Raw genomic sequence first — 55,813 nt, forward strand, 5'->3', positions numbered from 1 at the left:
CGGGTGGTGATCGTCAGGGTCTTCGCCACGCAGCCGATTCAACCGCATCGGGGTCGGCGGCCACGCGGCGGTGAGGCGTACGACGCGGCGCGATTGTCCCGCCGAGTGACCAGCCGCTATCGTTCCCTCGCCCCCAGCCGCAGAGTTTGAGGATCGCGATGACTTCCCCGCCGTTGACGAAGGTTGCCGATCGGGAAGGCTCACCCTCCGAGGAGCCGGGCGGTACGGCGACCACGCGCGAGCCGGGCAAGGAGGCGACGCCGAGCCGGTTCCGGGCCGACGTCGCCGGGCTCCGGGCCGTCGCCGTGGGGCTGGTGCTGCTCTACCACGCCGGGCTGCCGTTCATCCCCGGTGGTTTCGTCGGCGTCGACGTCTTCTTCGTGATCTCCGGTTTCCTCATCACCGGGCAGCTCATCTCCGAGATCGAGCGCAGCGGCCGGGTCTCGCTGATCGGCTTCTACGCGCGCCGGGCCAAGCGCATCCTGCCCGCCGCCACCGTGGTGCTGGCGGCCACCGCCGTCGCGGTCCGGCTGTTCGTACCCCGGGGTGAGTGGCAGGTCGTCGGCGGTGACATCGCCGCCGCGGCGACGTACATCGTGAACTGGCGCTTCGCCGACCGCGCGGTCGACTACCTGGCCGAGGACGTCGCGCCGTCGCCGGTCCAGCACTTCTGGTCGCTCGCCGTGGAGGAGCAGTTCTACCTGCTCTGGCCGCTGTTGATCGTGCTGGCCATCCTCGCCGCGCGCAAGCTCCGGCGGGCGAACGTACGGCCGGTCCTGTGGGTCGGTCTCGCGGTGCTGGCGGTGCCGTCGTTCGTCTGGTCGATCGTCGAGACGGCGAACTCGCCGCAGCGGGCGTTCTTCGTCTCCACCACGCGGTTGTGGGAACTCGGGGTCGGCGCCGCCATCGCGCTGCTGGCGGTCCGCGCCGCCCGGATGCCCCGGTCCGTGGCGGTCGTCCTCGGGTGGCTCGGCCTCGCCGCGATCGTCGCGGCGGCGCTGCTTGTCAGCGGGAAGACCGCATGGCCGGGGTACGCGGCGGCGCTGCCCACGCTCGGCGCGGCGGCGGTGATCGCGGCCGGCGCGGCAGCGGGCCCCCGCGGGCCGGTGATGGTGCTCGGCACGCGTCCGTTCCAGTGGATCGGTGACCTGTCGTACTCGCTGTACCTGTGGCACTGGCCGATGCTCGTGGTGGCCGCCGCGCACTTCGGTGACCTGTCGCTGACCGAGGGCCTGCTGGTGGCGCTCGCCTCGGTGATCCCGTCCTGGATCACGTTCCGGCTGGTGGAGAACCCGCTGCGCTACTCGCGGAAGATCTCCACGTCGCCTCGTCTGGCGTTGAGCCTGGGCGGCAACTTCACGCTCGTCGGCATCTGCGCCGGCATGGTCCTGGTGCTGATGGGCGCATGGGCCGCCGCCGCGACCACCACAAAGGGCCAGTACGCCCCGGGGGCCGCGTTGCTGTCGACAGCGCCCGGTACCGCCCCGATCGGCCCGGTCCCGGAGCGGTTCGACGTGATCAAACCGGATCCGCTGCAGATCCGGCAGGGCTTCATGGACGTGCCCGACACCAACCGGGACAAGTGCTTCCAGCAGGTCGACGGCGCCGAGGTGCTGTCCTGCACGTACGGCAACCCGAACGCGGCCACCACCGTCGCGCTCGTCGGCGACTCGAAGATGGACCAGTGGCTGCCCGCGTTCCAGGTGCTGGCCGAGCAGAACGACTGGAAGATCCTGATCGCCGCGAAGGCGTCGTGCCCGTTCACCAGCGCGCCGGCGGTCCGGGCCGACGACCCGAGCAAGCTCTACACCGACTGCATCGACTGGAACCGGTCGCTGATGCGCAAACTGGTCGAGGAGCGACCCGACTACCTGGTCACCTCGCAGGGCGCGGCGCGCGCCTTCGACAGCGACGCGAAGGAGCCGACGGTCGAGGCGATGGTCGCCGGGGTCCGGTCGGCGTGGAAGAAGCTCGACGCCGTGGGCACGCAGGTCGTCGTGCTCGCCAACAACCCCGGCCCCGGCCCGGCGGTGACGTGCGCCGACAAGAACCGCAAGCGCCTGTCCCGGTGCGCGTTCGACAGGGAGCGGCACGACCAGGACCCGGCGTACCGGATGCAGCGGCAGGCGGTGTCCGGCGCGCCGAAGGTCAAGATGATCGACCTGTTCGACGCCGTCTGCCCGACCGACAGGTGCCCCGTGGTATTCGGCAACGTGCTCATCTACCGGGGTGGCTCGCACATCGGCGCGGCGTACGTGAAGACGACAGCGCCGCACCTCGCCCGCGCCCTGTCCGACGTCGGCGTGCCGGCGCGCTTCAGCCCGGCCGGATAGCTCGCCCGGGTTGCGGCGCCCGGTCACGATGGCGGAGTGATCATGCGTCGGCCGCTCTGGCTCAGCCTCGCGTACGCGCTGCTGGCGGTCGCCGGTGCCACCCTGCTCTGGCTGCCGTTCCACACCCAGTCGGCGCTCGACGACTGGGGGGTGACGCTGCGCGAGCGGGGTACGCCCGCCCGGGCGACGGTGGTCGACCAGGTGACCGAGAGCGGCGGTAACAAGGGTTCCTCGTCGAGCACCATGTACTTCAGCTACGTGGTCGAGGGCCGGACGCACGCGCAGGAGGTGCCCTGCTTCGAGGTGTGCCGGGCGGCCGGCGCCGAGGTGCCGATCTGGGTCAACCCGGCGGACCCGGGCGATTTCGTCACCGACTTCGGGCAGCTCAGCGGGCATCGCGGGCGCGTGCAGGGCGTACTCGGCGTGGTCGGGCTGGCCGCTCTGGGCGCCGGTGTGGTGCTGACGCTGTCCCGCATCCGGCGCGCCGCCCGGCCAGGCCACGACCGCGCAGCCCGGCCGGGCAGAGACCGCGCCGTCCGGCTGCGCCGGGTGGCGCCGGCGCCGGTCGGAGACGGCCGCCTCTACACCGGCCGGGGCAAACGCAAGCGCAACGTCCGGCGCTGACGCACCGCTCGGCGGCGACGCGCTCAGCGGTAGAGCGTCTCCAGGTACGCCGGGCCGTAGTGGCGCTCCAGGTCGGCCAGGCTCTCCGCCGGGGCCTCCACCTCCTTGATCAGCCGGGCCCGCGTCGGCAGCACGTCCGGCTGCCAGGTCTCCGGCTGCCACAGCTCGGAGCGCAGGAACGCCTTCGCGCAGTGGTAGAAGATCTGCTCGATCGCGACCTCGACCGCGAGCAGCGGCCGGTGACCCTTGACCTCCATGTCGGCGAACCACGGCGCGTCGGAGATCAGCCGGGCCCGGCCGTTGATCCGCAGCGTGTCGGTGCGGCCGGGGATCAGGAAGATCAACCCGACGTGCGGGTTGGCCAGGATGTTGCGGTAGCCGTCGGCCCGCCGGTTGCCGGGCCGCTCCGGAATCGCGATCGTGGTGTCGTCGAGCACCAGCGCGAAGCCGGGCGGGTCACCCTTCGGGGAGACGTCGCAGGTGCCGTCCGCTCCGGCGGTGGCGATCAGGCAGAACGGCGAGGCGGCGAGCCACTCCCGGTCGCGTTCGTGCAGCGTACGGCGGTCCTTGGCGGCAGCGCGCGGCATCGGCGTGCCGATCAGCTCACGTAGTTCGGACTCGCTGGTGATCTCCCGGGTCGTCACGTCTTCCTCCCCCGTCCGTTGACCTTGACGGCGGTTTCGCCCCGCGACGGGCCGCGATCCGCCACTGTCAGCCTAGGAGAGCGCGTCGAGCGCCGGGTTTGCCCCCGGGGCCGGCGGGTAGGGACCGGTTCGCAGCGTGCGGCCGGACGTGACGGATGGAGGCCGAGATGGAGAGCCGGCTCAAGGTGCTCGGCCATCCCGTGCATCCGATGCTCGTGATGTTCCCGGTGGCGCTCTTCGTGACCGCGGTGATCTTCGACGTGGTGGACACCGTGGGCGGGCCCGGCTTCCTGGCCGAGGTCGCGTACTGGAACATCACAGTCGGTCTGATCGGCGGCCTGCTGGCCGCGGCGGCCGGGGCGTTCGACCTGCTCGCCCTGCCGGCCGGCACCCGCGCCAAGCGGGTCGGTGTCACCCACGCCGCCGCCAACGTGGCGGTCATCCTGCTGTTCGCCGCGGTCTGGGCGGTCCGGCTCAACGCCGACTCCCGGGCGGCCGGCGGCGCACTCGTCGCCATCGAGGTGGTCGCCCTGGCGATCCTCGGCGTCAGCGCGTGGCTCGGCGGCGAACTGGTGGACCGGCTCGGTGTCGGCGTCGACCCGGAGCACGATCTCAACGCGCCCAGCTCGCTGCGACCCCCCTCGGCGACACAGCGGATCGGAGACGCGCGATGACGGAACAGGGCGGCGGACGGGGCTGGCGTGGCCGCCAGCAGGGCTGGGATCCGATGGGCGAGCTCCAGTCGCTGCGCTCCGAACTGAGCCGGCTGGTCGGCGGACGCTCCGGCGGCCAGGACGTGGACCTGGCCGAGACGGCCGACGGCTGGGAGGTGGTCGTCCGGCTCCCCGGCGTCGCGCCGGAGGAGGTCGCCGTCGAGCTGGACGACCGCGAGCTGTGCGTCCGCGCCCGGTCGGAGGCCGAGGTGAACGCCGACCACGGCATCCCGGGCGGGTTCACCACCCGGGGCTTCGAGTACCGCGTGGACCTGCCGTCCCGCGTGGACCCGGACCGAATCGACGCGGTGATGGACCACGGTCTGCTCCGGGTGCGTCTGCCCCGGGCGACCCGGCCCGCGCCGCGCACCATCACCGTCGGGCGGACCGGTCCGCGACCGGGTGCCGACCGTACGCAGATGCCCGCCGACCCGGCCGCGGACCGGGAGCTGCACCACCCGGACACCGCGCTCGACGAGATCGACAGGCCGTAGGGGCCGCGTGACCAGCCCGTCGGGCGACTCCGACTCGCCGCGCCGCGACCCGGGGCCGTCGTCGGTGCTCGGACCGGTCGGCGAGCGCGTCCCTGACGTCGAGCGGATCGCCGTGCTGCGCGCCAACGCGCTCGGCGACTTCATCTTCGTGCTGCCGGCGCTGGACGCGCTGCGGTCCGCGTACCCGTCGGCGGAGATCGTGCTGCTCGGCGCGCCGTGGCACGCGGCGCTCTGGCGCGACCGGCCCGGCCCGGTGGACCGGGTGCTGGTGGTGCCGGCGGTGCCCGGCATCCGCGATCCCGGGCCCGGCGATTCGCCGGGTGACGTCCCGGCGTTCCTGGCCGCCGCCCGCGCCGAACGGTTCGACCTGGCGTTGCAGGTGCACGGCGGCGGCGGCAACTCGAACCCGTTCGTGGCCGGGCTCGGCGCGCGGGTCACCGCCGGGCTGCGGGCCGAGGGAGCGCCGCCGCTGGACCGGTGGCTGCGCTACGTCTACTACCAGCACGAGGTGATCCGCTACCTGGAGGTGGCCGCCCTGGTCGGCGCGCCCGCCACCACGATCACCCCGGCGCTGGAGGTCACCGCCGCCGACCGGGCGGAGGCCGCCGCCGTGCTCGGCGAACCCACCCGGCCGCGGGTCGCGCTGCACCCGGGCGCCACCGACACGCGGCGGCGCTGGCCGCCGGAACGCTTCGGCGAGGTCGCCCGCGAGCTGACCGGAGACGGGTACGAGGTGCTTGTCACCGGCACCCCCGCCGAGCAGGAGACGGTCGATGCGGTGGTGGCGGCGGCAGGCGTTCCGGTGCGTCCCCAGGTCGGCACGCTCAGCCTGGGCGCGCTCGCGGCCGCGTACGCGGAGTGCGCGCTCGTGGTCTCCAACGACACCGGCCCGCTGCACCTGGCCGCCGCGGTGGGCGCGCCGACAGTCGGCGTCTTCTGGGTCGGCAACCTGATCAACGGGGCGTCGCCGCTGCGCGGGCGGCACCGCCCGATCGCCGCCTGGACCACCCACTGCCCGGTCTGCGGCGTCGACTGCACACCCGGGATCTACCCGCACCGGCCCGGCGACGGCGAGTGCCCGCACCGCGTCTCGTTCGTGGCCGACGTGCCGGTGGCCGAGGTGGTCGAGGCGGCTCGCGAACTGCTCACACCTCCGCCGGCGACTCGCTGAGCACCACTTCCCACGCCTCCACGTCGCGTTCGGTGACAGTGGTCGGCGACTCCAGGTGGTAGGCCCCGCTGGGCAGCACCCCGGCGCCGCCGTGGCGCTCCAGCACGGCGAGCTGCGCGGCGACGTCCTCGCCCTGGTGCCGCTCGGGCAGCCGCTCCCAGAAGTCGAAGCCGCCGGCGTCGACGAGCTTGGCGCGGTCGTAGAGCACGCACCCGCCGATCCAGGAGACCTTGTACGCGCGCCACTCGCCCGCCGCCAGGTTCAGCTTCTCGGTGATGTGCAGCAGGTTCGCCGCCGGGTGGATGGACGCCCGGTGCCACTCCGGCGTGCCGGGCATGATCCGTTCCGGCACCGGCGGCCCGGTCCACTCCTCGTAGTGCCGGTGCGTGTCCGGGCGGACGTCGTCGGCGTAGGAGAGGCCGTGCACCGCGTTGCCGACGAACCCGCAACCCAGCTCGTCGAGCGCGGTGACCAGGCGGGACAGCGCACCCGGCTCCAGCCACACGTCGTCGTCGAGGCAGAGCACGACGTCGGCAGCCGACTGGGCCAGCAGGTAGGACCGGTGCTCGGCCAGGCCGCGGCGGGGCAGCCGCCGGGTCAGCAGCACCGGGTGCCCCCGGTGGCGCAGCGCCCGGACCATCGTGGCGGCGGCCGGGTGCGCGTACGCGGGCTCGCCGTCGGACTGGTCGCTGACCACCACGCCGAACCCGGGTACGCCCTCCTGGGCGGCCAGCCCGGACAGCGTGACAGCCAGTTCGGCGGGCCGGTTGCGGGTGGGGATCAGCACGTCGAGCCGCCGGTGGTGCCGGAACCGTCCGGGCGTGCCCGGGTCGAGCGGACGGGTCACGCCGGCCTGCTCTCGCCGACCGTGTCCGTGACCGGGTGGGCACGGATGCGGTCGATGATCGCCGAGGTGGAGCGGTCCGGCACGTACCCGAGCGTGCGCACCTGCCCGCCCAGCCGCCGTACCAGCGGCGCCTCCGGCACCATCTCCGGCGGGTAGTCGCCGCCCTTGACGTAGACGTCGGGCCGGACCGCCTCGATCAGCCGGGCCGGGGAGTCCTCCTCGAAGACCACCACATGGTCGACGCAGGCCAGCGCCGCCAGCAGGGCGATCCGGTCCTCGACCGGGTTGACCGGCCGGTCCGGGCCCTTGAGCCGCCGGACGCTGCCGTCCGAGTTGACCGCCACGATCAGCAGGTCACCTAGCGCGCGGGCCTGGGTCAGGTAGCGGACGTGCCCGGGGTGCAGCACGTCGAAGCAGCCGTTCGTGAACACTACCGACCGGCCTGCCTGCCGGTGCTCCTCCACCAGCGCGGCCAGCTCGTCGGCGCCGACCAGCGCCGGGTGCCCGCCCTCGTCCGGGCCGGTGCCGAGCGCGGCCAGCAGGTCCTGACGCCGGCACACGCAGGTGCCGGTGTCGGCCACCGTGATGGTGGCGGCGAGCTGGGCGAGCTGGGCGGCGGTGGGCAGGCCCGCGTCGGCGGCGAGCGCCAGCGTCATGGCCGCCAGGTACGCGTCCCCGGCGCCCACCGCGTGGCTGGCCGGGACCGGGGTGCTGTGGCTGCGCCGGGGCTCGCCCTCGGCGCCGCCGACCACAGCGCCCTCGGTGTCCAGGGTCACCGCAACCACGTCGGCGCCGGTGTGCGCGCGCAGCTCGGGCAGGCGCGACTCGGCCAGCACAGCCCGGTCCACCCCGGCGCCGGCCGCCGCGCTCACCGTCACGCCGGTCCCGGTGACGCTCAGCCCGTCGCCGGTCAGCGCCACCCGCTCCTCGCCCGGCACCGGCTCGCCGGTCGGCCCGGTGGGGGCCTCGGCGGCGGGCGTACCGGAGGTCGGATGCGGGCTGCCCGGTACGCGCTCACCCGATCCGCCGGGCGCGGCGCCCACCATCAGCTCGGACGGGCCGTCGGCCTCGGCCGGGTGGTCCAGGTGCACGTCGCCGCTGGGGACGGCACCCCGCTCGGCGTGCGCGAACCCGGCGGCGGCGCGGGCCAGCAGCCGGGTCGCCTCCGCGAAGCTCGGCGTCACCACAGTCGGGTTCAGTCCGCGCCAGTCGGCCAGGTCGTGCGCGTCGAGCGCCACGGTGCCGTACCGGTCGCGGTTGGCGACCAGCCAGGCGCGCACCGCCGACGGCAGCGCGCCCAGGCCGTAGTCGCAGACCACGAGCGTGAGCGGCTGACCGGCGGCCACCGCGCGCAGCTCCTCGGTGGCGCAGTGCAGCGCGGTCAGCAGGCGGGCCACCCCGTCGGCGTCCAGCCCGTCCTCCGGGCCGCCGGAGTCCTCGCGCAGCAGGATCTGGTTGCCGGCGAGCATCCGCCGCTTGACCGGCGTGGGCCGGCCCGGCTGGCTCACCGTACGGTCCCAGACCGCCGCCCGGTCCAGGCAGTCGTGCAGTTCGTCGCCGGCCACGTCGGCGCCGACCGGGGCGACCAGCGCGGCCCGGCCGCCGAGCGCCGCGACGTTCACCGCCGTGTTGGCGGCGCCTCCCGCGGCGGAGATCCGCCGCCGCAGGGTGAGGACCGGCGCGGGTGCCTCGCGGCAGAGCCGCTCCGACTCGGCGAACCGCCACTCGTCCAGCATGGCGTCCCCGACGACCAGCACGGGGCGCTGCTGCCAGCTCGTCACGACTGTGGCGAGCCGGCGCTCTTCCGCTGCTGCTCCTGCCATGCCCCTGCGGATCCCCCCGGGCCGTCGGGCCAAACGCGACGCGGGCCACCCGATGCGTCCGGTTTCGTGGCATCGGGCCGGGGAACCGTCTCAGACGTACCCCGGAGAGGAGAGAACAGCATGGCAGCGACACTTCAGGGCAAGCGCATCGCCTTCCTGGCCGCCGACGGCGTCGAGGAGGTCGAGTACACCAAGCCCCGGGAGGCGGTGGAGAACGCCGGCGCCCAGGTCGAGCTGGTCTCCATCGAGTCCGGCACGATCCAGGCCTTCAACCACCTCGACCACGGCAAGCAGTACCAGGTCGACGTCACCACCGAGGAGGCGGACGCCGGGGCGTACGACGCCCTGGTCCTGCCCGGTGGCGTGGCGAACCCCGACTTCCTGCGGACGGACCCGGAGGCGGTCCGGTTCGTCAAGGCGTTCTTCGACGCCGGTAAGCCGGTCGGGGTGATCTGCCACGGCCCGTGGACGCTCGTCGAGGCGGACGTGGTGCGGGGCCGCACCATCACCTCCTGGCCGAGCCTGCGCACCGACCTCACAAACGCCGGCGCGAAGTGGGTCGACCAGGAGGTCGTCACCGACAACGGGCTGGTCAGCAGCCGCAAGCCGGACGACCTGCCGGCGTTCTGCGCCAAGATCGTCGAGGAGTTCGCCGAGGGGCGACACGCCGCCCGGTGAAACTCGTACGCCCACCGGGGGCATGATCCGCCCCCGGTGGGATAGGAAGCGGGATGACCGCCCAGGCCGCCCCTCCCGCGTTGCCCGCCCGACAGATCCGCCTGCTGATGTTCGGTCTGATGACCGGCATGCTGCTGGCGGCGCTGGACCAGACCATCGTCGGTACCGCGTTGCCGACCATCGTCGGCGAACTGGGCGGCATCAACCACTACTCCTGGGTGGTCACCGCGTACCTGCTGGCCTCGACCGCCTCGACGCCGCTGTACGGCAAGATGGCCGACCTGTACGGGCGCCGGCCGGTCTTCCTGTTCTCCATCGGGATGTTCCTGCTCGGCTCGCTGCTGGCCGGGCTGTCGCAGGACATGACCCAGCTGATCGTCACGCGGGGCGTGCAGGGCCTGGGCGCGGGCGGCTTGATGACGCTGGCGTTCACCATCATCTCGGACGTGGTGTCGCCCCGGGAGCGTGGCCGCTACCAGGGGTTGTTCGGCGCGGTGTTCGGCGTCTCGTCGGTGGCCGGACCGCTCGTCGGCGGTTACTTCGCGGAGAACAACTGGCGGTGGATCTTCTACATCAACGTGCCGCTGGCGATCCTCGCCATCGTGGTCTGCTGGCACGTGATGCGACTGGTGCCGTTCGAGCGGCGGGAGCACACGGTCGACTGGATCGGCGCGGCGCTGCTCGTGGCCGGCGTGAGCTGCCTGCTGCTGGCGCTGAGCTGGGGCGGCGCCGAGTACGCCTGGGGCTCCGGCGTGATCGTCGGGCTGTTCGCCGCGGGCGCGGTGCTGGGTGTGCTGTTCGTCGTCCAGGAGGCCCGGACCAGGGAGCCGATCCTGCCGCTGCGGCTGTTCCGCAGCGCCACGTTCGCGCTCGCCAACGGCGCGGGTTTCGTGCTCGGTCTGGTGATGTTCGGGTCGATCATCTTCATCCCGCTCTACCTCCAGATCGTCAAGGGCGCCTCGCCGACCCGCAGCGGTCTGCTGATGCTGCCGATGATGGCCGGCGTCATCGTCACCTCCGTGCTCACCGGCCGGGCGATGAGCCGGATCGGCAGGTACAAGTGGTTCCCGGTGGCCGGCGCGGCCGTACTGGTGGCCGGCATGCTGCTGTTCCAGCAGCTCCAGGTGGGCACCTCGCTCTGGCTCGCGTTCGGCTACATGGTGGTGATCGGCGTCGGGCTGGGCCTGTGCATGCAGTCGCTGATCCTGGCCGTGCAGAACGCGGTGAGCGTCCGCGACCTGGGCGCGGGCACCTCGTCGGCGACGTTCTTCCGGTCGCTCGGCGGCTCGTTCGGTGTGGCCATCCTCGGTGCGGTGCTGTCGTCCCGGCTCACCTCGGAGATGTCCGCGCGGCTGCCGGGTGCGCTGGCACAGCTCCCGCCGGAGCAGCGGGCCGCGGTGACTGCCGGCGGGGACTTCTCGATCAACGATCCGGCGGCGATCCTCGCCCTGCCCGCCCCGGTACGCGCCGCCGTGCAGGCCGCGTTCGTCGAGTCGCTGCACCTGGTCTTCCTGACCACCGGGCTGATCGCCGTGATCGCCGTGCTGGTCACGCTGGCGATGCCGAACCTTCAGTTGCGCGGCACCGGCCCGCAGGGCGCCACCGGTGGCGCCGACCCGCTCGGCGGGAAGGCGCCCGCGCCCGGCGGCAAGCCGCTGACGAAGGAGTCGAAGGACGAGGCCGCCGCCGACATGGAGGCGAAGTCGCAGACGATGCTGTGACCTGCGGCTACTTGAGGATCAGCCGGTTGGTCTGCTCGAACACGTCGAGGTCGGCGAGCGTCTCGTGCACGCTCGACGACAGCGGGTGCGGGAAGTCGGCCGGGTGGAAGAAACCGGAGTCGGTGGTCTCGTCGGTGAACCGGGCGAGTTCGCCGTCCCACTCGTCGACCCGGAACGCCGTGGTGAAGACCTGGTACGTGTGCCCGTACATGTTGGTGTGGGTGCGGTCGGGGCCGGTGTAGAGCGCGAACGCGCTGACCCGCAGCGCCCGCAGCCCGGTCTCCTCCCGGACCTCCCGGACCGCGCAGTCGGCGATCGACTCGCCGAGTTCCATGGCGCCGGCCGGCAACGCCCACTGGCCGTTGTCGGAACGCTGGATCAGCAGCACCCGGGCGGCGTTGTCGCGCACCACGGCGCGCGCGCCGACGAACATCAGGGTGCGGTCACCGGCCAGGGCGCGGAGCTGCCCCACGTACGAGTCGGCCCACGAGATGCTCACCCGGACAATCTACGCACCATCCGTGATCACCTCGCCGATTCCGGGGGGTTCCGCAGATGTGACCGCCGCCACTACCTTGTTACCCATGCGTAGCACGATGATGGATGCCCCTCTCCAGGTCGCCCGGATCCTCGAACACGGCTCCACCGTGCACGGCGCGGCGGAGGTGGTCACCTGGACCGGCGCCGAACCCCGCCGGATGACGTACGCGGAGGTCGGGCGCACCGCCGCCCGGCTGGCCCATGCGTTGCGTGACGAGTGCGGGGTGACCGGCGACGAGCGGGTCGGCACGTTCATGTGGAACAACAACGAGCACCTGGTGGCGTACTTCGCCGTGCCGAGCATGGGCGCGGTGCTGCACACGCTCAACATCCGGCTCTTCCCCGACCAGGTCGCCTACATCGCCAACCACGCGCAGGACCGGGTGGTGCTCGTCGACACCACGCTCATCCCGCTGCTCGCCCGGGTGATCGGCGAGATGACCACAGTGGCTCACGTGGTGGTGGTCGGCGGTGGCGACCCGGCGCCGCTGCTGGCCGCGGCCGGCGACCGGATCACCGTGCACCACTGGGATGCGCTGCTGGCCGACCGCCCGGACCAGTTCGACTGGCCGGAGGTGGACGAGCGCGACGCCGCCGCCCTCTGCTACACCTCTGGGACCACCGGCAACCCCAAGGGCGTCGCCTACTCGCACCGCTCGATCTACCTGCACTCGCTCCAGGTCTGCATGCCGGAGGGCTTCGGGCTCGGCCCGAACGATCGGGAGCTGGCGATCGTGCCGATGTTCCACGCGATGTCGTGGGGCCTGCCGTACGCGGCGTTCCTCTCCGGCGCGTCGCTGATCATGCCGGACCGGTTCCTCCAGGCCGAGCCGATCGCCGCGATGATCGCCGCCGAGCGACCCACGCTCGCCGGCGCGGTGCCGACCATCTGGACCGACCTGCTGGCCTACCTGGACGCGCACGAGGTGGACCTCTCCTCGCTCAAGGAGGTCATCGTCGGTGGTTCGGCCTGCCCGCCGGCGCTGATGCACGCGTTCCACGACCGCTACGGCATCGACGTCATCCACGCCTGGGGCATGACCGAGATGTCGCCGCTGGGCTCGGTCTCCCGGGCACCGGCCGGTGCGACCGGCGACGACGCCTGGCGCTACCGCTACACGCAGGGCCGCGTCCCGGCGGGCGTGACCGCGCGGATCGTCGGCCCGGCCGGCGAGCCGCTGCCGGCCGACGGGACGTCGGTGGGGGAGCTGGAGGTACGCGGGCCGTGGGTGACCGCCCGCTACATCGGCGACGACGCCCCGGACGAGGAGAAGTTCCGGGACGGCTGGCTGCGGACCGGTGACGTCGGCACGCTCTCGCCGGACGGCTACATCACGCTCACCGACCGCGCCAAGGACGTGATCAAGTCGGGCGGGGAGTGGATCTCCTCGGTCGAGCTGGAGAACGCCCTGATGGCGCACCCGGCGGTGCTGGAGGCGTGCGTGGTGGGCGTACCGGACGAGCGCTGGGACGAGCGGCCGCTGGCCACCGTGGTGGTCCGCGAGGGCACCTCGGTGACGGCCGAGGAGCTGCGGGACTTCCTCGCCGGCTCGGTGGCGCGCTGGCAGCTGCCGGAGCGGTGGGCGTTCATAGACGCGGTGCCGAAGACCAGCGTCGGCAAGTTCGACAAGAAGGTGGTGCGCTCGCGGTACGCCGACGGCGGCCTCGACGTGCGGGAACTGACCGCGTCGTAACGTTTCGCGGCGTACCGTCGCCTACACGGGTAGGACGCGTTCCCAACGGACATTCCTCCCAGAGGGCGGCCCCGGCGTTCGCACCGCGCCGGGGCCGCCCGTCCGTTACGGGGTGACCCGCACCGTCATTGTTGCGAAACTTGTTCGCTTCTGTCCGGCTGTCGCGGAAATCCGGTCGCCTACTCGTCGGCGGTGCTCACCAGCACCTTGCCCACCACGCTGTCCTGCACCGCCTGCTGCGCTGCAGCGGCCTCCGCCAGCGGATACCGGTGCAGCGGCAGGCCCGCCTCCTCACCGACCCGGATCGCGCCCTGAGCCACCGCCGCCGCGATGTCGGTGACCGCCTGCGCCTTCGCCACCTTCGGCGCGGTGTAGATCAGCACGAACTGCCAGCGCGCGTTCGGGACCATCAGCGGCCGGATCGGCAACGTCACCTCGTCGCCGCCGTCGTCGGCGTACACGCAGACCGCCCCGCCGGTGCGCAGCATCCGGACGTCGGCGGCGGCGTTGCGGGCGGCGGACACCTCGACGATCGTGTGCACCCCGTCGGGCGCGACCTTGCGGACCTCCTCGACCACGTCCTGCTCGCGATAGTTGATCACGAAGCTGGCGCCGGCCGCCGCCGCGAGCTGCGCCTTCTCCGGGCTGCTCACCGTGGTGATCACGCACGCGTCGGCCCAGCGGGCGAGCTGGATCGCCGCGTTGCCCACCGCGCCCGCACCGCCCTGCACCAGCACCACGTGGTCGCTCAACGCACCGGCGTGCAGCTTGTCCGGCATGAACTCACCGGCGGTCAGGCAGCGGTGCGCGGTCATGAACGGGATGCCCAGCGCCGCGCCCAAATCGAACGAGGCCGGACCGAGCGGCACCGCGTGCCGGACCGGCACCAGCGTGTACTCGGCGGCGGTGCCCCACGGCCGCTGCCACGCCGCCTCCCACACCCAGACCCGCTCACCGATCAGCGTCCGGTCGACGCCCTCGCCGACCGCCTCGACCACCCCGGCGCCGTCCTGGTGCGGGATCTGCCAGCCGGCCGGCAGCGGCCACGCCTGGCGGGCCTTCCAGTCGGTCGGGTTCACGCCCGACACGGCCATCCGGACCAGCACCTCGCCCGGCCCGGGTTCCGGCACCGGCCGCTCCACCACCTGGAGCACCGAGGCGTCCCCGCTGCGCTCGTACACGATCGCCTTCATCGCCGTCCCTCCGCCGTCCTTCCGGGTGCGCTACCCGGCAGCCGCCCGAACATGCGGCCCCGGGCACACCCGGCCACCGTACGACGGCTCGTCAGGCGGCCGGCTTGAGCACGACCTTCGAGTAGCCCGGTTCGCGGCGGTCGAAGCGCTGGTACGCCTCCGGCGCCGCGTCCAGCGGCAACTCCTTGCTCACCACGAAGCTCGGGGTCGCCCGCCCCGCCGTGATCAGGTTCCGCAGGTACGCGTTGTAGGTCTTCACGTTCGCCTGCCCGGTGCCGATCCGCAGGCCCTTCTCGAACAGCTTGCCCACCTTGAACAGCAGCTCACCCCGGGCGGAGTGCTCGTCCGGGGCGCCCGGGTCCGCCGAGAGGTAGAGCCCGACCACGCCGATCGCCCCGGTCGCGCGCACCACCTCCACCAGCGTGTTCAGCACCAGCGCCGGCTGCTCCTCGCCGCTGGGTGCGGACGCCTGGTATCCCACCGCGTCCACGCCGTGATCGGTCCCCACCCCGGCGGTCCGGTCCCGGATCTGCTCGACCGGGTCGCCCGCGCTGAAGTCGATCGGGGTGGCGCCGATCGACTCGGCCAGCCGCAGCCGGTCCGGCACCCGGTCCACCACGAACACCTCGGACGCCCCGATCAGCACCGCCGAGTACGCGGCCATCAGCCCGACCGGCCCGCCGCCCATCACCGTCAGGTTCTCGCCCGGCCGCAGCCCGGTCATCGCCACCCCGTGGTAGCCGGTCGGGAAGATGTCGGCGAGCATCGCGTAGTCGTTCTCGTGTTCGGTGCCCGGCGGCAGCTTCAGGCAGTTGAAGTCGGCGAACGGCACCCGCAGGTACTCCGCCTGCCCACCCCGGTACGGCCCCATCGACACGTAGCCGTACGCGCCGCCGGCGAAGCCCGGATTCACCGTCAGGCAGAACCCGGTGCGCTGCTCGCGGCAGTTGCGGCAGAACCCGCACGCCACGTTGAACGGCATCGAGACGCGGTCACCCACGCGCAGGCTCGTCACGCCCGGCCCGGTCTCCACGATCACGCCCATGTTCTCGTGGCCGAACACGATGCCCGGCTCGGCGGCCGTCCGTCCCTCGTACATGTGCAGGTCGGAACCGCAGATCGCGGTCGTCGTCACCTGGACGACCACGTCGTTCGGGTCCTCGATCCGCGGATCGTCGACCTCGTTGACGGCCACCTCGTGCGGCCCCTCGTACACCACAGCCCTCATGTCACCGACCGTAGGCCGGGTGGCGGCGGCGGGTGGGTGGTTCAGTCGATCCCCGCCACCACCTCGGGCGTGAGCGCGCCGATCGAGGGGAGCAGCACGGCCGCGAGCGCCTCGGCGTCCGGATCGAGCGGGTACGACGCATGCGGCACCGCCACCACCCGGCACCCGGCGGCGGCCGCCGAGCGGACCCCGTTCGACGAGTCCTCCACCGCGACGCACCGGGCCGGGTCGACGCCCAGCCGCTGCGCCACCGCGAGCCACACGTCGGGCGCGGGCTTGCCCCGGGCGGTTTCCTCGGTCGACAGCGTCGCGCCGAACGAACCGGCCAGGCCCGTCGCGTCGAGCGCCGCCGCGATCAGCCGGGTGGGTGAGGAGCTGGCCAGCCCGAGCGGCCACCGCGCGGCGATGCGGCGCACGACCGCGTCGGCGCCGTCGATCAGCGGTACGTGTTGCGCGTACCGCCGGGCCATCTCGGTCACCACCTCGGTGGCGACCTGCTCGGCCGACCTGTCGACGCCCAGCTCCCCGCTCAGGTAGCCGGCCCACTCGGCGGTGCTCATGCCCATCAGCCGACGCTGGGTGTCCGGCTGCCAGACGCCGCCGTGCTCGGCCACGTACGCCCGCCGGACCTCCTCCCACACCGGCTCGGAGTCCACGATCACGCCGTCCAGGTCGAAGAGCACCGCGTCCACCATTCCGCCATCCTGCCCCAGCCGGCGGCCCGGTTCACCGCGGCTGCGCCGCCTTCGCCGAACGCTGCGCCGGAAGGCCGATCGGGGCCTTGGCCGGGATGATCGTGCGGCAGCGCGTCGCGATCGGTTCCAGCAGCTCCCGCAGCCGGGCGGTACGCTCCGCGCCCAGCGCCCGCCACGGGCCCGACGCGGCCCGGTCGGTGGCCTCCTCGACCACGCGGAACGTCTCCGTGGCGTACGCCGTGGGGTCCAGGTCGTCGGTCAGCCAGCCCTTGTCCACGAGGCGCTGCTCGGCGGCGGTCCACTGCTCGTCGGTCCAGCCCCGGGCCGGCTGGTGGAACTCGCGCGACTGGTCGACCCGGCACCGCCAGGCCACCACCTCGACCGGTTCCAGGCCCGTGGTCACGAGCGCCGCCACGTGCCCGTCGCCCCGGTGCTCGCGCAGCGTCGCGGCGGCCTGCCAGAGCCGGGCGAGCGGGTACTCGCCCCGGGGCAGGGCGGCGTTCACCGCGCCGAGCACCCGCCCGGCCGTGTCCACCCGCCCGGCCGCCTCCTCCAGCAGGTCGGCGGCCTCGACCAGGTGCGATTCGGGCAGCTCGTAGGTGAACTCGGCGAGCGCCTGCACGCCACCGGTGAGCCGGGCCCGCAGTGCCTCCTCCGGGGTGGCCAGGCGCCACACCGACGGCAGTGCGCGGGCCACCATGGCCGGCGCGAAGCTGAAGAAGGCAGCAGTCACCGCCGGGGCGTCGACCGGTCCGAGCGGCGCGGCCCGGCCGGCGAAGTAGCCGCGCCAGTAGCCCCGCAGCCCGACCGCCTCGAACGCGGCCCGGGCCCGGGGGTGGAAGTAGGTCACCGCGTGGACCGGCTCGTAGAGCGTCCACATCTGCCGGGTCACCCCGGCCTCGTCCAGCGCCGCCACGTGCACCTCCGCGTCGGTGGGCAGATCACCACGGACGGATGTGCCGCCCGTGGTGACCATGAACCTACTGCCGCTGGGTGACCGGACGGAAGCCCGGAGTGATCTACTGCGCAGCGAGCACGTCGACGACGAAGCGCAGCGGCCCGGCCGGGCGACCGCCCGCGGCGTCGTTGCCGTACGCCAGCTCGGCCGGAAGGTCCAGCTGGACCCGGCTGCCCACCGGCACGCCGACCAGGCCCTGGTCCCAGCCCTTGATGACCTGGCCCACGCCGATCTGGAAGGTGGCCGGCTGGCCGCTGTCCCAGGACGCGTCGAACTGCTTGCCGTCCTTGTAGAACACGCCCACGTAGTTCGTGGTGATGTTCTGACCGGCCTTCACCGCCGGCCCGGTGCCCTTCACCAGGGTGGTGACGGTGAGCTTCTTCAGCTCGCCGGTGCCGGCCTGCACTGTCGGCTTGGTCTTCAGCGCCGGGTCGATGCCGGCGGGCAGCTCCTGGGCGGGCGCGGTGGGCTCGGCCGGCGCGGTGGGGCTGGCCGACGAGCCGGCGGTGGACGTCTTGTCGTCGTCCCCGCTGTTCAGCCAGACCAGGCCACCGACCAGGGCCACCACCGCGAGCACGCCGACCGCCGCGCCGAGGATCGACTGCCGGCGGCGACGCGCCTCGGCTGCCTTCTTCTCGGCCAGCTGGGCGGCCAGCCGCCGCTGTGCCTTGGTGGCCGGGGCCTGGCCCGCCGACCGGTTCTCCACACGCTCGCTCACGTCGACTCCCTGCAGGGTGGGTGGGTGCGCCCCCGGCGGGCCGCCGCCGAGGCCAGCGCACACGGTACCCGCCCGGACCCCCAGCGTGCCCATACGGCCGCCACGATCCGGACACGATGCCCGATACGGGGGCACCGCACGGGGTACGTTCCGACAATGGCGATCCTCAGCGAAGAAGACCTTGCCCTGCTCGGCGAGCCGCAGCTCGCGCACGTGGCGACGATCGAGGCCGACGGCACCCCGCACGTCACCCCGGTCTGGGTCGACACCGACGGCGAGCACATCGTGTTCAACACGGCCAAGGGCCGGCAGAAGTACCTGAACATGTCCCGCAACCCGGTGGTTGCGGTGTCGGTCGCGGACAAGGCCGACGACTTCCGCACGCTCTGGGTCAAGGGCACCGTCGAGTTCGTCACCGAGGGCGCCGACGAGCACATCGACCGGATGGCGAAGAAGTACCTCGGCCAGGACACCTACCCCTGGCGCCGCCCGGGCGAGGAGCGCGTCATCGTGCGCGTCACCCCGACCGAGAAGCTCGGCCGCGGCTGAACGGCGGGAGCCCCGCCCGCCACCGGGGCGGGGCCATCGCCGTACGCGTCAGGCGGTCTTCTTCTTCGCGGGCGCCTTCTTGGCGGCGGTCTTCTTCGCCGGTTCGGCCTTCTTCGCCGCCGTTTTCTTCGCGGGCGCCTTCTTGGCAGTGGTCTTCTTCGCCGGTTCGGCCTTCTTCGCCGGCGCCTTCTTCGCGGCCTTCTTGGCCGAGCGGGCCGACGAGATCGGCGTCGGCTCGGCCCCGCCGCCGGACGGCGCCTCGCCCCGGGCCGCCCGGGCCCGCTCGACCGACGCCTTCAGCGCGGCCATCAGGTCCACCGCGGCGGCGGGCGCCGCTTCTTCCTCCTCCGGCTGCACCACCTCGCGGCCCTCGACCTTCGCGTCGATGACCTCCTGCAACGCCGCCCGGTAGTCGTCGGTGAAGGCGTCCGGCTCGAACTCCCCGGCCATCGAGTCGATGAGCGAGCTGGCCATCGCCAGTTCCGGCGGGCGTACCTTCAGGTCCTCGTCCAGGAAACCGAAGTCGGGCCGGCGGATCTCGTCCGGCCACAGCATGGTGTTGAGCAGCAGCACGCCCTCGCGGACCCGCAGCGTGGCGAGCTGCTCACGCTGGCGTAGCGCCACCTTGACGATCGCCACGCGTTCCGAGTCGGACAGCGCGTCGCGCAGCAGCACGTACGGCTTCGTCGCCGAGCCCTCCGGCTCGAGGAAGTACGCCTTGTTGTAGAGGATCGGATCGACCTGCTCGGCCGGTACGAACTCCAGCACGTCGATCGCGTGCGACGTGCTCAACGGCAGGTCGGCGAAGTCGGAGTCGGTGAGGATGACCATCTCGCCGCCGCCGATGTCGTACCCCTTGGCGATGTCGTCGTAGGTGACCTCCTCGCCGCAGACCGAGCAGGTGCGCTTGTAGCGGATCCGGCCGCCGTCCTCGCGGTGCACCTGGTGGAAACGGATGTCCTTCTCCTCGGTGGCCGAGTAGACCTTCACCCCGATCGACACCAGGCCGAACGACACCGCTCCTTTCCAGATCGCCCGCATAGCCGCGCTCCTCTCCCCGGTTGACCACCAGAATCGCAAACGATCGAACGCGACGCACGCGCTTCGCTACGCAACTACAGTCAGGAGGTGCCCGGCGCGCCGTTGAAGCCGATGCTCGCGACGACCGGGCAGCTCCCGGCCGGCGCCGCCTGGTCGTACGAGTTCAAGTGGGACGGCGTACGCGCGCTCGCCGACATCTCCCGCGGCGACAGGCACTTCTACGCCCGCTCCGGCGTCGAGATCACCACCGCGTACCCGGAACTGCTCAACCTGGCCGAGCAGGTGGACGACGCGCTGCTCGACGGCGAGGTGGTCCTCTTCACCGACGGGCAGCCCTCGTTCACCGCGCTCGCCGAGCGGATGCACGTCCGCAACCCGGCCAAGGCGGCGCGGCTGGCGGCGACCGTACCCGTTACGTACATGATCTTCGACCTGTTGCGGCTCGACGGCGTCGACCTGACCTCCCGGCCCTGGCGGGAGCGGCGGGCGGCGCTGGAGTCGCTCGGGCTCGGCGCCGCCCGGTGGGCGGTGCCGCCGGTCTTCGGCGACGGCCCGGCCACCTACGCGGCGGCCGGCGAGCACGGGCTGGAGGGGGTGATGGCCAAGCGGGTCGACTCGCTCTACCGGCCCGGCGTGCGCTCGCCGGACTGGGTGAAGGTCAAGCTGGAGGTCACCGCCGACTTCGTGGTCGGCGGCTGGCGGCCCGGCGCGCGGCGCGTCGGTGGCCTGCTGGTCGGCGTGCCCGGCCCGGACGGTCGGCTGATCTACCGAGGACGGGTCGGCGGCGGGATCGGCGCGGCCATCGAACGGGAACTGCTGCGCGAGCTGGAACCGCTGCGTGCCACCGACTCGCCGTTCGCGGCCGGGGTGCCGCGCGAGGATGCCCGGGGCGCGATCTGGGTAACTCCCCGGATCGTGGTGGAGGTCAAGTACGGCCAGCGCACGCCGGACGGCCGGCTGCGCTTCCCGCGCATCCTGCGCCTGCGCCCGGACAAGCCGCCCGAGGAGGTCGACGATGCCGTCTGACCGGCTCAAGGTCGAGGTCGAGGGGCGCTCGCTGGAGCTGTCCAACCTGGACAAGGTGCTGTTCCCGAAGGCCGGCTTCACCAAGGGCGAGGTGATCGACTACTACACCCGGATCGCCCCGGTGCTGCTGCCGCACCTGAGCGAGCGCGCGCTGACCCGGATCCGGTTCCCCAACGGCGTCGACGGCGGCTCGTTCTTCGAGAAGAACGCACCCGCCGCGACCCCCGGTTGGGTACGCACCGAGAACCTGCCCGCCCCCGGGTCCACGAAGGGGCGGGAGACCATCGACTACGTGGTCTGCGACGAACTCCCGACACTCGTGTGGCTGGCCAACCTGGCCGCGCTGGAGCTGCACACTCCGCAGTGGAAGATCGGCGCGCACCCGGACATGATGGTCGTCGACCTGGACCCGGGCGCCCCGGCGGCGCTCAAGCAGTGCTGCCAGGTGGCGCTGCTGATGCGCGACCGGCTGGCTTCCGACGGCGTCGAGGCGTACCCGAAGACGTCGGGGAAGAAGGGCATGCAGCTCTGCTGCCCGATCGCCGGCACGCAGGACGCCGATCTCGTCTCCGACTACGCCAAGCGGATCGCGCAGGAGCTGGAGCAGGCACACCCGAAGCTGATCGTGTCGAAGATGGCGAAGAACCTGCGCCCCGGCAAGGTCTTCATCGACTGGAGTCAGAACAACGCGGCGAAGACGACAGTGGCGCCGTACTCGCTGCGCGCCCAGCCGGTACCCTCGGTGTCCACGCCGCTGACCTGGGACGAGGTGGAGGCCGGGGCGGCGGGGAAGCGGCCGTCGACGCGGCCGTACACCGCCGGCGAGGTGCTCAAGCGGGTGGAGAAGCAGGGCGACCTGCTGGCGCCGCTGCTCGACGGCGGTCCCGAGCTGCCCGTGCGCTGATCCGGGCTGCTTCGGCTGCTCCGGACGGGCGGCTCGGACGGTTAGGGTGAGCGGACCGGCAGACAGGAGTTTCGCGCATGGCACACCAGGCAGCCGTCGCCGTCGCGCCCGACGCGGTCGGGTACCCGCTGCTCAGCTACCACGACGACGCGACGGGCGAACGCACCGACCTGACCGCCGCGCAGCTCGGCGAGTGGGCGGCCCGCAGCGCCGGGCTGCTGCGCGACGGATGTGGGCTGCGCCCCGGTGACCGGGTGGCGGTGCTGCTGCCGCCGCACTGGCGTACCGCGGCGGTGCTGCTCGGCGCCTGGTCGATCGGGCTGACCGTCTCGTTCCGTCCCCGTGCCCTGGCCGGGCTGCCGGTGCTGGAACCCGGTGCCGACCGGCCGTACGACGCGGTGTTCGTGACGCCGGAACGCCTCGACGACTGGCTGGAGGACGTACCCGAGGGGACGCACCGCTACCTGGTGGGCACCGGGCCGGAGCCGCTCGGCGAGGTGCCGCCGGGCTGGCTGGACTGGTCGGCCGAGGTGCTGCGACACCCGACCGACCCGCCGGACTACACCGCCGTCGACCCGTCCGACCCGGCCACGCCGGACGGCACCAGCTTCGGCGCGTGGCGGCGCCTGGCCGCCGAGATCGCCACCCGGATGGACCTGCACCCCGGCGACCGCCTGGTGGTGGACCCGAGAGAGGACGAGCAGCCCGTGAGGTGGCTGCTGGCCCCGTTGTCCGCCGGCGCCACAGTCCTGATCCACGCCACCCCCACCCCCTAGCCCTGGCCCGAGCCCCCGCCCGAGCCCTCGCCCGAGCCCCCGTCGATCTTGCGGTTTCGGCCCTCCTGGTGCCCGGTCTGCGGCTTTCGTCGGGGCAGCAAGTGCATGATCGACAGGGCGGTGGGGCCGCTTCTGCCGATCTTGGAGTTGTGGCGCCCAGATGGTCGGTTTGGCGGCCTTTGTGAGTGCCACAACTCCAAGATCGCGGTGGGCGGGTGGGTGGGTGGGGAAACTGGTTGACCGTGGGGGACGGGGTGGGGCCTACTGCGTCGGTGTGCCGGACCGTGAGGGGCGGGCGGGGTGGCGGGAGTGGGAGTGGGAGTGGGCGGGACGGATGCGCTGGTGTGGCGGGAGTTCGGCGAGGAAGAACTGCCCGCCTTGACCGGCCTGGCGCAGGCGTGCCTCGCCACTGACGGCGGGTTGCCGCTGTTCGGGCGTACCCCGTTGGCGCGAGCGCGGCTGCTGCAGACGCGTACCCACGGCGCCTGGTCCGGCGACGACCTGGTCGCGGCCGTCGGGGTCGGCACGGGACGGACGCCCGCCACCGCCACCGGCCTGGTGCACCCGGCGTGGCGCGGCCGTGGGCTCGGCGGTGCGCTGCTGGACTGGGCCGAGAGGCACACCGGCGACGCGGGCCTGCTGGTCACCACGGAGACGTGGAACGTGGCAGCGGAGGAGTTGTTCGCGGCGCGCGGGTACACGCGGACGTTCCTGGAGTGGGTGCTGCGGCACGACCTCGACGTGCTGCCCGAGGTCGCCGTCCCGGACGGCGTGACTGTGGAGCCGGCGACGCTGGGAGCGGAGCTGTTCACCGCCTACCGCGCGTCGTTCGCCGATCGGCCCGGATTCGTGGAGCCGGAGGCCGACGAGTGGCTGGGCGACCTGCGTGACGACGAGGACTTCCGGCCGGAGTTGACGCTGCTCGCACGCGGCCCGGACGGCGCGGCGGCCGGCTTCGTCACCGTGCTGGACAACTGGATCGATCAGGTCGGCGTGGTGCCCGGGTGGCGCGGGCGACGGGTCGGCGCGTACCTGGTGGCGCGCGTCCTGCGCGGCCTCGCCGACGCGGGCGTGGACGCCGCATGGCTCTGCGTCAACGACGACAACCCGGCCGCCGGGCTGTACCGGCGGCTCGGCTTCCGCGACTTCGGCCGCCGCGCCCGCTATCTGCATGGCTGACCCGACGCGGGAGGCGATTCTGCGGGCCCTCGCCGATCTGTGGGCGAACGGCTGCCCGGTGCCCGCGCCCGAGCTCCACGAACGGCTCGCCGACGTCGGTCTGCGCCGCTGGCGCAGCGTCGCCCGCCGGCACCGGGGGCGGCTCGGCCCGGACGATCGGCTCAGAGATCTGGTACGCGGACTGGTCGCCGCGTTCGAGCCGGACCCCAAGCTGGTCGGGCCGCTGGTGCGCGACTACGAGTGCGTGGCGCGCGCCATCGCCGACGCCGTGCCATCGACCGAGTCGCCGGGGGCTGTTGCGGATGCCCGGTGACGTGGTCTTATGGCGGGACGACGACGTCATCGATCCGCAGCTTTGACAACCCCGCGTCGGTACTCCTTTCATGCCTCTCGAAAGGTGCAACGATGCACAGGAAACCGACGATCCACCTGGCAGTGCTCGTGGCTGCCGCAGCCACCTTCCTGACCGCCGGCGGAGCCCCCGTCGCGGCCACGGCTGCACCCGTGACCGCCTCTCCCGCCGCCGCCGAATGTGAGCCGGGCGCCGACACGCACAGCGCCGCCCGGGTACGCGAGGGCGCCACCGCCAAGGAGCCCGAGCTCTACTCGACGAACGAGGCCAAGGCGTACGGCGTCATCAAGGACTCGCCACGTCTGGCGAACGGCAGCGTCACCGTACCGACGATCTTCCACATGATCTCGGACCACGAGCTGAGCGCGGCCGAGAAGGCCCGCTGGAACACGCTCATCTCGGCGCAGATGACGGTGCTCAATGACTCGTTCGCGGGTCGTACCGCGGCCGACGCGTCGGACACGCCGTTCCGCTTCTCGCTCGTGGACACCACCTGGACCGTGAACAGCGCCTGGTACACGGTGGTGCCGGGCAAGAACGAGCGGGACATGAAGAAGGCGCTCTACACCGGTGACTCCCGCACGCTGAACGTCTACGCGGCGAACATCGGTGACGGGCTGCTCGGCTGGGCGTACTTCCCGAAGGGCTACAACAACGGCCGCGACTACATCGACGGCGTGGTGATGCTCGACGAGTCGATGCCGGGCGGTACGGCCGGCAAGTACGCGCTCGGCGACACGCTCACGCACGAGGTGGGCCACTGGCTGATGCTGGAGCACACGTTCGCGCACGGCTGCTCCGCGTCCGGCGACTTCGTGGCCGACACGCCGCGTGAGGCGGCGCCGCAGTTCAACTGCCCGATCGGGGCGGACACCTGCACCGCGCCGGGGCTGGACCCGATCCACAACTTCATGGACTACACGCAGGACTCCTGCATGAACATGTTCACCCCGGGCCAGGCCGACCGGATGAGCGACGCCTGGGTCGCGTTCCGCGCCAGCGGCAAGGGCTGACCGCCGGACCGGGCGGGCCGCGCCGATGCGGTCCGCCCGGTCGGCTCAGGCCACCCGAATCGGCGTACGCCTCTGTCGTCCCCCTTCGATACCCTCAGGCGACTCGACGGCGATGCACGCCGTTGTCCTACGGGGGAAGGGGCATCGTCGTGCGCGCACGAAGAATGCTCGCCGCGTCACTGGGCATAGTGCTCGGTGCCGGCCTGATCAGCGTCGGCACCAGCCCGGCGCAGGCCTACGAGCAGCGCGACACCAGCAAGTCCGGTTGGGCCTACACGGATTCGCACCTGCCGAAGAAGTCGTTCGTCAACCCGTCCGGGGATGCGCCGATCGGTGCGTGGACGGATGCGGCAGGCGCCCGGCACAAGTCCCGGTCCTACTTCACCTTCGATGTCGCACGCTTCCGCGGCACCGTCATCCACAAGGCCGACCTGGTCATCGCGGAGCGGTCGGCGGCGGACTGCTCGACCGCCCAGCCGGTCGAGCTGTGGCGCACCGACCCGATCACGGCGACCACGAGCTGGGAGTCCTCGCCGCGCCGGCGCGAACTGCTCGGCACGGTCCAGGCCGGCGGGGAGGCGGCCTGCCCCGGCTATCTGGTCTGGGACATCATGCCCGCCCTGCAGAAGCTCGCGGATCAGGGCAAGCAGACGCTGACCGTCGAGATCCGGCTGCCGCACGGCTTCGAGTCCAAGCTCTCGCACGGTCGTAAGCTCCGCCCGTTCCCGGTGATCCACAGCGAGTCGAACCACGCGCCGACGGTCGGGCAGATCGGCCTGGAGTTCCCGTCGTGGGCCTGCGGGACGGCGGCGAAGCCGCAGCCCGTGGGGCCGCGCTCCTACACGCTGATGGTCAAGGGCGCGGACGCGGACCCCTACGACTACAACTACAACGGGCAGTTCGCCGCGTGGCCGGTCGGTGACGAGAACCAGCGTGCCGAGCAGTTCGGGTACAGCTACGGCGGCGCCCTGTCGAAGCTCTCCTGGGACATGTCGCAGTACCCCGACGGCACCGTGGTGGCCTGGACCGTCCGGGCGTACGACGGGTACGACTTCTCGGCCTGGGCCAAGCCGTGCTACGTCAAGGTGGACGCGCAGCGACCCGCCGCCCCCGTGGTGACCTCGGAGAAGTACCCGAACGACGGCCTGCCGCACGGTGGGTCGGGGGTGCCGGGGACGTTCACGTTCAAGGCCAACGGCTCGCCGGACGTGGTCGGCTACTACTGGGGCCGCTTCGGCGACACGTACCACTACATCCCTGCGCCGTCGCCCGGCGCCGACGTGACGCTCGAATACACCCCGACCTCGTTCTCCGACTCGCTGAGCGTGCGCAGCGTGGACAGCGCGTCCAACTCGTCCGAGACGGTCCACTACGAGTTCCGGGTGAAGTCGACCGCGCCGCAGGTCGAGGTGACGATGGCCGGCATCGGGCTGCCCAGCAAGCTGGCCGTCTCCACGAACGTGGAGGGGGTCACCGAGTTCGGGTACCGCATCGGCGACGGCGCTGAGACCCGGGTGCCGGTGAACCCCGACGGCCCGACCGAGATCCCGGTGACGTTCGCCGAGGGGGGCCTCGTCAAGGTCGAGGTCCGCAGCTACGCCGGGAGCGAGCTCGTCGGCGGGTACACCGAGAACGTATCGGTCCGCGACCTCCCGACCGTGGAGTCGGACGACTTCGACTTCCCCGAGCACGACGGGGTGGTGGACCGTCCCGGCACCTTCACGTTCCGGCCCGGCCGGACCGGTGTGGTGGCGTACGAGTACACGTTCGGTGGTGGCGATCTGCTGCGCATCGACGCGGCCGCGGACGGCACGGCGGTGCTGCACTGGACGCCCACCGAGGGTGGCTGGCACGTGCTGAACGTCCGGAGCATCAGCGCCGACGGCACTGTCTCGGAGACGCAGGAGCAGCAGTTCAACGTCATCGACACCAAGCCGTACGTCTCCTCCAGCACCTACTACGAGAACGGCGCATGGGGTGGCGTGGGCATCCCCGGTGAGTTCAACTTCGACACCGGCATGCCCGACGTCGACGTCTACCTCTACCGCCTGAACGACGGGCCGGAGCAGGTCGTCGACCCGGACTACAGCTGGGCGCGGGTGACGCTCACCCCGGACCGTTCCGGCAGCAACACGCTGACGGTGCGTACCCGGTTCCAGGACGGTTCCTTCTCCCCGACCCGGACGTACACGTTCGAGGTCAGCGACGCGCCGGTGGTGACGTCCGAGGACTACCCGGAGAACGGTGAGGGCGGCCAGCCCGGGCAGACGGGCCGGTTCACCTTCAACCCGGGCCGCTCCGGCGTGACCGAGTACCGCTACGTGCTGGAGTACACCGGCGAGGAGCAGGTGGTGGCCGCCGGCGCGGACGGCCGGGCCACCGTCGAGATCACGCCGGCGCACTCCGGCTACACGCTGCTGACTGTCACCAGCCGGACGGCCGACGGCACGGTCAGCCCGGAACGCCGGTACTACTTCCGGGTCCGCGACTCCCGGGTGAACGTGAGCAGCGCGTACGACGAGTACAGCCCGCGTGGCGGGATCGGGTCGGTCGGCACGTTCGGGGTCTACACCGAGATCAGCGAGGTGACGACCTTCGAGTACCAGCTCAACGGCGGCGCCTGGCAGAGCGTGCCGAAGAAGCCCGATGCGCTGGTCACGGACATCACGGTGATCATGGACCGCAACGGCGCCAACCTCATCTCGGTACGGGGCCGTACCGCCGCGGGCGACTACACGCCGCAGACCGACTATCCGTTCCTGGTCGGCACGGCGCCGCTCGTCAGCTCTGGCACCTACCCGGCCGGTCAGTGGTCCGGCGGTGTGGGCGTGGCCGGTGAGTTCACCTTCACCCAGGGCAGCCCGGGTGTGACCGAGTTCGAGTACACAGTCGAGGACGGGCAGCCGGTGACCGTGGCCGCGAACGCCGCCGGAGTCGCCACGGCCACCTTCACGCCGACCTCGGCCGGCTCGTACAGCATGCGGGTGCGCGGCCGGACCGCCGACGGCGTGTGGACCGACACGACGAGCTACTACTTCCTGGTCAACTACTCCTGATCCGCTGGTGACGGTGGGCCGCCCGGAACGGGCGGCCCACCGTCACTCAGTCGACTGTGGGCAGCGACGGCCCGAGCACGTCGTCGGCATCCACGATGGTGTACGCGTACCCCTGCTCGGCCAGGAACCGCTGCCGATGCGCGGCGTACTCGGTGTCGATGGTGTCCCGCGAGACCACCGTGTAGAAGTGCGCCTGCCGGCCATCGGCCTTCGGGCGCAGCACCCGGCCCAGCCGTTGCGCCTCCTCCTGGCGGGAGCCGAACGTGCCGGACACCTGGATCGCCACCGCCGCCTCCGGCAGGTCGATGGAGAAGTTGCCGACCTTCGAGAGCACCAGGGTCCGCAACGAGCCGGAGCGGAACGCGTCGAACAGCCGCTCGCGTTCCTTGTTCGTGGTGGAGCCCTGCACGATCGGCGCGTCCAGGTATTCGCCGAGCTGGTGCAACTGGTCGAGGAACCCACCGATGACGAGGACCTGCTCGTCCGGGTGCCGCTCCACCAGGGCCCGCACCACGGGCAGCTTCGTGCGGGCGGTCGCCGCCATCCGGTAGCGCTCCTCCGCCTCCGCCGTCGCGTACGCCAGCCGCTCGGCGTCGGTGAGCGTCACCCGTACCTCGGTGCACTCCGCCGGGGCGATCCAACCCTGCTGCTCGATGTCCTTCCACGGCGCGTCGTACCGCTTCGGGCCGATCAGGCTGAACACGTCGCCCTCGCGGCCGTCCTCGCGTACCAGAGTCGCGGTGAGGCCGAGCCGGCGGCGGGCCTGGAGGTCCGCCGTGAAGCGGAAGATCGGCGCGGGCAGCAGGTGCACCTCGTCGTAGACGACCAGGCCCCAGTCGCGGGCGCCGAACAGGTCCAGGTGGGTGAACGCGCCGCCGCGCCGCGAGGTGAGCACCTGGTACGTGGCGATGGTGACCGGGCGGATCTCCTTGCGCTCGCCCGAGTACTCGCCGATCTCCTCCTCGGTCAGCGAGGTGCGGGCGATCAGCTCGCGCTTCCACTGCCGTCCCGCCACCGTGTTGGTGACCAGGATCAGCGTGGTCGCCTTCGCCTCGGCCATCGCCGCCGCGCCGACGAGCGTCTTGCCGGCGCCGCAGGGCAGCACCACCACGCCGGACCCGCCGGCCCAGAACGCCTCGACGGCTTCCCGCTGGTACGACCGCAGCGTCCACGGCTTGCCGCCGTCGGAGCCGGACTCGGCCAGCTCGATCGGGTGCGCCTCGCCGTCCACGTACCCGGCCAGGTCCTCGGCCGGCCAGCCCAGCTTGAGCAGCGCCTGCTTGAGCCGCCCCCGCTCGGACGGGTGCACCGCGACGGTGTCGTCGTCGATCTTGGCGCCGAGCATGCCGGCGAGCTTCTTGCTCTTGGCGACCTCGATCAGGACCACTCGGTCCAGGGCGCGCAGCACCAGGCCGTGCACCGGGTCGTTGGCGAGCTGGAGCCGGCCGTACCGGTCCATCGTCTCGGCCACGTCGACGAGCAGAGCGTGCGGCACCGGGTAGCGGGAGTACTTGATCAGCGAGTCCACCACGCCCTCGGCGTCGTGGCCGGCGGCTCGGGCGTTCCACAGGCCCAGCGGCGTGAGCCGGTACGTGTGCACGTGCTCGGGGGAACGTTCCAGCTCGGCGAAGGGCGCGATCGCCATCCGGCACGCCTGCGCGTCGGGGTGATCCACCTCCAGCAGCAGCGTCTTGTCCGACTGCACGATCAGTGGTCCACCGCTCACGCCAGCGTCCTCTCGCATCGCCCGGAACCCGCTGCCCGGAAACTCGTCGCCCGGAACCCGGTCGCCCGGCATCCCGTCCACACCCCGGCTGACCTGCCGCAGGCCGACCATCCAGTGTTGCACGCCGGAGGGCGCCGCAAAAAAGTCTCGCTGGACAGGCAACGTCATACTCGTCCCACACGTCTAGCAAGCGGGACGACTGTCCAGGGAGGGCCCATGCAGCGTGTCCGGTTTCTCGCACGGGCCACCGCCCTGGCGGTGGTCGTGCTGGTCGGTGTCGGCGCCTGCGCGCTCGATCCGCAGGCGGAAGGCGCCGGGGGCAGCACCCCCGGCCCGGTCGGGCTGACGGAGGGAGCATCGGGGGCGAGCGCGTCGCCCATGCCGGAGCAGCCGGTCACGTCCCCGTCGGCGCAGCCGAGCCGGACGGCCTCGCCGAAACCCTCCCGGTCGCCGGAGGCGACGAAGACGACGAAGCCCAAGCCGAAGCCGAGCGCGTCCGCCGGGTGCCCGCAGGGGGAGCACCAGCGGGCGGTGGAGACGTACCTGACGCGGCTGGGCGGCTTCGGGACGCTGACCGTGGACGGCGAGCAGTCCGCCGCCGACTGCGCGGCGATCAAGAAGTTCCAGATCCGGTACGGGATCAGCCCGTCCTCCGGTCGCGCCGGTCCCACCACGTACGACGTGGCGAAGCGGCTCGCCGCCACCGACACCGCGCGGTGCAGGGCCGGTTCCCGGCTCACCTTCTGCGTCGACCTGACCCGGCAGACGGTCTGGGCGATGCGCGGCGGGAAGGTGGTGATGGGTCCGACGGTCACCCGCACCGGCATGTCCGGGTACGCCACCCCGGCCGGCACGTACTCGGTGGGGCGGAAGAACCCGCGCGAGTGGTCCAACCCGTACGAGGTGTGGCTGCCGTACTGGCAGCAGTTCAACGGCGGGATCGGCTTCCACGAGACCACCACCTACCTGCACAACGGCGCGATCGGCTCGCACGGCTGCGTGAACCTGCTGCACCGCGACGCGGTACGCCTGTGGGAGCTGGGCTCGGTCGGCACCCGCGTGGTCGTGATCGGCCGCCGCCCCGGCACCTGATCGCACCGGAACCCGCCCCACCCGTGACCGGACCGCCCGGATCAGGGTTTTAACCCCTGTCCGCGCGCTCCGGTTGGTGTAACCCTGGAAGCCGGGTCCATGCCGGGACGGGGAGGGACTGCCATGACCGTTGACCAGGACGTGCTTCCCGAGGACGAACGGACGCGGCAGCAGGAGGTGCCCACGGCGGTGGTGCTCGCCTACGCGGCCGCCGCCGCGGGGGTGTTCGGCTGGTTCCTGTTCGGGCTGCTGGTGCAGCAGCAGGGCTTCGTCGACTCGGTGGGTGAGTCGGCCGGCGCCGCGTTCGCGTTGCTGCTGGCCGTGTCGGTGATCGGCACGCTGCGTCGCAACGGGGAGTAGCTCACTCCTCCAACACGGCCGCGGTGATCCGGTGCAGCGCGAACGTGTGCAGCATCTCCGTCCGGTCGTCCTCGGCGCGCAGGTAGCCGGCTCCGATCGACACCGGCCGGACCAGCCGGGACGCGGTCGCCCCGTGCGCGTCGACGTAGCCGACCCAGACCAGCGCCTTGTCCCGTACCGCCTGCTGGAGCACCGCCAGCGCGTCGCCGTGCCCGGACACGGGCGCCGGGCCGCCCGCCGCCGGGGCGCCGCGGACCACCGCCGGGGCCCGCCGCGCCGCCCGGGCCGCCGCCTCGCCCCGGCGGATCTGCTCGACCACGCCGAGCAGGCGGGGCATCGGCAGCTTCGGCGTGGCGAGCGGATCGACCGCACGACCGATCGCGGTACGCGCCGGCGCCCGCCGGGTCTTCGGGCGCGCCAGCACCGTCGCGCCGCTGGCGTCCTCTGGCACCGGGGCGTACCCGGCGTCGCGCAACGCGGTGAGCATCCGGTTGACCTGGTACGGGGTGACCAGCACCGTCGGCGCGAGCCGGCGGAACGCCAGCGGCTCCAGCCGCCGGTCCGCCTGCACCTCGGTGAGCAGTGCCTCGTCGTCGCTGCGCACGTACGCGCCGGCCGACCCGACGCGCAGGCCACCGTGCTTGCGGGCCACGTCGTCGACCAGATAGGTCAGGCCCTGCGGCACCGGGGTACGCGAGCGGCGGCGGAACAGCGTGTGCAGGTCGTCGGCGGTGTAGCCGGCGTCGAGCGCCCGCCTGATGCTCCCCGTGGTGACCCGGTGCACGCTGGCTCCGCCCGCCGACTCGTGCTCGGCCACCACGTCCAGCTCGGCGGCGAGCGCCGGGTCGGGCGGGCCGGGCACCACCACCGACAGGTCGGCCTGCACCAGCACGTGGTCGACCGGGGCGGGCAGCAGCCCGTCCAGCGCCCGTACCGTCGTCGAGGCGTCGCCCGACTCGGCGTCGGAGCGCAACCCGAGCGGGTCGTCACCGCGCTCGTCGGCCTCGGTCAGCTCGGCGAGCAGCAGCCGCCCGTACGAGGTGAGCGCGCCGAGCCCGGTCACGCCCAGCGTGGCCGCCTCGGCGAGCACCTCCCGGTGCGCCGTCTCCCGCCCCCGGGCCCGCCGGGGCGCGCGCCAGTCCAGCAGTTCCAGCACCTCCTCCGGCGTCGGGGCGGTGCCGGGTGTCAGGTCGGCCAGCACGGCGAGCACCGCACGACGGGCGGCCGGCGCACCGGCTCGTTCCGCCTCGGCGGAGAGCACCGAGATGGGCCGGTCCCGGTCGTCGCGCTGCCCGATCAGGCCGGCCTGGCGGGGCATCGACATCCAGGCGCGGGCGAGCTGTTCCCAGCGCTGGGCCAGCGACACCGCGCGCCACACCTCGTACCCGCCGGTGGGCAGGATCTGCTGGTCGCCGCCGTACCGGGTGGTGACCGCGCCGGTCAGCTCCATCTCCCCGGTCAGCCCGGCCGCGTACGCCACCTCGAACAGCAGCGCGGTGGTCGGCTCGTCCAGCCCGAGGCCACGGGCGAGCCGCCGCAGGTCGCGGACGCCGACGCCGCCGGAGCGCAGCACCGGTGCCGGTTCCGCGGTCAGCGCCTCCAGCATCGCCTCGGTGTGCCGGACCACCTCCATCGTCTGCCCGGCCCCGGCCGAGTCGACGGACTTGACCTCGCGCGGTGGGCCGGACACCACCGGCGGGCTGGTGCGCAGCGGGCCGAGCGGACCGGCGTCGCGGCGCAGCACCAGCCCCACCTCGCGGGGCAGCTCGACGGTGCCGTTGCGGCCGCCGGACATCCGGACCAGCAGCCGGTGCTCGACCAGCCAGCGGATCGGGGATCCGGTCGGTGCGCCGCCGTTCACCAGGTCGGGCGGGAGCACGTCCTCGGCGCCGGTGGCGGGGGCCTCCAGCGCGCCGGGGGCCACGGTCCCGACCGGTGGCCCGGCGGCGAGCCGGTCCAGGACCGCCCGGGCCGAGGGCGGCGCGGACAGCAGCGTCCGCCGCAGCTTCGCCGGGTCCGCGCAGAGCGCCGCCGCGCGCGGATCAAGCTCCGCCGCCGGTCGGCCCAGCCCCGCCGGGTACGGGGACACCTCGTCGATGCCGCCGGCCACGCACAGGTCGTGTTCGGGGCCGTACAGCAGGAACCGCGCCCGGAGCCGGTCGACGGCGGCGCGGACCGCCGTCGGCGCGGGTGGGTGCGGCCCGGCGGTGGCCAGGGCGAGGATCTGGTCGGTGGAGGTGGCGCCTTCGGGGCCGCGGGTGAGGCGGGCGGCGTCGAGGATCTGGAGGGTGAACTGGTCCAGCCCGTCGAGCGCCCGGGCCACGGAGACCCGGGACTGGGCGCGCAGGGCGAGGGCGGACACGTCGGCCGGCACCGGCACGACGAGGTCCGGCCGCAGCTGGAGCAGCGCGGCGAGGGAGTCGTCGGGGAGGGCCCGCAGGTGGTCGGCGAGTGAGGTGGTCATCGTCGTACCACGCTAGCCCGCTGGGTAGGTTCTCGGCATGTCTCCGCTGATGGTCGGCTTCGACCTCGACATGACCCTGGTCGACTCCCGTCCCGGGATCGCCGCCGCGTTCCGGGCGCTGACCGCGCGCACGGGTGTGCACGTGGACGGGGATCTGGCCGTCTCCCGGCTGGGCCCGCCGCTGCGTACCGAGCTGGCGCACTGGTTCCCGCCGGAGCGTGTCGAGGAGGCGGTGACGCTCTACCGCGAGCTTTATCCGGCGTACGCGATCACCCCGACCGTGCCGATGCCGGGTGCGGAGGCCGCGCTGCGCGCGGTGCAGGCGCGCGACGGCCGGACGATGGTGGTGACCGCGAAGATGGGCCGGCTGGCGAAGCTGCACCTGGACCACCTCGGACTACCGGTGGACGAGCTGGCCGGGGACGTGTTCGCCGAGCAGAAGGCGGTCGCGTTGCGCGAGCACGGCGCGACGCTGTACGTGGGCGACCACGTGGCCGACATGGCCGCCGCGCGAGCCGCGGGAATCCCGGGCGTGGCAGTGGCGACCGGCCCGTGCTCGGCCGACGAACTGACCGAGGCCGGGGCGTACCTGGTGCTTGATGATCTCGTCGAATTCCCGTGGGCGCTGGACCGGATCATCGGGCTAGCCTTGGAGGGGTAGACGGTTCGAGTGGAGCGGGGTTCAACAGGTGCCGACGGGTCGAGTGAAGTGGTACGACGCCGCCAAGGGGTACGGGTTCGTCACCAGTGACGAGGGTGGCGACGTGTTCCTGCCGAAGGGCGCGCTACCGGCGGGTGTCGCCGACCTGAAGGGTGGCCAGCGGGTCGATTTCAGCGTGGTGGACAGCCGGCGGGGCGCCCAGGCGATGGGGGTCAAGCTGCTGGAGGCGCCGCCGTCCGTGGCGGAGCTGCGCCGCCGGCCGGCCGAGGAACTCCACGGCCTGGTCGAAGACATGATCAAGGTGCTGGAGGCGAAGGTCCAGCCGGACCTGCGCCGGGGGCGCTTCCCGGATCGGAAGACCTCCCAGAAGATCGCTCAGCTGGTCCACGCGGTGGCGCGCGAGCTGGAGGTCTGAGGGACGAGCCCGGCGTCGGCGGCCCGGCCCAGCAGCGCTTCCACGGCGGCGAAGCCGGCCTCTCCCAGGTCGGCGGTGAACTCGTTGACGTAGAGGCCGATGTGCCGGTCCACCACGTCGGGCTCCATCTCCTGCGCGTGCGCGAGGACGTACTCGCGGCTCGCAGCCGGGTCGGCCCACGCCTGGCGTACCGACTCGCGGATCCAGGTGGCGGCCTCGACCGGGTCGACGGCGCCCCGGCGGGCCAGGATGGCGCCGAGCGGGATCGGCAGCCCGGTGTCGCCCTCCCACCACTCGCCCAGGTCGACCAGGGCGGTCAGCCCGTGCCGCGGGTAGGTGAAGCGCGCCTCGTGGATGACCAGGCCCGCGTCGTACCGGCCGGCGGCCACGCCCGGCATGATCTCGTGGAACGGCACCACCTCGATGCGCGCCGGTGCCTGGCCGGCCGCCCAGAGGCGGAACAGCAGGTACGCGGTGGTCCGCTCGCCGGGCACCGCCACCGTCGCGCCGGACAGGTCGGTCCGGTCGCCACGGGTCAGCACCAGCGGGCCGCAGCCCCGGCCCAGCGCGCCGCCGCAGGGCAGCAGGTGGTAGTCGTCGAGCAGCCACGGCAGCGCCGCGTAGCTGACCTTCACCAGGTCGAACGCCCCACGCTCGGCGGCGGTGTTGGTGACGTCGACGTCCGCGTAGGTCACCTCGACCGCCGGCGCGCCCGGCACCCGGCCGTGCACGAGGGCGTCGAAGACGAACGTGTCGTTGGGGCAGGGGGAGATCGCCAGGGAGAGCGCCACGGTCCCACCGTAACCCCGGCGGCCGGGCGGCCCGTCACGGCGTCCGGTGTGACGTCCAGCCGGTCCGGTGCAGCCGCTCGATGCCGTCGAGCAGCAGGTCCAGCGCGAATTCGAACTCGAACTGGTCGTCGCAGCCCGGCCCGACCACCGAGTCGTCGTCGTGGGACGCGGCGGTGGCGATGGCCGCGAGGTTGGGGAAGCGGTCGGCCACCTCCGGTGGCAGATCGGCCGGCGCCTCGGGCACCGTCGCGCCGGACCGGCCGGCCTGCCGGGAGGTGTCGAACAGTTCCTGGCTGAAGCCCAGCACCCGGCTGCCCAGCGCGTGCATGACGTGATGGGCCAGGTCGGTGGAGAACCCGCCCGCCCGCAGCGCGCCGACTGTCGAGTCGAGGTACGCCAGGACGGCCGGGGTCGGCGTGGTCCGGGACTCGATCGCCAGCGACGCCCAGGGGTGGCGGAGCAGCATCTGCCGCGCCGACAGGATGCGTCGGCGGATCGCCTGCTTCCAGTCGCCGGGCACCGGCGGGTCGATCTCCGCGACGACGATGTCGATCATGCCGTCGAGCAGTTCGTCCTTGTTGGCGACGTGCTTGTAGAGGGCCATCGGTACGACGCCGAGGTCCTGCGCGAGGTTGCGCATGCTCAGCGACTCGATGCCGGTCCGGTCGGCGAGCACGACTGCGGTACGCAGGACGCGATCCCTGGTCAGGGGTGCCCTTCGCGCCGTCTCCGTCTGCTCCGCCATGTCGTCCCCAGTCCTCCCGAAGGCCGTTGACACAGTAACCGCCTTGACTGGTGTACGGCGTACACCTAGCCTTGTACTCATGAAGGTGTACGCCGTACACCTGGGAGGAGTGCGACATGAAGGCGATCGTCCAGGACCGGTACGGCCCCCCGGAGACACTCGCGCTGGCCGATGTCGAGACGCCCGAACCCGGCCCCGGCGACGTCCTCGTGCGGGTCGAGGCGGCAGCCGTGAACGCGTACGACTGGCACGTCATGCGCGGCGACCCCCGGCTGTCGCGGCTGGCGCTCGGCCTCACGCGGCCCCGCGCCCGCATCCGTGGCCGCGATGTCGCCGGCCGGGTCGAGGCCGTCGGCGCCCAGGTGCGGCACGTACGCCCCGGCGACGCCGTCTTCGGCGACCTCGGCGAGGCCGACGGCGCATTCGCCGAGTACGTCTGCGTGCCCGAGCACCTGGTCGCGCCGCGCCCGACGAACCTGACCCCGGCGCAGGCGGCGGCCCTGCCGCTGGCCGGCGTCACCGCGCTCCAGGGCCTGCGCGACGCCGGGCAGGTCCGGCCCGGCCACCACGTCCTGATCAACGGGGCCTCGGGTGGCGTCGGCACGCTCGCCGTCCAGTTGGCCAAGGCGCTCGGCGCGACGGTGACCGGCGTGTGCCGCACCCGCAACGTCGACCTGGTCCGCTCCCTGGGCGCCGACCACGTGGTCGACTACACCCGCGACGATTTCACCCGCGGCGGGCGCCGCCACGACGTGGTGTTCGACCTGGTCGGCAACCGCTCCCTGACCGCGTTGCGGCGGGCGCTCACGCCGGACGGGACGCTCGTGCTCTCCGGCGGCGGCGTCTACCGGGGCGGCGCCCTGCTCGGCCCGATCGGGCTGCTGGCGCGGGGACGGCTGCTCGCGCCGGTCATCAGCCAGCGCGTCGTCGTCCTCGCCACCTCACCCGGCCGGGCGCACCTCGACGTGCTGCGCGAGCACGCCGAGGCGGGCCGGCTCACCCCTGTGGTCGACCGGACCCATCCGCTGCGCGAGGTGCCCGAGGCCGTCCGCTACCTCGAAACCGAGCACGCGCGCGCCAAGGTCGTCATCACGATCTGACGCCGCCGTCCCCAGCCCGCCGACTTCTCCACAGGGTTGTCCACAGGTGGACGGGATCAGTGGAGGGCGGCCGCCGCGGCGGTGAGCGCGGCGAACGCCTCCCGCATCCGCCACGCGCTCCGGTCACGCGGGCCGATCGGGTTGGAGACGGTCCGCAGCTCGGCGAAGGGCACACCGGCCTGGGCGGCGGCGACCGCCACGCCGTACCCCTCCATCGCCTCGGCCACCGCGTCCGGGTGCCGTTCGGCGAGCGCCGCCGTGCTGGCGGCGGTGCCGGTCACCGTGCTGACGGTGAGCACAGTGCCGACGGTGGCCCCGGGCAGCGCGGCGCGCAGGCGGGCCAGCAGGCCCGGGTCGGCGGGCACGATCCGGCCGCCGCCCAGCAACTCGGGGGGCATGCCCAGGTCCTCGACCGGGATGAAGCCGGCGGGTGATTCGGCGCCGAGGTCGGCCGCGACGCTGCGGTCGGCGAGCACCGTGCCGCCCACCGCTACCCGGCCGACGAACCCTCCCGCGATGCCGGCGCTGACCACCGCCCGGTACGGCCGCCCGGCCGCCTCGGCCAGCGCCAGCAGCCGTGCCGTGGCGGCACCGGCGACGGCCGGGCCGACCCCGACCGGCAGCACAGTCACGTCCGGCGCTGCCGGTGCGGTGAGGCCGGCACGGATCGCCTCGGCCTCGGCCGGCACGGCCGTGACCACGAGCAGACCGGTCACGCCACCGGCCCCCGGGGGTCGCGCCGCTCGGTGTCCTCGACGCCGCCCGGCCCGCCCACCGAGGAGGACGGCCGGTAGATGTGGAAGCCGGGCGGGGCCAGCCCGTCGTCGTCCGGCGGCGGGCCGGAACGCTGGGGCGCCGGTGACGTGGGCGCCGGGTCGTCGAACGAGGTGGTGGCCGGTTTCTCGTCGCGGGTCGCCTGCTCCGCCGCCAGTTCCTCGTCGCCGAGCGGCCGGCCGGCCAGGTGCTCGCCGCGCAGCTTGCCGGCGACGAGCACGCCGCGTACGGCCACCAGCGCGGCCACCGCGGCGGCGACAGTCACCCCGATCAGGCCGGTGAACGGCACCAGCCCGAGCCCGCCCCCTGCTACGAACGCGAGCATCAGCGCGGTCTCCGAGTGCGCGAACGAGCTGGCGCGCAGCCGCTCCGGTATGCGTTCCTGGATCGAGGCGTCCACCGCCAGCTTGGCGATCCCGCTCATCATCGCGGCCACCAGGCAGAGCAGCGCCACCATCGGCAGCGAGAACTTCAGCGCGGCGAGCACCGCCACACCGGCCACCACGATCGTGCCGCTGGACTGGAGCGCTGTCGGCCGGTGGATGCGCAGACGGGTGCCGAGCGCGGTGGCCAGGAACGTGCCGACCGCCAGCGCGCCGCCGACCAGGCCCAGCGCGCCCTGGGCGCCGAGGTCGCGGCCGAAGAAGTCGGTGGTCAGGTCACCGGCCTTGATCGCGAAGGCCAGGAACAGGAGCAGGAAGCCGTAGAGCCCGCGTAGCGCCGCCGCGCCGATCAGCGTGGCGATCACCAGCCGGCCACTGGGGCGACCCCGGCCCAGCGGGCGCTCGCCGTCACGGCGGCGCAGCGCGCGCAGCGGGTGCGGCATCCGCTCCGGCGGCTCGGAGTCGGCCTTCGGCGGCAGCCGGAGCGAGATCACCATGCCGATCAGGAAGATCACCGAGGCGACCCGCAGTGGCCACTGCGGCCCGAACCAGAACGCGGCCAGCCCGATCGGCGCGACGAGCGCGCCGGCCACCGTGCCGTAGACGCTCGCGCGCGCCCCGACCTGGGACAGCCCGAGCCCTTCCGGAAGCAGCCGGGGGACAGCCGCCGAGCGGGCCACGCCGTACGCCCGGGAGAGCGCGAGAACGCCGAACGCCGCCGGATAGAGCCCGAAGCTGCCGATGTAGTCGGAGATCAACCAGGCCAGGAACGCCCGGCCGAGCATGGTGGTGGCCAGCGCGTACCGCCGGCCGTGGCGGAAGTGGTCGAGCAGCGGGCCGACCACCGGGGCGAGCATGGCGAACGGAACCATGGTGACCAGCAGGTAGAGGGCCACCTTGTTGCGCGCCTCGCCCAGCGGCACGTCGAAGAAGATCGTCCCGGCCAGGCCGATCGCGATGAGCGTGTCACCGGCGCAGGAGAGCGCGTGCAGGTCGAACAGGCGGACCATGCCCACCTCGTTGCCGGCGCTGCGGGCCCGGGCGGTCCCGGCCCGCCGGGTCATCCAGCGCCCGCCGTGCATCGAGCCCCGCAGCAGCAGCCGGGTGGCGCGGATGCCGGTGCCGACGGTCCGCCCGAGGAAGGAGCGGCCGGAGCGGGAGGACAGCGCCATGCGTCCCATCCTCGCCCATCCTTTCCACGTGCGCCGCATCACCCGGAGAGAATGACTCCGGGGAGTGCCTGTCGCCCGTGGACGGGCATGGGGAACAATGGTCCGGTGACCAGGCCCGCCTCCGCCCGCGCTCCCCGGCTCGACCAGGTCTGCGCCGCCGCCGTCGAGGTGGCCCGCGACGCGATCACCGAGGTGGAGCCCACCGACATCGGCGATCATCTCCAAGCGGTCGCCGAGGGCGATCGGGTCGTCACCCACTACTTCGAATGCCGGATGGCCGGCTACCGCGGCTGGCGCTGGGCCGTCACGGTGACCCGGGTGCCGCGCAGCCGGCACGTCACCATCTGCGAGACGGTGCTGCTGCCCGGCCCGGACGCGCTGCTCGCCCCGGGCTGGCTGCCGTGGCAGGAGCGGCTCAAGCCGGGCGACCTGGGCCCCGGCGACCTGCTGCCCACCCCTGCCGACGACGAGCGGCTCGCCCCCGGCTACCTGCTCTCCGACGACCCGGCAGTCGAGGAGACCGCCTGGGAGCTGGGCCTGGGCCGGCCCCGGGTGCTGTCCCGGGAGGGTCGCGCCGAGGCCGCCCAGCGCTGGTACGACGGCGACCACGGCCCGGACGCCGCGATCTCGGTCGCCGCGCCGGCCGCCGCCCGCTGCGGCACCTGCGGTTTCTACCTGCCGCTCGCCGGTTCGCTACGCCTGGCCTTCGGCGCCTGCGGCAACTTCTTCGCCCCGGACGACGGCCGGGTGGTGAGTGCCGACCACGGGTGCGGCGCGCACTCGGAGACCCTGGTCGAGGCGGCCGAGTCGCCCGTCGACGAGCTGCCGACCGTCTACGACGACAGCGCGGTCGAGGCCATGACCGTCAGCCGGGCACCGGGCTCGGTGGAGTCGGCCGAGCCGGCGGAGCCGTACGGCCACCCCTGACGGGTCAGCGCCGTCGCTGCGCGGCGGCAGTGCGTCGGCGACGCCGGTTGGCGTCGTGCCGCATCATCACCGCCAGGCCGGGAAAGCCCCACAGAAAACCGGCCAGGCAGGTCCAGAGCCAGTTCTGACGCCCGGACTCGGTGAGCCAGTCCCGGAAGAAGATCAGTAGCACCAGGCCGGCCACCGCCCAGGCGATCAGCCCGGCGACGGCGAACGGCACCATCGGCGGGTCGAGCGGCTCCGGCCGCGGCTGTTGCTCCTGTGACACCGGCCCAGCCTACGTGATCGTTCTTCCCTGCCGGCCAGGTGATCTGGGACGATGCGCGCGACAAAACCCGGCCGATGACCAGATGAGGAACCATGTCCATTGCCCCGCCGCCGGATCACGGCACGCCGCCCGATCCCGCGCATCCACGTAACGCCTTCGACCGCTACTTCCTGATCTCGGCACGCGGGTCCACGCTGAGCCGGGAGCTGCGAGGCGGCTTCGCCACGTTCTTCACGATGGCGTACATCGTGGTGTTGAACCCGCTGATCCTGGGCAGCGGGAAGGACGGCGACGGCCGTTCGCTTGCGATTCCGGCGCTCGCCGCGGCGACCGCGCTGGTCGCCGGCCTGATGACCATCCTGATGGGCGTGGTGGCCCGGTTCCCGATCGCGCTCGCGGCCGGCCTGGGTGTGAACGCGCTCGTCGCCTACGAGATCGCGCCGCAGATGACCTGGGCGGACGCGATGGGCCTGGTGGTCATCGAGGGTGTGCTGATCGGCATCCTGGTGCTCACCGGCCTGCGTACCGCGGTGCTCCGCTCGGTGCCGACGCAGCTCAAGACCGCGATCGGCGTCGGCATCGGTCTGTTCCTGACCATCATCGGCCTGGTCGACGCCGGTTTCGTCCGGCGTGTGCCGGACGCCGCGAACTCCACCGTGCCGGTGGGGCTTGGCATCAACGGCAAGATCGTCAGCTGGCCGATGCTCGTCTTCGTGGTCGGCCTGCTGATCACGCTGGTCCTGGTGGTACGCCGGGTCCGCGGCGCGATCCTGATCGGCATCCTGGCCTCCACCGTGCTGGCCATCGTGGTCGAGGCGATCGCCAACGTCGGCCCGTCCTTCGTCGACGGCAAGCCGAACCCGAAGGGCTGGGCGCTGAACGTGCCCGAGCTGCCCAAACAGATCGTGGACCTGCCCGACCTGTCGTTGCTGGGCCAGTTCAACGTGCTGAACTCGTGGAGCCGGGTCGGCTGGCTGGTGCCGCTGATGTTCATCTTCACGCTGCTCATCACGGACTTCTTCGACACGATGGGCACGATGGTCGCGATCGGCCAGGAAGGGGACATGCTCGACGAGACGGGCACCCCGCCGAAGGCCAAGGAGATCCTGCTCGTCGACTCGATCGCCGCCGCCGCGGGTGGTGCCGCCTCGGTGTCCAGCAACACGTCGTACATCGAGAGCGCCGCAGGTGTCGCGGAGGGTGCCCGGACCGGCGTGGCCAACCTGGTCACCGGCGCGTTGTTCCTGCTCGCCATGTTCCTGGCGCCGCTGTCGCTGATCGTGCCGTTCGAGGCCGCGTCGACGGCGCTGGTGGTGGTCGGCTTCCTGATGATGACGGCGGTCCGCACGATCGACTGGACCGACTACGAGATCGCCATCCCGGCGTTCCTCACCATCGCGCTGATGCCGTTCACCTATTCGATCTCCAACGGCATCGGAGCCGGCGTGATCAGCTTCGTGCTGCTCAAGGTGGCCAAGGGTAAGGCCCGCGAGGTCCACCCGCTCCTGTACGGCGTCGCCGTGCTGTTCATCGTGTACTTCCTGCGCGGGCCGGTCGAGTCCGTGTTGCTCTGACGCTGGTGAGCCTGGTCATAACGCATGTCGTTAGCCAGGCTCATTAGTTAAGCTAACTAGTGTGACGGAGCGGACGGTGACGGCGAAACGCGTGCCACCGGCGCAGCTGGCTCCTCAGCTGCGAGATGCGATCACCCGGCTCAACCGGCGGGTCCGACAAGCCCGGCCGGTCGGAGACCTCACGGTCACCCAGCTGTCGGCGCTCACCAGCCTCAATCTGGCGGGCGCCCTCACGCCACGGGAACTCGCTGATGTCGAACGGGTGCAGCCGCCCACGATGACGAAGATCGTCGCGAAGTTGGAGGAGCGCGGCCTCGTGCAGCGCACCCCCCATCCGACCGACGGACGGCAGGTCATCCTGGCGGCGACCGAAGGGGGACGGGCCGTACTCGACCAGTTCGAGCGGGCCCGCAACGAGTGGCTGGCCACCCGGCTGGCCGCGCTGACCGAGGACGAACGCGAAACGCTACGGCGTGCAGCGGAGATCCTCCAGGGCATCGCTCGCGCCTGACACCGCCGCCCGCGGTTCGCTTCGTCAGCTGTGGATGAAGCGTACCGACGCAAGGAGGCGCACCTAGAGTGCAGGCCAAGCTGAGCACGATGTTCCAGTCCCTACGAGTCCGTAACTACCGGCTCTTCGCCACCGGACAGCTGATCAAACTGATCGGCGTCTGGATGATGTTCATCGCCCAGGACTGGCTCGTCCTCGAGCTCAGCGACAACTCCGCGACCGCGCTCGGCGTCGTCACCGCGTTGCAGTTCACGCCCGTACTCCTGCTCACGCTGCTGTCCGGCCGGCTCGCCGACCGCTACGACAAGCGGATGCTGCTCTTCGTCGCCAACGCGTTCTGGACCGTCCTCGCGCTGGCCATGAGCATCCTGGTCCTCACCGGCCTGGTGCAGCTCTGGCACGTCTTCACGTTCGCCGCCCTGCTCGGCGTCTCCAACGCGGTCGAGACGCCGGTCCGCCAGGCGTTCGTCTCCGAGCTGGTCGGCATGCCGCTGCTGCCGAACGCGCTCTCGCTCAACGCGGCAGTGTTCAACTCCGCCCGGATCGTCGGCCCCGCCGTCGCCGGCCTGGCCATCGCCGTCGTCGACGTCGGCCCGGTCTTCCTGGTCACCGCGCTCAGCTCGATCGCCCCGCTGGTGAACGTGGTCCGGATGCGTACCGACGAGCTGCACCGCAAGGACCTGCCGCCGGTCGGTGAGCGGGACCAGGCCCGGGTGGTCGACGGCCTCCGGTACGTGGCACGCCGCCCCGACATCCTGCTGCCGATGGTCCTCATGTCGGTGATCGGAATGAGCCTGTTCAACTTCCAGCTCACCCTCGCCGCGCTGGCGAAGACCGTGTTCAACACCGGCGCCGCCTCGTTCGGCCTGTTCAGCACCGCGCTCGCGGTCGGTGCGCTGGTCGGGGCGCTGGCCGGCACCGGACGGCGCAGCCGGCCCTCGGTCTGGCTCGTGCTCGGTGCCGCGATCGGCTGCGCGGTCTTCGGCACGCTCGTCGGGCTCGCCCCGGCGTACTGGCTGGTCGTGACGCTGCTGCTGCCCGCCGGGTTTTTCATGATCTACTTCGCCCAGGCCGCCAACCAGCGCGTACAGCTCGGTGTCGACGCGTCCTTCCGGGGACGGGTGATGGCGCTGTGGGTGCTGGTGTTCCTGGGCACCAACCCGGTCGGCGCGCCGCTGATCGGCTGGGTCGCCGAGAAGTACGGCGCCGGCGCGAGCATCTGGGCCGGCGGCCTGATCTCGCTGACCGCCGCGTTGCTGGCGCTCACCTGGCAGCTGCGCCGCTCCGGCGCCCGCCTGCGGATGCGGGTGCTGCCGATGCCCCGCTTCTACGTGGTGTCGCCCGGGGCGAAGTAGCCCCGATAGCCGGTCGTACCGGTCCGATTACCCAAACGGGTGGCGGGCCGGTGCGGCAGGGCTTAGCGTCGATGTGTGGAAGTGGGGCAGGGAGTGCTGCTGGCGCTGGCGATCCTCGCCGTCTGCTGCCTGCCCGCCCTATTCGCGCTGCTGTTCTGCGCTGACGAGATCATCGACCGGGTCGCATGCGGGTGGGCCGAGTGGCGGGAGCAGCGCCGGGAACGCCGTACCATCGCGCGGCTCGACCGCGCCATCGAGGCCGAGGCGTTGACCCGCGACATCGACCTCACCGAGTTCGACAAGGACGGCCGCCGTTCGCTGGAACAACTCGCCACCGACCTGCGCCGGCTCGGCGGCCACCGGCTCGCCGCCGCCGACCGCAGCGTGGTGTGGCACGGCGCGGTCATCGAGGCGTACGACGAACGGCTGCGCGCCGCCTGCCACGCGCTCGGCATCGCCGAACACCTGGCCGAGCTGGACGGCGTCGACCGGGAGATCGAACGGGTACGCGTCGAAGGGCTGCTGCACGCCGCCGGGCTGACCCTGCCGGCCGCCCGCGCCGCGCACCACCAGCGGCACCGCTGACCGGGTGCGTCTCTTCGCGGCGATCTACCCACCTGCCGTGGCGGTCGCCGACCTGACCGCCCGGATGAAGGGCCTACGGGTCGCGTCCGCCCGCCACGCCCGCCTGGCCGACCCGGCGAACCTGCACCTCACGCTCGCCTTCCTCGGCGAAGTGCCGGACGACCGGCTGGCCGATGTGAAGCACGCGCTCGCCTCGGCTGCCCGGACGGTTCGCTCCCCACTGCTGCGTCTGGCGGGCGGCGGCAGTTTCGGTGCGGGCCGGTCCACAGTGCTCTGGGTCGACGTGCGCGGCGAGGTGGAGGTGCTCGACGCGCTCGCCCTGTCGATCCGCGACGGGCTGGGCGAGGCCGGGCTGCCCTGCGACGACAAGCCGTTCCGGGCGCATCTGACCATCGCCCGCCCCGGCGACCGGGTGCCCGAGCCCGATCTCCGCGCCGACCTGGCGACCCTGGACGACTACACCGGCCCGGAGTGGCCCGCCGACCGCCTGACCCTGGTCCACAGCAATCCAGGCCCGCCCACCCGCCACACCCGAGTCGCCACCTGGCCGCTGTAGCGCTGCCCTCCGCCCTCGCCCCGCCCTCTCCCGCGATCTTGCAGGTTCGGCCCGGGCGAAAGCCCTGAACCGCCCTCGATCGGGGGCACAAACTGCAAGATCAACGGGGTGAGGGGGAGGGACGGGGGAGAGGGCGGGACGGGGGCTACCAGGCCCAGGCCTCGGGGCCGGGGCCGCCGTTGCCGACCGGCGGGAACAGCTCGTCGAGGCGCGTGAGCGTGGCCTCGTCCAGCTGGACGTCGAGGGCGCCGAGGTTGCGGTCGAGCTGGTCCATCGTGCGCGGGCCGACGATCGGCGCGGTCACGCCCGGCCGGGACAGCAGCCACGCCAGCGCCACATCCGCCGGGTCGTGGCCGAGGTCGGCGCAGAGCTTCTCGTACGCCTCGATGGTGTTCCGGTGCTCGGCCAGCGCGTCCGCCGAGCGGCCGGTGGTGCCGCGCGCCGCGCTGCCGTCGGCCATCTTGCGGATGATGCCGGAGAGCAGCCCGCCGTGCAGCGGCGACCAGGGGATGATGCCCAGCCCGTAGTGCTGCGCGGCCGGTACGACCTCCAGCTCGACGTACCGGGTCAGCAGGTTGTAGATGCACTGCTCGGAGACGAGGCCGAGGAAGTTGCGCTTACCGGCCGCGGCCTGCGCCTGCGCGATGTGCCAGCCGGCGAAGTTGGACGAGCCGACGTAGAGCACCTTGCCCTGCGCGACGAGCGTCTCCATCGCCTGCCAGATCTCCTCCCACGGCGTGGTCCGGGAGATGTGGTGCATCTGGTAGAGGTCGATCGTGTCGGTCTGGAGCCGGCGCAGCGAGTCCTCACAGGCCCGGATGATGTGCCGGGCGCTCAGGCCCTGCTCGTTGGGCCACTCGCCCATCTTGCCGTACACCTTGGTGGCGAGGACGACCTTGTCGCGGCGCCCGCCGCCCTGCGCGAACCAGCGGCCGACGATCTGCTCGGTGACGCCCTCACCGAGCTTCCAGCCGTAGACGTTCGCGGTGTCGAAGAAGTTGATCCCGTGTTCGAGCGCCCGGTCCATGATGGCGAAGCTGTCCGGCTCGTCGGTCTGCGGACCGAAGTTCATCGTGCCGAGGCAGAGTCGGCTCACGGACAGACCGGTGCGTCCCAGGTTCGTGTACTCCATGACTCCACCCTGGCACGCCGGCACTTCGAGTGCCCTCTCAACGAGCCAGGGTGGAGCTTGCGATCAGGAGGATTCGCGGGCCGCCGGGCCGGTGCCGAACAGCACGTCGTCCCAGCTCGGCAGCCGCTTGCGCGGCTTGCCGGCGGCGTCGGTGGACTCGGTGGCCGCACCGCCGGTCGCCGCCGCCGGGCCGGTGCGGCGGGGCCGCAGCACGGCAAGCGAGGGTACGGCCGGGATCTCCTTCGGCGCGTCCGAGTCGTCGTCGAAGGCCGAACCCTGCCCACCACCGAGCAGCGCGGCGGCACCACCGGCGACGGCCCGCTGACGGGGCGCCTCCTGCCCGGCCAGCGCGGCCGGGGAGCGGGTGTCGAGACCACGCCCGGACGTGCCGCCGAGGGGACGGTCCAGCGAGGCGAGCAGCGCGTCCCGGCCGGCGCGGATCGGGTCACGCCCCGGACGGGCGTGCTCGGAGGCGGCCGGCAGGCCGTGTCCACCCCGGCTCGGCTCGCCGCGCGACGGACCGGGCAGCGCGTGACCGCCTCGCTCCGGCGCCGGCTCCTGGCCGAGGATCGGCGTGGGCCGCTCGGCGCACAGGTATTGCGCCATGTCGTCGTGCGGGGCGACGTTCTGCCGGGTCTTGTCCAGATCCCACACCGCCTGCGCGGTGGCCTTGCCGGACGGCCAGGTCGCGATGATCCGCCAGGTGCCGTCGTCGCGGCGGTAGGCGTCCCACGAGATCTTCTCGGTGTCGATGCCGTGCTGGGCCAGCCGGCCGTTGACGACCTCGGCCAGCGGGGTCGGCTTCTCCGCGCCCTTGAGCCGGGTGCGGCGGGCGTGCTGGGCGAGCATGGCCCGCTCCTGGAGCACCGGACCGGCGTAGCGCAGCACCCGGTCGACCGGCACACCGGCGATGCGGGCGACGTCCTCCGCGGACTCGCCGGACCGGATCCGGGCCTGAATGTCCCGTGGGGACAGCGACGGCGTCGGGTCGGTGGCGCTCGGCACCACCGCGAGCGGCGGGGCGCCCGGCTCGGCGTGCAGCGCCGACGCGATCCGCTCGTCGATGGGCAGCGCCAGCAGGCGCCCCACCTCGTCGGCGAGCACCAGGGCCTGGCCGTCCTCGGAGAGGGCGACGAAGCGTACTGGGCGCATGGGCTTGCCTCCGTCCCGCTTCGCTGGCCGTCACGCCACGGGAGCCGGCCACCCGGGCGTCTCGCACCACCGTACGCTCATCTACCCGCCGATGGGGACTGCGACACCCCGGCATGTCGTGACTGAGCTGCGGTAACGATCACGGTGGGTGGCCGCCGGAGCCCCGACGGCCACGCACCGTGACGACGTGATCAGAGTCGCTCTACCACGTAGTCGATGGACGCGGTGAGCGCCTCGACGTCGGCCGGCTCGACGGCCGGGAACAGCGCCACCCGCAGCTGGTTGCGGCCCAGCTTGCGGTACGGCTCGGTGTCGACGATGCCGTTGGCGCGCAGCGCCTTGGCGATCGCAGTGGCGTCCACCCCGTCGGCGAAGTCGATGGTGGCGACCACGTTGGAGCGTAGGGCCGGGTCCGACACGAACGGCGTGGCGAACGACGAGCGCTCGGCCCAGCCGTACACGATGCCGGCGCTCTCGGCGGTGCGCTTGGCCGCCCAGGCCAGCCCGCCCTGGGAGTTCATCCAGTCGGTCTGCTCCGCGGCCAGGAAGATGGTCGCCAGCGCCGGGGTGTTGTACGTCTGCTCCAGCCGCGAGTTGTCGATCGCGGTGACCAGGTCGAGGAAGGCCGGGATGTAGCGGCCCGAATCCTTGACCTCGGTGGCACGGGCCAGCGCGGCCGGCGACATCAGGGCCAGCCACAGCCCGCCGTCGGAGCCGAAGCACTTCTGCGGGGCGAAGTAGTAGACGTCGGTCTGGGCGACGTCCACGTCCAGCCCGCCGGCGCCGGAGGTGGCGTCGACAAGCAGCAGCGAGCCCTCGTCGGCACCCGCCACCCGGCTGATCGGCACCGCGACACCGGTGGAGGTCTCGTTGTGGGGGGTGGCGTAGACGTCCACGCCGGCCTCGGCCACGAGCGCCGGGGCGCTGCCCGCGTCGGACTTGCGGACGGTCGGCTCGCCCAGGAACGGCGCATCCTTGACCGACTTGGCGAACTTGGCGCCGAACTCGCCGAAGCTGGCGAACTGGGCCCGGTCGCGGATCAGGCCGAACGTGGCGACCTCCCAGAACGCGGTGGTGCCGCCGTTGCCGAGCACCACCTCGTACCCCTCGGGGAGGGAGAAGAACTCGGCCAGGCCGCGGCGCAGCCGGGCCACCTGGTCGCGGACCGTCTTCTGCCGGTGCGACGTGCCCAGGTAGCTGGTGGCGACGTCGGAGAGGGCGGAGACCGCGGCCGGACGGACCTTGGACGGGCCGCAGCCGAATCGTCCGTCGGCGGGCCTGATCTCGTCGGGAATCCGGATGGTCGGTGCGTCAGCCACGGTCTGAGGATCCTTCCGCATGGGCGAGAGGTGAGCTGGCAGGGCGCGGACGATGTGCTGCCGCGTGGCGGCGGGCGTCCGAGCCCGTTCCGGCGACACTGCCACGGCCATCCTCGCACCTGCCCGGGCACGTCCGGCGGGCTGTCCCACCCCGGTCGGTGAGGCGTCCGCCACACGTGGGCCGCACCCGTTCCGGAAATGCCGGAGCCCCGCTCCGCCGGCTGGGGAACGGGGCTCCGGGCGAGACGTCAGACGCCGTGCGGGATGGCGTCCCAGCCCTCGACCTGCTGCGGCTTGCGCGGGCCGTGGCCGACGTACGTGGCCGACGGCCGGACCAGCCGCTGGAGCTTCTTCTGCTCCAGGATGTGCGCGGACCAGCCGCCCATCCGGGCGCAGGTGAACATCGAGGTGAACATGTGCGCCGGCACCTCGGCGAAGTCCAGCACCACCGCCGACCAGAACTCGACGTTCGTGGCGAGGACGCGGTCCGGGCGGCGGGCCTGCAGCTCGGCCAGCGCGGCCTTCTCCAGCGCCTCGGCGACCTCGAAGCGGGGCGCGCCCAGCTCCTTGGCGGTACGCCGCAGCACGCGGGCGCGCGGGTCCTCGGCCCGGTAGACCCGGTGGCCGAAGCCCATGAGCCGCTCGCCCCGGTCGAGGACGCCCTTGACGTACCCGTCGGCGTCGCCGCTGCGCTCGACCGCCTCCAGCATGCTGAGCACCCGGGACGGGGCGCCGCCGTGCAGCGGGCCGGAGAGCGCGCCGATGCCGGAGGAGATGCAGGCCGCGGCATCCGCGCCGGTGGAGGCGACGATCCGGGCGGTGAAGGTGGAGGCGTTCAGGCCGTGCTCGGCGGCCGAGATGAAGTACGCGTCGACGGCCTTGACGTGCCGCGGGTCGGGCTCACCCCGCCAGCGCTTCATGAACCGCTCGACGATGGTCTCCGCCTTGTCGATCTCCTTCTGCGGCACGGCCGGCAGGCCCAGGCCGCGCGCCGACTGGGCGACGAAGGACAGCGCGGTGACCGACACCCGGGCCAGGTCCTCGCGGGCCTGCTCGTCGGAGATGTCGAGAAGCTGGTTGAGCCCCCAGTACGGCGCGAGCATGGCGACCGCGGACTGCACGTCGACGCGGATGTCACCGGAGTGCACCGGCACCGGGAACGGCTCGGCCGGCGGCAGGCCGGGGCCGAAGCGGCCGTCCACCAGCAGCGCCCAGACGTTGCCGAACGAGACCTGGCCGATCAGGTCCTCGATGTCCACGCCCCGGTAGCGCAGTGATCCCCCCGCGCGGTCGGGTTCGGCGATCTCGGTCTCGAAGGCTACGACGCCCTCCAGGCCCGGTTTGAAATCGGACATGTCGTCTCCTGGCTTCGGCTCGGCGCGCCCGGGCGGGCTGATCGAGCCCCGCAGCTCAGGCGACCCTTCAGGGATGTGGTTCGGAACATCTTGCCCGCTGGGTAACAAGCTGCGCGACCCACAGCCACTGTGCGCCACGCGACATCCCCGCCGCTGGACGTCGGTGAGAGAGGGAGAAGACTGGGTACCGGGGCCTGGCCAGCGTCGGGGGACGCCGGTACGCCCGGGAGAGGGACTGCCACAGTGACAGGCGACACACCCGCCCCGGCCGGTATGCGTAACGAGTACGCCGCCGACCTGGGCCTGACCGAGACCGACCTGGCGCCGGACTGGCACACCCAGTTCGCCGCCTGGTTCGCCGACGCGGTGGCCCATCCGCTGCCGGAGCCGAACGCGATGGTGCTCGGCACCGCCGACGACCGGGGCCGGCCCAGCGGGCGCACCGTGCTGCTCAAGGGGTACGACCCGGAGGGCTTCGTCTTCTACACCAACCACGGTTCGCGCAAGGGCACCGAGGTGACCGGGAATCCGTGGGCCAGCCTGGTGTTCCCGTGGTTCCCGATGCAGCGGCAGGTGACAGTGACCGGCCGGGTCGAGCGGGTGGACCGGGCCGAGACCGAGGCGTACTTCGCCAGTCGGCCGCGCGGCTCGCAGCTGGGCGCCTGGGCCAGCGCCCAGTCGACGGTGGTGCCGGACCGGGCCGCGATCGACGAGGCGTACCGGGCGGCGGCCGAGCGGTTCGCCGCCGTGGACCCGATCCCCGCGCCGCCGCACTGGGGCGGGTTCCGGGTCCGTCCGGAGACCGTCGAGTTCTGGCAGGGCCGGGCCAGCCGGCTGCACGATCGGCTGCGCTTCCGGCGTACCGGGGACGGGGTCTTCGTCGTCGAGCGGCTCGCGCCGTGACCGATGTCACAACACCCCGGCGGCGGGGAGCGCGCCGCTGGGCGATCGACCTGCGTCCGTTGCGGGTGCCCGCGTACCGGCGGGTGTGGACCGGCAACGCGATCGCCATGTTCGGCTTCCAGTTCACCGCCGTGGCGGTGCCGGTGGAGATGTTCGACCTCACCGGCGGCTCCCTCTGGGTCGGGCTGCTGGGCATCGCCGGCTTCGTACCGCTGCTGGTCTTCGGGCTCTGGGGCGGCGCGGTCGCCGACGCCCGGGACCGCCGCCGCGTGCTGCTCGTCGGCGGCTGCGTGCTCTGGGCCTCCACGCTCGGGCTGCTGGTGCAGTCGCTGGCCGGTGTGCGCAGCCCGTTGCTGCTCCTGCTGCTGGTCGCCCTCCAGTCGACGGCCTTCGCGATCACCTCGCCGGCCCGCAGCGCGATCCTGCCCCGGCTGGTGCCCGCGGAGCTGGTCCCGGCCGCCACCACGCTGAACTTCACCACGTTCACCGCCGCCGCCGTCTTCGGCCCGCTCGCCGCCGGGCTGATCTTCGCCGCCTGGCAGGTCGGGGTGGCGCTGCCCATCGCGTACGCCGCGGACGCGCTGCTGTACACGGCGGCGCTCTGGGCCACGCTGCGGCTGCCCGCGATGCCGCCCACGCCGGACCCGGACGGCGGCGTCCGCAAGGCCGGGTTCGCCAGCATCGTCGACGGCTTCCGCTACCTGGCCACCACGCGGGTGCTGCTGCTCTCCTTCGCCATCGACCTGATCGCGATGATCCTGGCCATGCCGCGGGCACTCTTCCCGGAGCTGGCGCAGGAACGCTTCGGCGGCGCGTCGGCGGTGGGCTGGCTCTACAGCTCCATCGCCATCGGCGCGATGCTCGGCGGCCTGACCTCCGGGTGGATCGGCCGGGTCCGCCGCCAGGGCCTCGCGCTCACCGTGGCGGTGGTCGGCTGGGGCGTGGCGATCGCGCTCGCCGGGCTGGCCGGCCAGTTGTGGGTGGCGGTGGTGCTGCTGGGCGTCGCCGGCGCCGCCGACCTGGTCAGCGCCACGCTGCGCCAGTCGATGCTGCTGGTCTACGCCCCGGACCGGATGCGGGGCCGTCTTCAGGGCGTGAACACGGTCGTGGTGGCCGGCGGCCCGCGCCTGGGCGACCTGCGCGCCGGTGCGACGGCCGCCGCCTTCGGCACCGGTTTCGCCATGGTGGGTGGCGGCATCGCCGCCGCCGTACTCGCGGTGGCGCTGGTGGTGGCGTTCCCGGCGCTGCTGCGCTATCGCTCGACCACCCCCGCCGAGGAGGACCGCTGACGGTAGGGTCGCCGACATGGGGATCGACGTGCAGCCACCGTCCGGTACACAGTGGACCATCGCGGCCGACGGCCACGAGGCCGTCGTGGTCGAGGTGGGCGGCGGGCTGCGGGCCTACCGCTACGACGGCGTGGACCACCTCGACGGGTACGCCGAGGACGAGGTCTGCCCCGGCTCGGCCGGCCAGGTGCTGGCGCCCTGGCCGAACCGCATCCGGGACGGCGTCTACACGGTCGGGGAGCGGTCGCTGCAGCTCGACCTGACCGAGCCGGAGCGGCACAACGCCCTGCACGGCCTGGTGAACTGGGTGCGGTGGCAGCCGATCGAGCAGTCCGCGGACAGCGTGACCATCGGCTACGACCTGCCGCCGAGCCCCGGCTACCCGTGGGCGCTGAGGCTGCGGGCCCGGTGGAGCGTCGGCCCGGACGGCCTGCGGGCCGAGCACGAGGCGACGAACCTCGCCGACGAGCCGGCGCCGTTCGGCTTCTCCGTGCACCCCTACCTGCAACTGCCGAAGGTCGGTGTGGACGAGCTGCGGCTGCACCTGCCGGCCCGGCGGCGGGTGCTGGTGGACAGCCGCCTGCTGCCGGTCGCCGCCGCCGAGGTGGCCGGCTCCGAGTACGACTTCACCAGCCCGCGCCCGATCGGCGACCTGGTGCTCGACACCGCGTTCGGTGACGTCGAGCGGGACGCCGACGGTGGCTCGGCGGTGGTGCTGAGCGCGCCGGACGGCTCGTCCGGCCTGCGGATCTGGGCGGACCGCGAGTTCGGCTGGTGGCAGGTGTTCACCGGCGACACGCTCGGCGGGGAACGGCACCGCCGGTCGGTGGCGGTGGAGCCGATGACCTGCCCGCCCGACGCGTTCCGCTCCGGCAAGGATCTGATCATGCTGGAGCCGGGGCAGACCTGGCGGGGCGCCTGGGGCGTCCGCCCGGAGGTCTGAGCGTGGAGTTCGCCGAGGTCGTCCGGCGCCGCCGGATGGTGCGCAACTACGAACCCGCCCGGCCGGTGCCGCCGGAGGTGGTGGACCGGCTGCTGGACCACGCCGTCCGGGCCCCGTCGGCCGGTTTCTCCCAGGGCTGGGGCTTCCTCGTGCTGGAGGAACCCGAGGACCGGGAACGGTTCTGGGCCGCCACCACTCCCGGTGGCGGCGGCCGGGAGCGCTGGCTGGCCGGGATGCGCCGGGCGCCGCTGATCGTGGTGCCGCACGCCAACCGCGACGCCTACCTGGACCGCTACGCCGAGGCGGACAAGGGCTGGTCGGACCGCGCCGAGGACCGCTGGCCGGTGCCCTACTGGTACGTGGACACCGGTTTCGCGGCGTTGCTGATGCTGCTCACCGCCGTCGACGAGGGGCTGGGCGCCTGCTTCTTCGGCATCCCGCCGCAGCGCATCGGGGCGTACCGGGACGCGTTCGGGGTACCGCCGGAACTGCACCCGATCGGTGCGATCACAGTAGGTTACCGAGCTGTCGACCACCGGTCACCGTCGCTGCGCCGAGGGCGTCGTCCGGTGCAGGATGTGGTGCGGCGGGGACGGTGGACCTGAGCGGTTAGGCTGACATCCACATTGTCAGCCTGGCCTGGGGAGGAGAGCACGCCGTGATCTTCAGGGCGGTCCGGGACGGGCGTCCCTACCCGGAGCACAACCTCACGCTGAAGCAGTGGGCCGAGATTCCGCCGCGCCCGCTGCGGCTTGACCAGCTCATCACCACCAAGCGCGAACTCGCGCTGGACAAGCTGCTCGCGGAGGACTCCACCTTCTACGGCGACCTCTTCCCGCATGTGGTCCAGTGGAACGGCGGCCTCTACCTGGAGGACGGCCTGCACCGGGCGCTGCGCGCGGCGCTCCAGCAGCGCAACCAGATCCACGCGCGGGTGCTCGTGCTCGGTGACCAGGGCGAGTGACGCCTCCCTGAGTCTTGGTTAAGGTGACGCCATGACTCCTCTCGACCTGCTCGACATCGATGCGTCGCTCAGCGACGAGGAGCGGCAGATCCGCGCCGTCGTGCGCCGGCTCGTGACCGACCGGGTACGCCCGCACGTCGCCGGATGGTACGAGGACGGCCAGGTGCCGGCCCGCGAACTGGCCCGCGAGTTCGGCAAGCTCGGCCTGCTCGGCATGCACCTGACCGGGTACGGCTGCGCCGGTTCCTCGGCCGTCGCGTACGGGCTGGCCTGCCTGGAACTGGAGGCCGGCGACTCCGGCGTCCGGTCCCTGGTCTCGGTGCAGGGATCGCTGGCCATGTACGCCATCTGGCGCTACGGCAGCGAGGAGCAGAAGCAACGCTGGCTGCCCGCGATGGCGGCCGGCGAGGCGATCGGCTGCTTCGGGCTCACCGAACCCGACCACGGCTCCGACCCCGCCTCGATGGCGACCCGGGCCCGCCGGGACGGCGACGACTGGATCCTCAACGGCAGCAAACTGTGGATCACCAACGCGCCGATCGCCGACGTGGGCGTGATCTGGGCGCGTACCGACGACGGGGTGCGCGGCTTCGCCGTACCCATGGACACGCCGGGGGTGACGGCGCGCGAGATCCGGCACAAGATGTCGCTGCGCGCGTCAGTGACCGGTGAGATCGCGCTCGACGACGTCCGGCTGCCGGCTGATGCGCGACTGCCCGAGGCGATCGGGCTGAAGGCGCCGCTGGGGTGCCTGACCGAGGCCCGGCACGGCATCGTCTGGGGCGCGCTCGGCGCGGCCCGCGACTGCCTGGAGACGGCGCTGGAGTACGCGACCACCCGCACCCAGTTCGGCCGCCCGCTCGCCGGGTTCCAGCTCACCCAGGCCAAGCTCGCCGACATGGCGGTGGAGTGGAACAAGGGCATGCTGCTCGCGCTGCACCTGGGCCGCCTCGCCGACGCGGGCACGCTGCGGCCCCACCAGGTGAGCGTGGGCAAGCTGAACAACGTCCGCGAGGCGCTCGCCATCGCCCGGCAGTGCCGCACGATCCTCGGCGCGAACGGCGTCTCGGGGGAGTACCCGGTGATGCGGCACGCCAACAACCTGGAGAGCGTGCTCACCTACGAGGGCACCTCCGAGATCCACCAGCTCGTCATCGGCCAGCGGCTGACGGGCCTGTCCGCGTTCGCCTGACCTGCGGTTTCACCCGATCGGGTCGCTCGGCGAGCGACTGTCGCACGGTGGCCGTACCGTCATTGTCAGTCGATGTGTCGGACGAGGACGGTGAGGGCGATGGCCCGCGACGGTGACATCAACGAGCCCACCCGG

56 protein-coding genes (2 of these 56 only partly in view) are annotated in these 55,813 nt (G+C 72.7%); 34 read left to right on the forward strand and 22 right to left on the reverse strand.

Going from position 1 to position 55,813, the window contains the following annotated elements:
• Positions 1–29: the 5' portion of a TrmH family RNA methyltransferase gene (locus O7611_RS00300; protein ID WP_269695963.1), read on the reverse strand. The gene continues 799 nt to the left of window position 1, outside the view; only the first 29 of its 828 coding nucleotides appear in the window; its start codon is at positions 27–29; the stop codon falls past the left edge of the window.
• Between the two features lie 129 nt (positions 30–158).
• Between O7611_RS00300 and O7611_RS00305 the strand changes: the two genes are divergently transcribed.
• Together O7611_RS00305 and O7611_RS00310 are read left to right on the forward strand one after the other, a co-directional pair.
• Positions 159–2,333 carry an acyltransferase family protein gene (locus O7611_RS00305; protein WP_194798923.1) on the forward strand — a complete coding sequence of 725 codons (2,175 nt, stop codon included), beginning with the start codon at positions 159–161 and terminating at the stop codon, positions 2,331–2,333.
• A gap of 42 nt (positions 2,334–2,375) precedes the next feature.
• The gene (locus O7611_RS00310) at positions 2,376–2,957 is read left to right on the forward strand and encodes a DUF3592 domain-containing protein (RefSeq protein WP_194798922.1); all 582 of its coding nucleotides are present in this window, start codon (positions 2,376–2,378) and stop codon (positions 2,955–2,957) included.
• Between the two features lie 23 nt (positions 2,958–2,980).
• On the opposite strand, the gene O7611_RS00315 is transcribed toward O7611_RS00310, so the two are convergent.
• Complete coding sequence (locus O7611_RS00315) at positions 2,981–3,601, reverse strand: pyridoxamine 5'-phosphate oxidase family protein (protein WP_194798921.1); 621 nt, start codon at positions 3,599–3,601, stop codon at positions 2,981–2,983.
• Between the two features lie 167 nt (positions 3,602–3,768).
• Between O7611_RS00315 and O7611_RS00320 the strand changes: the two genes are divergently transcribed.
• From O7611_RS00320 to O7611_RS00330, 3 genes are read left to right on the forward strand one after another with little or no spacing between them, the layout of a single operon-like run.
• A complete protein-coding gene (locus tag O7611_RS00320; protein ID WP_194798920.1) occupies positions 3,769–4,275 on the forward strand; it encodes a DUF2231 domain-containing protein in 507 nt (168 codons plus the stop codon).
• The gene (locus tag O7611_RS00325) at positions 4,272–4,808 is read left to right on the forward strand and encodes an Hsp20/alpha crystallin family protein (protein WP_194798919.1); all 537 of its coding nucleotides are present in this window, start codon (positions 4,272–4,274) and stop codon (positions 4,806–4,808) included. Before O7611_RS00320 ends, O7611_RS00325 begins: the two co-directional genes overlap by 4 nt.
• Positions 4,809–4,815: 7 nt before the next feature.
• Positions 4,816–5,979: a glycosyltransferase family 9 protein gene (locus O7611_RS00330; protein ID WP_194798918.1), complete on the forward strand. Its 1,164-nt coding sequence runs from the start codon at positions 4,816–4,818 to the stop codon at positions 5,977–5,979.
• Here O7611_RS00330 and O7611_RS00335 read toward each other — a convergent pair.
• The gene (locus O7611_RS00335; protein ID WP_194798917.1) at positions 5,954–6,826 is read right to left on the reverse strand and encodes a glycosyltransferase; all 873 of its coding nucleotides are present in this window, start codon (positions 6,824–6,826) and stop codon (positions 5,954–5,956) included. The two genes, O7611_RS00330 and O7611_RS00335, sit on opposite strands and share 26 nt — an antisense overlap.
• Positions 6,823–8,649 carry a D-glycero-beta-D-manno-heptose 1-phosphate adenylyltransferase gene (rfaE2, locus tag O7611_RS00340; protein WP_194798916.1) on the reverse strand — a complete coding sequence of 609 codons (1,827 nt, stop codon included), beginning with the start codon at positions 8,647–8,649 and terminating at the stop codon, positions 6,823–6,825. Before rfaE2 ends, O7611_RS00335 begins: the two co-directional genes overlap by 4 nt.
• A 120-nt stretch (positions 8,650–8,769) precedes the next feature.
• Here rfaE2 and O7611_RS00345 point away from each other — a divergent pair, with 120 nt between their 5' ends.
• On the forward strand, positions 8,770–9,327 hold the full coding sequence (locus O7611_RS00345; RefSeq protein ID WP_194798915.1) for a type 1 glutamine amidotransferase domain-containing protein: 558 nt from the start codon (positions 8,770–8,772) through the stop codon (positions 9,325–9,327).
• Between the two features lie 53 nt (positions 9,328–9,380).
• Complete coding sequence (locus O7611_RS00350; RefSeq protein WP_194798914.1) at positions 9,381–11,048, forward strand: MDR family MFS transporter; 1,668 nt, start codon at positions 9,381–9,383, stop codon at positions 11,046–11,048.
• Positions 11,049–11,055: 7 nt separating this feature from the next.
• Here O7611_RS00350 and O7611_RS00355 read toward each other — a convergent pair whose 3' ends face one another.
• Positions 11,056–11,547: an NUDIX domain-containing protein gene (locus O7611_RS00355; RefSeq protein ID WP_018785677.1), complete on the reverse strand. Its 492-nt coding sequence runs from the start codon at positions 11,545–11,547 to the stop codon at positions 11,056–11,058.
• Positions 11,548–11,647: 100 nt separating this feature from the next.
• Here O7611_RS00355 and O7611_RS00360 point away from each other — a divergent pair, with 100 nt between their 5' ends.
• Entirely contained in the window at positions 11,648–13,282 is a 1,635-nt protein-coding gene (locus O7611_RS00360) for a fatty acid--CoA ligase (protein WP_194798975.1), read from the forward strand.
• 179 nt (positions 13,283–13,461) lie between these two features.
• Here the strand turns inward: O7611_RS00360 and O7611_RS00365 are convergent, their stop codons facing one another.
• From O7611_RS00365 to O7611_RS00385, 5 genes are all read right to left on the reverse strand, one after another.
• Positions 13,462–14,475 carry an NADPH:quinone reductase gene (locus O7611_RS00365; RefSeq protein WP_091414663.1) on the reverse strand — a complete coding sequence of 338 codons (1,014 nt, stop codon included), beginning with the start codon at positions 14,473–14,475 and terminating at the stop codon, positions 13,462–13,464.
• Between the two features lie 91 nt (positions 14,476–14,566).
• On the reverse strand, positions 14,567–15,703 hold the full coding sequence (locus tag O7611_RS00370; RefSeq protein WP_194798912.1) for a glutathione-independent formaldehyde dehydrogenase: 1,137 nt from the start codon (positions 15,701–15,703) through the stop codon (positions 14,567–14,569).
• Positions 15,704–15,744: 41 nt separating this feature from the next.
• Positions 15,745–16,398: an HAD family hydrolase gene (locus O7611_RS00375; RefSeq protein ID WP_194798911.1), complete on the reverse strand. Its 654-nt coding sequence runs from the start codon at positions 16,396–16,398 to the stop codon at positions 15,745–15,747.
• A 31-nt stretch (positions 16,399–16,429) separates the two neighbouring features.
• Positions 16,430–17,278: an SCO6745 family protein gene (locus O7611_RS00380; protein WP_194798974.1), complete on the reverse strand. Its 849-nt coding sequence runs from the start codon at positions 17,276–17,278 to the stop codon at positions 16,430–16,432.
• A 139-nt stretch (positions 17,279–17,417) separates the two neighbouring features.
• The gene (locus tag O7611_RS00385; RefSeq protein ID WP_269695965.1) at positions 17,418–18,167 is read right to left on the reverse strand and encodes an FKBP-type peptidyl-prolyl cis-trans isomerase; all 750 of its coding nucleotides are present in this window, start codon (positions 18,165–18,167) and stop codon (positions 17,418–17,420) included.
• Positions 18,168–18,230: 63 nt separating this feature from the next.
• Here O7611_RS00385 and O7611_RS00390 point away from each other — a divergent pair, with 63 nt between their 5' ends.
• Entirely contained in the window at positions 18,231–18,623 is a 393-nt protein-coding gene (locus tag O7611_RS00390) for a PPOX class F420-dependent oxidoreductase (protein ID WP_174536027.1), read from the forward strand.
• A 48-nt stretch (positions 18,624–18,671) separates the two neighbouring features.
• Here the strand turns inward: O7611_RS00390 and ku are convergent, their stop codons facing one another.
• On the reverse strand, positions 18,672–19,664 hold the full coding sequence (gene ku / locus O7611_RS00395) for a non-homologous end joining protein Ku (protein WP_194798910.1): 993 nt from the start codon (positions 19,662–19,664) through the stop codon (positions 18,672–18,674).
• Between the two features lie 87 nt (positions 19,665–19,751).
• Between ku and ligD (O7611_RS00400) the strand changes: the two genes are divergently transcribed.
• The 7 genes from ligD (O7611_RS00400) (at position 19,752) to O7611_RS00430 (ending at position 27,970) form a co-directional block, all read left to right on the forward strand.
• The gene (gene ligD, locus O7611_RS00400) at positions 19,752–20,690 is read left to right on the forward strand and encodes a non-homologous end-joining DNA ligase (RefSeq protein WP_269695967.1); all 939 of its coding nucleotides are present in this window, start codon (positions 19,752–19,754) and stop codon (positions 20,688–20,690) included.
• Positions 20,680–21,594 (forward strand): non-homologous end-joining DNA ligase, encoded by a 915-nt coding sequence (gene ligD, locus O7611_RS00405; RefSeq protein WP_269695970.1) that lies wholly within the window; start codon positions 20,680–20,682, stop codon positions 21,592–21,594. Before ligD (O7611_RS00400) ends, ligD (O7611_RS00405) begins: the two co-directional genes overlap by 11 nt.
• A gap of 77 nt (positions 21,595–21,671) precedes the next feature.
• A complete protein-coding gene (locus O7611_RS00410) occupies positions 21,672–22,370 on the forward strand; it encodes a TIGR03089 family protein (RefSeq protein WP_194798907.1) in 699 nt (232 codons plus the stop codon).
• Positions 22,371–22,691: 321 nt separating this feature from the next.
• Positions 22,692–23,549 carry a GNAT family N-acetyltransferase gene (locus tag O7611_RS00415; RefSeq protein ID WP_194798906.1) on the forward strand — a complete coding sequence of 286 codons (858 nt, stop codon included), beginning with the start codon at positions 22,692–22,694 and terminating at the stop codon, positions 23,547–23,549.
• Complete coding sequence (locus O7611_RS00420; RefSeq protein WP_194798905.1) at positions 23,542–23,862, forward strand: hypothetical protein; 321 nt, start codon at positions 23,542–23,544, stop codon at positions 23,860–23,862. The genes O7611_RS00415 and O7611_RS00420 overlap by 8 nt, the downstream gene beginning before the upstream one ends.
• A 92-nt stretch (positions 23,863–23,954) precedes the next feature.
• Positions 23,955–24,914 carry a zinc metalloprotease gene (locus O7611_RS00425; protein WP_194798904.1) on the forward strand — a complete coding sequence of 320 codons (960 nt, stop codon included), beginning with the start codon at positions 23,955–23,957 and terminating at the stop codon, positions 24,912–24,914.
• A gap of 149 nt (positions 24,915–25,063) precedes the next feature.
• Positions 25,064–27,970, forward strand: a complete 2,907-nt coding sequence (locus O7611_RS00430; RefSeq protein ID WP_269695972.1) for a hypothetical protein — start codon at positions 25,064–25,066, stop codon at positions 27,968–27,970.
• A gap of 46 nt (positions 27,971–28,016) precedes the next feature.
• On the opposite strand, the gene O7611_RS00435 is transcribed toward O7611_RS00430, so the two are convergent.
• Entirely contained in the window at positions 28,017–29,696 is a 1,680-nt protein-coding gene (locus O7611_RS00435; protein ID WP_194798902.1) for a DNA repair helicase XPB, read from the reverse strand.
• A gap of 216 nt (positions 29,697–29,912) precedes the next feature.
• On the opposite strand from O7611_RS00435, the gene O7611_RS00440 reads away from it, so the two are divergent.
• Together O7611_RS00440 and O7611_RS00445 are read left to right on the forward strand one after the other, a co-directional pair.
• Entirely contained in the window at positions 29,913–30,788 is an 876-nt protein-coding gene (locus O7611_RS00440; protein WP_194798901.1) for a L,D-transpeptidase family protein, read from the forward strand.
• A gap of 123 nt (positions 30,789–30,911) precedes the next feature.
• The gene (locus tag O7611_RS00445; RefSeq protein ID WP_013283702.1) at positions 30,912–31,148 is read left to right on the forward strand and encodes a hypothetical protein; all 237 of its coding nucleotides are present in this window, start codon (positions 30,912–30,914) and stop codon (positions 31,146–31,148) included.
• A 1-nt stretch (position 31,149) separates the two neighbouring features.
• On the opposite strand, the gene O7611_RS00450 is transcribed toward O7611_RS00445, so the two are convergent.
• Positions 31,150–33,612, reverse strand: coding sequence for a helicase-associated domain-containing protein (locus tag O7611_RS00450; protein WP_194798899.1), 2,463 nt, complete (start codon positions 33,610–33,612; stop codon positions 31,150–31,152).
• 37 nt (positions 33,613–33,649) lie between these two features.
• Between O7611_RS00450 and O7611_RS00455 the strand changes: the two genes are divergently transcribed.
• Together O7611_RS00455 and O7611_RS00460 are read left to right on the forward strand one after the other, a co-directional pair.
• Positions 33,650–34,273, forward strand: a complete 624-nt coding sequence (locus O7611_RS00455) for an HAD family hydrolase (RefSeq protein WP_269695975.1) — start codon at positions 33,650–33,652, stop codon at positions 34,271–34,273.
• 28 nt (positions 34,274–34,301) lie between these two features.
• Positions 34,302–34,688: a cold-shock protein gene (locus O7611_RS00460; RefSeq protein WP_030503574.1), complete on the forward strand. Its 387-nt coding sequence runs from the start codon at positions 34,302–34,304 to the stop codon at positions 34,686–34,688.
• Here O7611_RS00460 and O7611_RS00465 read toward each other — a convergent pair.
• Both O7611_RS00465 and O7611_RS00470 read right to left on the reverse strand, forming a co-directional pair.
• Entirely contained in the window at positions 34,649–35,479 is an 831-nt protein-coding gene (locus O7611_RS00465; RefSeq protein WP_194798897.1) for a 1,4-dihydroxy-6-naphthoate synthase, read from the reverse strand. The two genes, O7611_RS00460 and O7611_RS00465, sit on opposite strands and share 40 nt — an antisense overlap.
• A gap of 34 nt (positions 35,480–35,513) precedes the next feature.
• A complete protein-coding gene (locus O7611_RS00470; RefSeq protein WP_194798896.1) occupies positions 35,514–36,224 on the reverse strand; it encodes a TetR/AcrR family transcriptional regulator in 711 nt (236 codons plus the stop codon).
• A 116-nt stretch (positions 36,225–36,340) separates the two neighbouring features.
• On the opposite strand from O7611_RS00470, the gene O7611_RS00475 reads away from it, so the two are divergent.
• Entirely contained in the window at positions 36,341–37,324 is a 984-nt protein-coding gene (locus O7611_RS00475) for an NAD(P)-dependent alcohol dehydrogenase (protein ID WP_269695976.1), read from the forward strand.
• 56 nt (positions 37,325–37,380) lie between these two features.
• Here the strand turns inward: O7611_RS00475 and O7611_RS00480 are convergent, their stop codons facing one another.
• On the reverse strand, positions 37,381–38,040 hold the full coding sequence (locus tag O7611_RS00480) for a futalosine hydrolase (RefSeq protein WP_269695977.1): 660 nt from the start codon (positions 38,038–38,040) through the stop codon (positions 37,381–37,383).
• Positions 38,037–39,653: an MFS transporter gene (locus tag O7611_RS00485; RefSeq protein WP_194798893.1), complete on the reverse strand. Its 1,617-nt coding sequence runs from the start codon at positions 39,651–39,653 to the stop codon at positions 38,037–38,039. Before O7611_RS00485 ends, O7611_RS00480 begins: the two co-directional genes overlap by 4 nt.
• A gap of 87 nt (positions 39,654–39,740) precedes the next feature.
• On the opposite strand from O7611_RS00485, the gene O7611_RS00490 reads away from it, so the two are divergent.
• On the forward strand, positions 39,741–40,580 hold the full coding sequence (locus O7611_RS00490) for a DUF3027 domain-containing protein (protein ID WP_194798892.1): 840 nt from the start codon (positions 39,741–39,743) through the stop codon (positions 40,578–40,580).
• 4 nt (positions 40,581–40,584) lie between these two features.
• Here the strand turns inward: O7611_RS00490 and O7611_RS00495 are convergent, their stop codons facing one another.
• Positions 40,585–40,848, reverse strand: coding sequence for a DUF2530 domain-containing protein (locus O7611_RS00495; RefSeq protein WP_269695978.1), 264 nt, complete (start codon positions 40,846–40,848; stop codon positions 40,585–40,587).
• Between the two features lie 92 nt (positions 40,849–40,940).
• On the opposite strand from O7611_RS00495, the gene O7611_RS00500 reads away from it, so the two are divergent.
• The 5 genes from O7611_RS00500 to thpR all read left to right on the forward strand — a co-directional run bounded on the left by O7611_RS00500 (position 40,941) and on the right by thpR (position 45,429).
• On the forward strand, positions 40,941–42,422 hold the full coding sequence (locus O7611_RS00500; protein ID WP_269695979.1) for an NCS2 family permease: 1,482 nt from the start codon (positions 40,941–40,943) through the stop codon (positions 42,420–42,422).
• A 61-nt stretch (positions 42,423–42,483) separates the two neighbouring features.
• Positions 42,484–42,933: a MarR family winged helix-turn-helix transcriptional regulator gene (locus O7611_RS00505; protein ID WP_194798891.1), complete on the forward strand. Its 450-nt coding sequence runs from the start codon at positions 42,484–42,486 to the stop codon at positions 42,931–42,933.
• A gap of 68 nt (positions 42,934–43,001) precedes the next feature.
• Positions 43,002–44,288 (forward strand): MFS transporter, encoded by a 1,287-nt coding sequence (locus O7611_RS00510; protein WP_194798890.1) that lies wholly within the window; start codon positions 43,002–43,004, stop codon positions 44,286–44,288.
• Positions 44,289–44,363: 75 nt separating this feature from the next.
• Complete coding sequence (locus O7611_RS00515) at positions 44,364–44,873, forward strand: hypothetical protein (RefSeq protein WP_269695980.1); 510 nt, start codon at positions 44,364–44,366, stop codon at positions 44,871–44,873.
• A gap of 4 nt (positions 44,874–44,877) precedes the next feature.
• The gene (gene thpR, locus O7611_RS00520) at positions 44,878–45,429 is read left to right on the forward strand and encodes an RNA 2',3'-cyclic phosphodiesterase (RefSeq protein ID WP_269695982.1); all 552 of its coding nucleotides are present in this window, start codon (positions 44,878–44,880) and stop codon (positions 45,427–45,429) included.
• 145 nt (positions 45,430–45,574) lie between these two features.
• Here the strand turns inward: thpR and O7611_RS00525 are convergent, their stop codons facing one another.
• From O7611_RS00525 to O7611_RS00540, 4 genes are all read right to left on the reverse strand, one after another.
• The gene (locus tag O7611_RS00525) at positions 45,575–46,561 is read right to left on the reverse strand and encodes an aldo/keto reductase (RefSeq protein WP_194798887.1); all 987 of its coding nucleotides are present in this window, start codon (positions 46,559–46,561) and stop codon (positions 45,575–45,577) included.
• Between the two features lie 63 nt (positions 46,562–46,624).
• Positions 46,625–47,713: a septation protein SepH gene (gene sepH / locus O7611_RS00530; RefSeq protein WP_194798886.1), complete on the reverse strand. Its 1,089-nt coding sequence runs from the start codon at positions 47,711–47,713 to the stop codon at positions 46,625–46,627.
• 191 nt (positions 47,714–47,904) lie between these two features.
• Complete coding sequence (gene serC / locus O7611_RS00535) at positions 47,905–49,032, reverse strand: phosphoserine transaminase (protein WP_194798885.1); 1,128 nt, start codon at positions 49,030–49,032, stop codon at positions 47,905–47,907.
• Between the two features lie 248 nt (positions 49,033–49,280).
• Positions 49,281–50,387 carry a citrate synthase 2 gene (locus tag O7611_RS00540; RefSeq protein ID WP_013283721.1) on the reverse strand — a complete coding sequence of 369 codons (1,107 nt, stop codon included), beginning with the start codon at positions 50,385–50,387 and terminating at the stop codon, positions 49,281–49,283.
• Between the two features lie 273 nt (positions 50,388–50,660).
• Here O7611_RS00540 and pdxH point away from each other — a divergent pair, with 273 nt between their 5' ends.
• The 7 genes from pdxH to O7611_RS00575 form a co-directional block, all read left to right on the forward strand.
• Complete coding sequence (gene pdxH / locus O7611_RS00545) at positions 50,661–51,290, forward strand: pyridoxamine 5'-phosphate oxidase (protein ID WP_269698033.1); 630 nt, start codon at positions 50,661–50,663, stop codon at positions 51,288–51,290.
• Complete coding sequence (locus O7611_RS00550) at positions 51,287–52,579, forward strand: MFS transporter (protein WP_269695985.1); 1,293 nt, start codon at positions 51,287–51,289, stop codon at positions 52,577–52,579. The genes pdxH and O7611_RS00550 overlap by 4 nt, the downstream gene beginning before the upstream one ends.
• A 16-nt stretch (positions 52,580–52,595) precedes the next feature.
• Positions 52,596–53,522: an aldose 1-epimerase family protein gene (locus O7611_RS00555; RefSeq protein WP_269695986.1), complete on the forward strand. Its 927-nt coding sequence runs from the start codon at positions 52,596–52,598 to the stop codon at positions 53,520–53,522.
• A gap of 2 nt (positions 53,523–53,524) precedes the next feature.
• On the forward strand, positions 53,525–54,127 hold the full coding sequence (locus tag O7611_RS00560; RefSeq protein WP_269695988.1) for a nitroreductase family protein: 603 nt from the start codon (positions 53,525–53,527) through the stop codon (positions 54,125–54,127).
• A gap of 53 nt (positions 54,128–54,180) precedes the next feature.
• Positions 54,181–54,486, forward strand: coding sequence for a type II toxin-antitoxin system VapB family antitoxin (locus O7611_RS00565; RefSeq protein ID WP_013283726.1), 306 nt, complete (start codon positions 54,181–54,183; stop codon positions 54,484–54,486).
• A gap of 31 nt (positions 54,487–54,517) precedes the next feature.
• Positions 54,518–55,678, forward strand: coding sequence for an acyl-CoA dehydrogenase family protein (locus O7611_RS00570; RefSeq protein ID WP_194798881.1), 1,161 nt, complete (start codon positions 54,518–54,520; stop codon positions 55,676–55,678).
• Between the two features lie 99 nt (positions 55,679–55,777).
• Positions 55,778–55,813, forward strand: the 5' end (the start) of a protein-coding gene (locus tag O7611_RS00575; protein WP_269695991.1) for a DUF4230 domain-containing protein. Its footprint extends 741 nt past the window's final position; only the first 36 of its 777 coding nucleotides appear in the window; its start codon is at positions 55,778–55,780; the stop codon falls past the right edge of the window.

This window comes from Micromonospora sp. WMMC273, from assembly GCF_027460285.1.
In the GTDB taxonomy this organism is placed as follows: Bacteria; Actinomycetota; Actinomycetes; order Mycobacteriales; family Micromonosporaceae; genus Micromonospora; species Micromonospora aurantiaca.

Excerpts from the sequence above, each read along its gene's own strand:
- O7611_RS00370 (WP_194798912.1), bottom strand. The coding sequence starts at position 15,703 with ATGAGGGCTGTGGTGTACGAGGGGCCGCACGAGGTGGCCGTCAACGAG.
- O7611_RS00360 (WP_194798975.1), top strand. The coding sequence starts at position 11,648 with ATGGATGCCCCTCTCCAGGTCGCCCGGATCCTCGAACACGGCTCCACC.
- O7611_RS00445 (WP_013283702.1), top strand. The coding sequence starts at position 30,912 with ATGACCGTTGACCAGGACGTGCTTCCCGAGGACGAACGGACGCGGCAG.
- O7611_RS00305 (WP_194798923.1), top strand. The coding sequence starts at position 159 with ATGACTTCCCCGCCGTTGACGAAGGTTGCCGATCGGGAAGGCTCACCC.
- O7611_RS00450 (WP_194798899.1), bottom strand. The coding sequence starts at position 33,612 with ATGACCACCTCACTCGCCGACCACCTGCGGGCCCTCCCCGACGACTCC.
- O7611_RS00320 (WP_194798920.1), top strand. The coding sequence starts at position 3,769 with ATGGAGAGCCGGCTCAAGGTGCTCGGCCATCCCGTGCATCCGATGCTC.
- O7611_RS00440 (WP_194798901.1), top strand. The coding sequence starts at position 29,913 with ATGCAGCGTGTCCGGTTTCTCGCACGGGCCACCGCCCTGGCGGTGGTC.
- O7611_RS00380 (WP_194798974.1), bottom strand. The coding sequence starts at position 17,278 with ATGTGGACGCTCTACGAGCCGGTCCACGCGGTGACCTACTTCCACCCC.
- O7611_RS00325 (WP_194798919.1), top strand. The coding sequence starts at position 4,272 with ATGACGGAACAGGGCGGCGGACGGGGCTGGCGTGGCCGCCAGCAGGGC.
- ku (WP_194798910.1), bottom strand. The coding sequence starts at position 19,664 with ATGCGGGCGATCTGGAAAGGAGCGGTGTCGTTCGGCCTGGTGTCGATC.
- ligD (WP_269695970.1), top strand. The coding sequence starts at position 20,680 with ATGCCGTCTGACCGGCTCAAGGTCGAGGTCGAGGGGCGCTCGCTGGAG.
- O7611_RS00470 (WP_194798896.1), bottom strand. The coding sequence starts at position 36,224 with ATGGCGGAGCAGACGGAGACGGCGCGAAGGGCACCCCTGACCAGGGAT.
- O7611_RS00365 (WP_091414663.1), bottom strand. The coding sequence starts at position 14,475 with ATGAAGGCGATCGTGTACGAGCGCAGCGGGGACGCCTCGGTGCTCCAG.
- O7611_RS00475 (WP_269695976.1), top strand. The coding sequence starts at position 36,341 with ATGAAGGCGATCGTCCAGGACCGGTACGGCCCCCCGGAGACACTCGCG.
- O7611_RS00570 (WP_194798881.1), top strand. The coding sequence starts at position 54,518 with ATGACTCCTCTCGACCTGCTCGACATCGATGCGTCGCTCAGCGACGAG.
- O7611_RS00420 (WP_194798905.1), top strand. The coding sequence starts at position 23,542 with ATGGCTGACCCGACGCGGGAGGCGATTCTGCGGGCCCTCGCCGATCTG.
- O7611_RS00425 (WP_194798904.1), top strand. The coding sequence starts at position 23,955 with ATGCACAGGAAACCGACGATCCACCTGGCAGTGCTCGTGGCTGCCGCA.
- O7611_RS00345 (WP_194798915.1), top strand. The coding sequence starts at position 8,770 with ATGGCAGCGACACTTCAGGGCAAGCGCATCGCCTTCCTGGCCGCCGAC.
- O7611_RS00410 (WP_194798907.1), top strand. The coding sequence starts at position 21,672 with ATGGCACACCAGGCAGCCGTCGCCGTCGCGCCCGACGCGGTCGGGTAC.
- O7611_RS00500 (WP_269695979.1), top strand. The coding sequence starts at position 40,941 with ATGTCCATTGCCCCGCCGCCGGATCACGGCACGCCGCCCGATCCCGCG.
- O7611_RS00555 (WP_269695986.1), top strand. The coding sequence starts at position 52,596 with ATGGGGATCGACGTGCAGCCACCGTCCGGTACACAGTGGACCATCGCG.
- O7611_RS00485 (WP_194798893.1), bottom strand. The coding sequence starts at position 39,653 with ATGGCGCTGTCCTCCCGCTCCGGCCGCTCCTTCCTCGGGCGGACCGTC.
- O7611_RS00385 (WP_269695965.1), bottom strand. The coding sequence starts at position 18,167 with ATGGGCACGCTGGGGGTCCGGGCGGGTACCGTGTGCGCTGGCCTCGGC.
- O7611_RS00310 (WP_194798922.1), top strand. The coding sequence starts at position 2,376 with ATGCGTCGGCCGCTCTGGCTCAGCCTCGCGTACGCGCTGCTGGCGGTC.
- O7611_RS00455 (WP_269695975.1), top strand. The coding sequence starts at position 33,650 with ATGTCTCCGCTGATGGTCGGCTTCGACCTCGACATGACCCTGGTCGAC.
- O7611_RS00390 (WP_174536027.1), top strand. The coding sequence starts at position 18,231 with ATGGCGATCCTCAGCGAAGAAGACCTTGCCCTGCTCGGCGAGCCGCAG.
- O7611_RS00490 (WP_194798892.1), top strand. The coding sequence starts at position 39,741 with ATGGGGAACAATGGTCCGGTGACCAGGCCCGCCTCCGCCCGCGCTCCC.
- pdxH (WP_269698033.1), top strand. The coding sequence starts at position 50,661 with ATGCGTAACGAGTACGCCGCCGACCTGGGCCTGACCGAGACCGACCTG.
- sepH (WP_194798886.1), bottom strand. The coding sequence starts at position 47,713 with ATGCGCCCAGTACGCTTCGTCGCCCTCTCCGAGGACGGCCAGGCCCTG.
- O7611_RS00540 (WP_013283721.1), bottom strand. The coding sequence starts at position 50,387 with ATGTCCGATTTCAAACCGGGCCTGGAGGGCGTCGTAGCCTTCGAGACC.
- O7611_RS00525 (WP_194798887.1), bottom strand. The coding sequence starts at position 46,561 with ATGGAGTACACGAACCTGGGACGCACCGGTCTGTCCGTGAGCCGACTC.
- rfaE2 (WP_194798916.1), bottom strand. The coding sequence starts at position 8,649 with ATGGCAGGAGCAGCAGCGGAAGAGCGCCGGCTCGCCACAGTCGTGACG.
- O7611_RS00350 (WP_194798914.1), top strand. The coding sequence starts at position 9,381 with ATGACCGCCCAGGCCGCCCCTCCCGCGTTGCCCGCCCGACAGATCCGC.
- O7611_RS00375 (WP_194798911.1), bottom strand. The coding sequence starts at position 16,398 with ATGGTGGACGCGGTGCTCTTCGACCTGGACGGCGTGATCGTGGACTCC.